Origin of the sequence: Methylobacterium sp. E-046 (assembly GCF_022829625.1) — a bacterium.
In the GTDB taxonomy this organism is placed as follows: Bacteria; Pseudomonadota; Alphaproteobacteria; order Rhizobiales; family Beijerinckiaceae; genus Methylobacterium; species Methylobacterium longum.
The window spans coordinates 57,076-113,786 of the sequence record NZ_JAKSYP010000159.1 but is presented as its reverse complement, the minus strand read 5'-3'; the positions used below and the strand labels follow the sequence as shown (position 1 = coordinate 113,786).

The window sequence follows — 56,711 nt, the reverse complement described above, 5'->3', positions numbered from 1 at the left end:
TGAGCCCGATCGACCACATCAAGGCCTACGCCGACGAGCTGACGGCGCTGCGCCGCGACCTGCACGCGCATCCCGAACTCGGCTTCGAGGAGGTGCGGACCGCGGGTATCGTGGCCGACCTTCTGGAGACCTTCGGCTGCGAGGTGCATCGCGGGATCGGCGGCACCGGCGTCGTCGGTCTGCTCAAGGGCCGCACCGATAACGGGAAGCGCATCGGTCTGCGCGCCGACATGGACGCCCTGCCGATCGAGGAGGAGACCAACCTCCCCTACCGCTCGACCTACGCCGGCAAGATGCACGCCTGCGGCCATGACGGGCACACCACGATGCTCCTCGGCGCCGCCCGCTACCTCGCCGAGACCCGCGATTTCGACGGCACGGCGGTGTTCGTGTTCCAGCCCGCCGAGGAAGGCCGCGGCGGCGCCCGGGCCATGCTGAAGGACGGGCTCTTCGAGCGCTTCCCCTGCGACGAGATCTACGGCCTGCACAACCAGCCGGGCGGCGGCCACGGCATGATCAAGCTGCGGCCCGGCCCGATCATGGCGGCGGCCGACTTCTTCGACATCCACATCCGCGGCCGGGGCATCCACGCCGCCCAGCCGCACCGCGGCGTCGACCCGATCATCGTCGCCACCGGACTCGCGCAGGCGCTCCAGTCGATCGTCTCGCGCAACGCCGATCCGCTGAAATCGATCGTGCTGTCGATCACCCGGATCGAGGCGGGCTCCGCCTACAACGTCATTCCCGAGACGGCGCACCTCGCCGGCACGATCCGTACCTTCGACAAGGAGATTCGGGCACTCGCCGGCACCCGCATGCGCGAGCTGGCGGCGGGCTTCGGCGCGGCATACGGCGCGGAGGTCACGGTCGACCTGCAGGACGTGTTCTCGGTCCTGGAGAACGCCCCCGAGCAGGCCGCAGCCGCGACGGCGATCGCCACCGAGTTGGTCGGGGCCGACAAGGTGGAGGCGAACGTGGTCCCGAAGATGGGCAGCGAGGATTTCGCCGACATGACCATGGCGGTGCCCGGCGCCTATGTCTGGCTCGGCGCCAATCCCGGTCCCGGCCTGCACAATGCCGGCTACAACTTCGACGACTCGATCATCCCGATTGGCAGCGCGTTCCTCGCCCGGATGGTGGAGCGCCGCACCGCCGCCTGATCGGCCTGTGCGGGGCCGCCGCGGCGCCTAGCCCGCGGCGGCGACCCGAATCCTCAGGGCCGTCATCGCCCGGGAGAAGACGGCGGGTTCGTCGAGGGCCCGGGCCAGGACGATGGCTCCCTGGATCTGCGCCACGACCTCCTCGGCAAGGGCGAGGCTCGCCGCCGGCTCCCGGCCGGACCGCGTCAGGGCGCCCGCCAAGGCTGCGATCCAGCGGGCGAAGTAGCACCGCACCGCCCCGGCGAATCGGTCGCGCTCCGAGCCGAGCGCCACGACCCCGACTAGGCAGACCCGCTGCCCGGAGCGGAAATACGTCTCGACGGCGTCGAACATCGCCGAGACGGCCGCGGCGGGGCGCTCCGCCGCGCGCAGCGGCGCGTACAGGTTGGCCTCGAACCACCCGTCGATCTCGGCCAGCACGCAGGCGGCCATCTCGGCCTTTCCCTCGGGGAAGAGGTTGTAGAGGCTGCCCTTCCCGAGGCCCGTCGCCCGGCTGATCAGCGACAGGCTCGCGCCCTCGTAGCCGTGCTCGCGAAACACCTCCGCGAGCCCGGGAAGCAGCTCCGCCCGGCCACGCACGGCCGTCAGAGGCCGAGGTCGCTGAGCCCCGGATGGTCGTCGGGGCGCCGGCCCAGCGGCCAGTGGAACTTCCGCTCGGATTCCGTGATCGGCAGATCGTTGATGCTGGCGATCCGCCGCCGCATCAGGCCGCGCGCGTCGAACTCCCAGTTCTCGTTGCCGTATGCGCGGTACCACCGTCCGTCCGCGTCGTGCCACTCGTAGGCGAAGCGTACGGCGATGCGATCGCCGCCGAAGGTCCAGAGTTCCTTGATCAGCCGGTAATCGAGTTCCCGCGCCCACTTGCGCTCGAGGAAGGCCACGATGGCCGCGCGTCCCGTGAAGAATTCGCTCCGGTTCCGCCAGACGCTGTCCGGCGTGTAGGCGAGCGAGACCCGCTCGGGATCGCGCCCGTTCCAGGCATCCTCGGCCATGCGGGCCTTCTGGGCGGCGGTCTCGGCGGTGAAGGGCGGGAGCGGCGGGCGGTCCGTCATGGGAAGGTTGCTCCAGGGTTTGTACCGATCGGTACAAAGATGGTCACGGCTGTGCCCGACCGTCAACCGGCGGCGCTCGCCGCGGCAGGCCCCCATCGCTTCGGAGCGGCCCCCTTGCCGGCCCCCCGGCGCTTCCGGGGGCTCGTTCTGCCGGATAGGCCGCTGCCGGCGTCACCGACCGCCCTATTGGTCCGCGGTCGCTCAGGGGAGACCGGACCCGAGGGGCACGCCGCGGCCGGCAACCCGGAGCCGCCGACGGAGCAGTGTCTCGATCCGTCGGCGAACAGGGATCCCGGGCGCCGCTGCGCCGCCCCGGGATGATGAGCGTGGGGTCTGCGCGTCGACGCGACGCCCTGGCTCAGGAGTGAACAAACTTTCTCGGAGCGATTGCCCCACCCTGCGCGTCGGCGAGGATAGCGCCGCTCTCGACAGCGCGCCGCCATCGGTCGAAGGCGGCGCCGGATCGGACAAACGGCACGCGGCGTAACGGCGAACCGTGTCGACAGGCCGTCCGATCGGTGCGAACCTCGGGGCCTTGCCGCGAGCCAACGCGCCGAGACGGAGGGGGCATGTCACCGGAAATTCGGGAGTCGCGGGCTGCCCTCATCCTGCTGGCCGCGTCCGTCGGCGCGGTGTTGATCTTCGGGGCCTTCACGCTGCTGACGCAGATGGGGTGACGGGCAGCCTCGCGTTGCCGCGCCTCAGGGACCGCGAACGGCTCCGCCGCGAGGCAGGAGCGGGATCGGATCCGCAAGGCTCAGATCGTCACTGGTGAGCGCAGGAGGCCGATCCCCGCCGGATCGAAGGCGGCGCTCTTCACGATCGCGTAGACGGGACGCCCGATCGCGAGGCCGAGTTCGCGGACGGCCGCCGTCGTCAGCCGGGCCACGATGCAGGCGCCGCCGCAATCGATCTCCACCGCCATCTCGGATCCTGACGGGATCAGCCGGCTGACCCGTCCGGCCAGGATGTTGCGCGCGCTGAGGCCTCGCGGCGGCTCGGTGGCCACCAGCACGTCGCGCGCGGGGATGCGGACGCGCAACCGCGTCCCGGGCTGGAGCGAGAGCCCCGGCACGAGCAGCCGCCCGGCGGGCCCGGTCAGGTCCGTGAGGCCCGTCTCCGCGTCGGTTCCCTCCACGCGCATGTCGAGGAGTGCGCCGGCCTCGGCCTCGTGGACGGGCACGAGGTCGGCCCGGCGCAGGATCGCCTCCGCGGGGCCGGCGGCGGCCACGCGCCCCGCCTCCAGAACGACGACCGTGGTGGCGAGCCGCGCCACCTCCGAGACGGCGTGGCTGACATAGACGATCGGGACGCCGGTCTCGTCGCGCAAGCGCTCGATATACGGCAGGATCTCGGCCTTGCGGGCTTCGTCCAGGGCGGCCAGCGGCTCGTCCATCAGGAGCAGCCGCGGACCTGCCAGGAGCGCCCGCCCGATCGCGACCCGCTGGCGCTCACCGCCCGAGAGGCCGGCGGGCCGCCGGTCTAGGAGGTGGTGGATGCCGAGCATGTCGGTCACCGAATCGAAGGTCACCCTGTCGAGGGTCGCCGGGTCGCGACCCTGGCGCGCGCGGGCCCGGCCGTAGCCGAGGTTTCCCCGCACGCTGAGATGCGGGAACAGCCGTGCATCCTGGAACACCACGCCGATCCGCCGCCGATGGGGCGGCAGGAAGGTCCCACCTGCGGTGTCGACCAGAACGGTCCCGCCCACGACGATCCGGCCCCGGTCGGGCCGGGTGAGGCCGGCGATCAGGTCGATCAGCGTCGTCTTGCCCGAGCCCGAGCGTCCGAACAGCGTCGTCAGACCCGCCCCGGCCGCGAAGGCGGCCTCGAGCGCGAAGGCCCCGCGCCGGAGCCGCACGTCGACCTGGATGCTCACGCGGCGGCTCTCGGGTAACAGGGGGCGCGGCGCGATCCGGCGCCGGCCCGGACACCCCCGCGATGATCACGGTCCACCACCTTGAGAACAGCCGATCGCAGCGCGTGCTGTGGCTGCTCGAGGAACTCGGGCTGCCCTACCGGGTGCAGCGCTACGACCGCGATCCCCGGACGATGCGGGCACCTCCGGAGCTCCTGGCGGTCCACCCGCTCGGCAAGGCTCCGGTGATCACGGACGGCGGCACGGTGATCGCCGAGACGGGCGCGATCGTCACCCACCTGACCGCGAAGGAAGGCGGCCGGCTGGAGCCCGCACCGGGCACGGAGGCGCACAGGCGCTACACCTACTGGCTCCACTACGCGGAGGGATCGGCGATGCCGCCGCTGCTGCTCAAGCTGATCTTCTCCCGCCTGGAGCCCGGCAGCCCCCGGCTGCTGCGTCCCCTGGTCCGCCGGATCGCCGGGCAGGTGCTCCAGGGCTTCGTCGATCCGGACCTGCGCCGGCACGCGGCTTACTGGGAGACGGAACTCGCCGACCGGCCCTATTTCTGCGGGGCGGACTTCACCGCCGCCGACATCATGATGAGCTTCCCCCTGGAGGCCTTCGCGGCGCGCGGCACCGGCACCGGTCCGACAGTCGCGGCGTGGCTCGCGCGGGTCCACGCCCGCCCGGCCTACGGGCGGGCCCTGGCGGCGGGCGGCCCCTACGCGTACGCGTGAGCGGCTGCCGGCGCGCGGGACGCGGCGCGTCCCCGGTCGATGGTCCGGCCGCGGTCGAGACGCCACTCAGCCCGCTCCCAGCCGTCGCCCGGCCCGCGCCGCCAGGAATTCCGAGATCAGCAGCGCCGTCACCGACACGGCGATCGACACCAGGGTAAGGCGCAAGGCGGGCCCCTCGCCGCCGGGAACCTGGGTCAGCGTGTAGATCGCCGAGGGCAGCGTCTGGGTCTCGCCCGGGATGTTCGACACGAAGGTGATGGTCGCGCCGAACTCGCCCATTGCCTTGGCGAAGGCCAGCACGGCTCCCGCGATGCAGCCGGGCAGGCTCAGCGGCAGCGTGACCGTGACGAACACCGCCAGCGGTCCCGCGCCCAGGGTCGCGGCAGCCTGCTCCAGCCGGCGGTCGACCGCCTCGATCGACAGGCGCATCGCCCGCACCATCAGGGGGAAGCCCATGACCGCGCAGGCGAGCGCCGCGCCGGTCCACCGGAACGAGAACACGATCCCGATCTCCGCGAGGGCGGCCCCGAGCGTGCCGCGGCGGCCGAGGACCAGCAGCAGCAGGTAGCCGGTCACCACCGGGGGCAGGATCAGGGGCAGGTGGACCAGCCCGTCGAGCAGGGCGCGGCCGGGAAACCGGCGCCGGGCCAGCAGCCACGCCACGGCGAGGCCCGGGCCGAGGCTCGCGAGCGTCGCCACCGCGGCCACCCGCAGGCTCAGGGCGACGGCGGTCCATTCCTCCGGGGTCAGGCCGGGCACGACGGGGCGCGCCGCTACCGGCCGGGGCCGGGCTTCCCGACCACCGCGAACCCCTGGCGCGCGAAGGATGCGCCGGTGCCGGGGCTGCACAGGTGAGGCGGGAGCGCGGCGGCGTTCGGGTTGCCCGGATCCATCATCCGCGCCGCCGGATCCGCGATCGGCGGGCGGCTGTCGGCCGTGAATGTGGCGAGCCCGCGCCGTGTCGGGTGGGCGGTGTCGATCTGCTGGGCCGACCCGTCGGGGCCCGCGTCGGTGATCCGCACCGTCTCGCCCGTCCCCCAGGTCCGGGCGGCCGAGGCTCGGTCCAGGGCATTCTTCAGGCCGACCGCGGCGACGCGCACCGATCCGCCAGCGGGGGGCAGCGCCGGCGTCCCGGAGGCGCCCGCGATCCAGGTCCGTCGTGTCGGGCGCATGGAGGGTCGATCCCTGTCGCGACCCGCTACGTCCAACCGGGCACGGCGGGAATCATAGGGTCCCCCTCAGCATCGGCCAAGTGGCGGGGATCCGGGGCGCGCCGCCCTCCGGCTTCAGCCGCCCTGTCCCTCGCGGCGTTCCTTCGGCGCGGCCTCGGCGCGGTGCAGACGACTCAGGAGAACGAGCAAATGGCCCGGCAGCGGTCCCTCAGGGGCCGGGCCGCCGAACAGCCGGTCGCGGGGCCGCACCGGCGCGGAAGCATCGTTGACCACCACGGGCCCCCGGGGGCCGGAACGCCTGGACTTGGTCACGCTGTACGCACCTTGCTTAATCGCCATACACGCCGAAAGCCGGCAAAAACGCCGCTCCGCCGGGCGAGTTCCGTGCCGACCCGCATCTCGTGATTAACGCGTGGACACCCTGCCGCATTCCTGTGCGGCGCCCGCTGCGAATCGCGATCGCCCCGAAACCGGCAACGCCGGCCGCGTCACCACGTTCGGATGTCGCGCGGCTCTGTCGCATCCGCGTCCGGCAGACCGGTCATGTCCGCGGCCACGAGCATCGCCCACAGCGCCGCCGCGCCCGCCGTCAGGAGCGCGACGATGACGCTGAAGAGGAGGGGCGAATTCATGGAGCGCTGTGATCTGTCAAAACTGGCGCGCCGGATTCCGAAGATCGGCGCGCCGGAGTTGAGGGTCTGGCCTTGGGTAAGCCGAGACTGTTTAAGCACACGCGATCCGGATGGACACTCTTTAAAAAACCGTCCGGAGACAAGTATTGCCCGATGTGTCCGGCCGGCAACAAGCTGCCGGTCCCGCCCGGCCGCGTCCCGGACGGTCTCCGGGGTCGCGTTCCGTCCGGCGGAATTTTTCGCAGCCTCCCCCTGTGATGATGCCCCTCCCGGCGTTACAGCCCGACCATGCTCGAAGGCCTGCCGCCCCACCGCCCGTCCCACGTCCTGCGCCTGTTGACCGACGAACGCTCGGCCCGGGCGATGACCGATCTGCTGGGCGAGATGTTCGACCCCACCGAGACCGCCGTGGCGGCCTTCGAGGATGCGGACGGGCGGACATGGCTGCTCGAAGCCTACTTCGCCGACGCGCCCGACGAGGCCTATGTCCGGTCTCTGATCCGGCCGGTGATCGGCGCGGCGGCGGATACGGCGGAGTTCCGCACGATCGAGCAGCAGGATTGGGTGCGCACCTCGCTGGAGGGACTCAAGCCGGTCCGCGCCGGCCGATTCGTGATCCACGGGTCGCATGATCGCGATGCCGTGCGGTCGAACGACCTGCCCATCGAGATCGAGGCAGCCCTGGCCTTCGGTACCGGCCATCACGGGACGACGCTGGGCTGCCTTCGGGCGCTGGTCGCCGCGTTGAAACGCCGACGCCCGGCCCACGTCCTCGATGTCGGCACCGGCACCGGCATCCTCGCCTTCGCGGCCGCGAAGGCGTTGCGCCAACCCGTCGTAGCGGGCGACCTCGATCCCGAGGCGGTCCGCACCGCCCGCGAGAACGCGCGGGCCAACGGACTCGGCCCTTATCTCAAGCTCTACCAGGGAGCGGGCGTGCGCCATCGCCTCGCGGACCGGTCGCGCCATTTCGATCTGGTCTTCGCCAATATCCTGGCGCGCCCCCTGCGGCTGCTCGCGCCGACGCTGTCGCGGGTCGTCGCGCCCGAGGGCGTGCTGGTCCTGTCCGGTCTGATCGAGCGCGACGTGCCGGGTGTCCTCTCGGCCTATCGCCTCCAGGGCTTCGCCCTCGTGAGCCGCGGCGTGATCGAGGGCTGGGTCGCGCTTGTCCTGATGCGCGGGGGCGCGGCCCGCAGACCGCGCCGCTGAGGGGCGCCGCTGCCGTCCCACGCCGGCGCCGGACCCGGCGCGTTCGAACGCCCGGACGGCTTGGCGGGACGGCGCGCCGCGCGCGTGGGCTACCGATCACGGGCGGCCGGCCATCGGGGAGTCTGTCGTCGCGGTCCGCGACCGCCTGCGCCGCGTCAGTGCGCGGCGCGCAGCCGTCCGGGTGGGCGTGCCCTGCCGGGCTCCGCCACGGCGGATGTCGTGGACGGCGTGGGATCCGCCTGCGCCACCGGGGCGCCCAGCGCCGCCATGAGCACGCGCAGGCCTTCGATCCACTCCTCGGCCTCGCCGAGCGAGACGAAGCCGTCGCGCCGGATGACGGTATCCGGCTCGAGCGTGACGACGGCGTCGAAGCGGCCGTCCCTTCTGTCGCTGATCCGGTAGTAAACGCGGCGTGGCATAAGCTTGGAATAGACCGATTTGGGCGGCGTGATAAGATTGGACACGATTTTCTAACCGCTACTTGTGGGCGCGCGCCGGTCATTGCTGCGCTGTTGCGGGCTGGGACCGCCGGGCGCTACGCTCGCGCCATGACAGAGCCGAGTCCCCGCCCCCGCTTCCAGACCTTCGACGACCCGAGCCACCGCAAGGGTGCCGAGCGGATCGAGGCCCTGCGCGCCGCCCTGCGCGAGACCGGCCTCGACGGCTTCGTCGTGCCCCGCGCCGACGAGCATCAATCCGAGTACGTCCCCGCGGATGCGGAGCGGCTGGCTTGGCTCACGGGCTTCACCGGTTCGGCCGGGACCGCCCTGATCCTGACGGAGAGCGCCGCCCTGGTCGTGGATGGCCGGTACACCCTGCAGGCCCCCGAGCAGGTCGAGACCGGCATCCTCACGGTCGTGCCGCTCTCCGAGGCGACGCCGGAGGCCTGGATCGGCGCCAATCTCAGGCGCGATCAGGTGCTCGGCTATGACCCCTGGCTGCATACGCCGGACGGTGTCGCACGCCTGGAGCGGGCGGCCACGAAGGCCGGCGGCGCGGTGCGGGCTGTCCCCAACCTCGTGGACGCCGTCTGGGCCGGGCGCCCCAAGCCGCCGGCCGGACCCGTCGTGGTTCACCCGGACGCGCTCGCGGGGGAGACCGTCGCGGAGAAGCTCGCCCGGGTGCGGGCGGCCCTGGCGGAGGGCGGCTGCGACGCGCTGGTGATCTCGGACCCGCACAACCTCGCTTGGGCGTTCAACCTGCGCGGCTCCGATGTCGGCCATACGCCCCTGGCGCTGGGCTACGCCGTGCTGCCGCGCGAAGGCGCGGCGCGCCTGTTCCTGGTCTCGTCGAACGTCGATCCGGCCCTGCGGGCCGCCCTCGCCCCCGCGGCCGAGATCCTCGCGCGCGCCGAACTCGACGACGGGCTGGCCGCCCTGAGCGGCGTCCGCGTCCGGCTCGACGCGGCGACCGGAGCCGTGGCGCTGAAGGAGAAGATCGAGGCGGCCGGCGGCACCGCCGATGTCGGGCGGGATCCCATCACCGGGATGAAGGCGGTCAAGAATGCCGCTGAGATCGCCGGCGCGCGCGCCGCCCATATCCGCGACGGGGCGAGCGTCGTGCGCTTCCTCGCCTGGCTCGACGCCGCCGCCGCCGCCGGCCGGCTCTCCGAGATCGCCGCCGTGGAGGCGCTGGAGGATTTTCGCGCCGCCGGAGGCGACCTGCGCGACGTCTCCTTCCCGACGATCTCGGGGTCCGGCCCGAACGGGGCGATCGTCCACTACAGGGTGACCCGCGCCAGCGACCGGACCGTGCAGCCCGGCGAGCTGTTCCTCATCGATTCCGGGGCGCAGTACTCCGACGGCACCACCGACATCACCCGCACCGTCGCGGTCGGCGCACCCAGCGCAGCGATGCGCGACCGCTTCACCCGCGTGCTGAAGGGCCACCTCGCCATCGCCCGTGCGGTCTTCCCGACCGGCACGACCGGCGCCCAGATCGACGCCTTCGCCCGGGCGCCGCTCTGGCAGGCGGGCCTCGATTTCGACCACGGCACCGGCCACGGCGTCGGGGCCTTCCTGTCGGTGCACGAGGGTCCGCAGCGGATCGCCAAGACCGGCACCGTGGCTCTGGAGCCCGGCATGATCCTGTCCAACGAGCCGGGCTACTACGCCCGCGGCGCCTACGGCATCCGGATCGAGAACCTGGTTCTGGTCGAGCCCCGCGCGATCGCGGACGGTGAGCGCCCGATGCTGGGCTTCGAGACGCTGACGCTCGCGCCGTATGATCGGCGGTTGATCGAGCCGGACCTGCTCGACCCGGGCGAGCGCGCATGGATCGACGCCTACCATGAGAGGGTGCGGGCGACGCTCGCGCCGGGGCTCGATGCCGAGACGCGCGCCTGGCTGGAGCGCGCCATCGCGCCGCTCTCGGACTGAGCGGCCGGCCGGCGATTTCGGGCGCCACCCATGGTAAGGCCACGATCATGGAACGGCCCGCGCAGCGCATGAAGCACCGCGCGTGAAACCGCGGCCGCCCGGCGCGCGAAGGGACTGCATGATCCGCCTCGCCATCCTGATCCTGGCGCTCGCCGCAAGCCTCCCGGTCGCGGTCGCGCAAGGTTTCCCCCAGGGCTTCCGAACGCCGTCGGACCTCGTGCGGTCCAGCCTCGCCGCCGAGCCCGCCGCGGTGGCGGGCGCGCAGCCCTTCACCCTGGCCGTTCGCATGCAGGTGAAGCCCGGCTGGCACGTCTACTGGCGCAATCCCGGGGATTCCGGCCTGCCCCCGGAGGTGACCTGGACCCTGCCGGCGGGCTTCAACGCCGGGGCGATCCGGTGGCCCGCGCCGGAGCGCATCCCGATCGCCACGCTGATGAATTACGGCTACGAGGGTGAGGTCACGCTCCTCGTGCCGGTCACGCCGCCGCCGAGCCTCGATCCCGCCGACCCGGTCCGGATCCAGGCCAAGCTGACCTACCTCGTCTGCGAGACCGAGTGCGTCCCCGGCTCGGCCGATCTCGCCCTCACCCTGCCGGTGGGGGAGCCGAAGCCCGATCCGGCCAATGCCGAGCTGTTCGCCCGTGCCCGCGCGGCCCTGCCGGTCCCGGCTTTGTGGCCGTTGCGCCTCGCCAGTCAGGGCGACACCCTGCGGCTCGACTTCGCGGCCGGCGGCCTCAAGGCCGACGCCATCCGGAACGTCGCGTACTTCCCGTATTCCGAGACCGCGATCGACAACGCCGCCGCGCAGGTGGCGGCGATCGATGACACCGGGCTGCACCTCACCCTGGCCCGGAGCAGCCCGGCCGAGGCGGTCCCCGGCGCGCTGCCGGGGGTGCTCACCCTCGAGGAGGTGGGCGATGCCGGCACCCGGCGCCTCGCCTTCGCGTACGGCGACGAGCCGGCGCCCGCCGCGGCGGCCTCGTCGATCCCGCCCTCCGCGGCCCCGGTCCCGCAGGTGGCGGCCGAACTCGACGCGCTGACGCTCGCGACCGCGGCGGCCTTCGCCTTCATCGGCGGGCTGATCCTCAACCTGATGCCCTGCGTGTTCCCGGTCCTGTCGATCAAGGTCCTCGGCCTCGTGCGGCACGCGGGCGAGAGCCCGGCCCGGCTGCGGATGCACGGCTTTGCCTACACGGCCGGCGTGCTGGCGAGCTTCCTCGGGCTCGCGGCTGTGCTGATCGCCCTCAAGGGCGGGGGCGCGGCGATCGGCTGGGGCTTCCAGCTGCAATCGCCCCTCGTGGTGGCGGGGCTCGCCTACCTGCTCTTCGCCATGGGCCTGAGCCTGTCGGGTGTTGTCCAGGTCGGCGGGCGTCTCGCCGGCCTAGGCGACGGGCTCGCCCGGCGGGCGGGTCTCGGCGGCTCGTTCTTCACGGGTGTCCTCGCGACCCTGGTGGCGACCCCTTGTACGGCCCCGTTCATGGGCTCGGCCGTGGGCTTCGCCCTGACGCAGAGCGCCGCCGTGGCCCTCGCCGTCTTCGCGAGCCTCGGCCTCGGCCTCGCCCTGCCCTTCCTGGTCCTGACTCTCTGGCCACCCGCGCTCCGAGCGCTGCCGCGGCCCGGCGCCTGGATGGAGACGCTGAAGCAGGTCCTCGCCTTCCCGGTCTACGCCACCGTGGCGTGGCTGGTCTGGGTGCTGGCGCAGCAGGTCGATCCGCGCGGGCTCCTGGCGGCGCTGATCGGCCTCGTGCTGGTGGGCTTCGCCGCCTGGGCCTGGGAGCTGGGGCGCACCGCCCCGCCCAGGACCGGCCGCGTCGCGCAGGGCGCCGCGGCGCTGGCCCTCGTTGCCGTCGCGGGCCTCGCCGTGACCGTGCCGCAGGATCGCGCGACGCCGTCCGCGCAGGCCGCGCATGACGGGATCGAGCCCTTCACCCAGGCACGCCTCGATGCCCTGGTGAACGGCCGCCGGCCGGCCTTCGTCGACATGACCGCGGCGTGGTGCATCACCTGCGCGGTGAACGAGGCGACCTCGCTCAACACCAAGGCCGTGCGAGCCGCGATGGCCGAGCGCGGCGTGACCTACCTGAAGGGCGACTGGACCAATCAGAACCCGGAGATTACCCGCCTGCTGGAGAAGCACGGGCGCAGCGGCGTGCCGCTTTACCTGCTCTACAGCGGCACCGGGGAGCCGCAGGTGCTGCCACAGATCCTCACCGAGGGGGTCGTGCTGGCGGCCCTGCAAGCGGTGCCGGCCGCCGCGGATCGGAGCGCCGCGCTCGTCCGCTGAGCGGGGCCGCCTCAGGCCCCCAGCGAGAAGGTCTCGTCGAACGCGTAGCCGGAGCCGCGGACCGTGCGGATCGGGTCGGGCTGGCGCGGGCCGTTCAGCGCCTTGCGCAGGCGTCCGACATGCACGTCCACGGTGCGCTCGTCGATGTAGACGTCGTGCCCCCAGACGCCGTCGAGGAGCTGCTCCCGGGAGAAGACCCGGCCCGGCGCCAGCATCAGGAACTCCAGCAGCCGGAACTCGGTGGGCCCGAGATGCAGCTCCTCGCCGCCGCGGCGAACGCGGTGTCCGGTGCGGTCGAGTTCGAGGTCGCCGGCCGCCAGCCGGTCCGAGACATGGGCGGGCTTGGCCCGGCGCAGCAGCGCGCGGATCCGGGCGAGGAGCTCCGGCACGGAGAAGGGCTTGACGATGTAGTCGTCCGCCCCCGTCCCCAGCCCCCGGATCCGGTCGCCCTCCTCGCCGCGGGCGGTGAGCATGATCACCGGCAGCCGCTCCGTCTCGCGGCGCGCCCGGATGCGGCGGCAGAGCTCGATCCCCGAGAGACCCGGCAGCATCCAGTCGAGCAGGACCAGGTCGGGGATCCGCTCGGCCAGGAGCAGCTCCGCGTCGTCGCCCCGCGCGGCCGAGTCCACGACGAAGCCCTCGGCCTCGAGGTTGTAGCGCAGCAGGGTGGTCAGCGCCTCCTCGTCCTCGACGATCAGGACTTGCATGCTCACGTTCGATGACCCGTTCACGAGGCGGCGCCCTTCGGCCTGCGGAGACGCCGGCTCCCTCCGGAGCGGGCGCTCAGGCGGAGGCTGCGGGAGGCGCCGCTCAGCCTCAACCCGCAGCCTCCGATTCTCTGGCGCCGCCCGACAGGACTGAGCGCGCCGCGGCGCCTGTGTCGAGGCGGTTCGGCTACGGAGCCTTGCCGCCGTCCACCGTCGCGTAGTTCGATGCATCGTTCTTCGGCCGGTCGCCCGCCAGCGTCTCGCCCGTGGCGAGGTAGTGGATCGTCTCGGCGATGTTGGTCGTGTGGTCGCCGATCCGCTCCACGTTCTTGGCGCAGAACAGGAGATGCGTGCAGAACGAGATGTTGCGCGGATCCTCCATCATGTACGTCAGGAGCTCGCGGAACAGGGAATTGTACAGGGCGTCGATCTCGCCGTCGCGCTCCCAGACATCGTGGGCCGCCTGGATGTCGCGGCTCGCATAGGCGTCCAGCACGTCCTTGAGCTGCCCCTCGGCGAGGTCGCTCATGTGGCGGACGCCCAGCACGATCTTCTGCGCCGGCGCGTGGTCGGAGATCGCCACGACGCGCTTGGCGACGTTCTTGGCGAGGTCGCCGATCCGCTCCAGGTCGCCGGAGACGCGGATCGCCGAGATGGTCTCGCGCAGGTCGATCGCCAGCGGCTGGCGCCGGGCGATGAGGAGCACCGAGCGCTCCTCGATGTCCCGCTGGAGCGCGTCGAGGCGCTTGTCGGCGAGGATCACCGCCTGGGCGAGCGCGTCGTCGCGGCGCACGAGGGCGTCGGTCGCCTCGGCGGTCATCTTCTCGGCCACGCCGCCCATCTCCGAGATCGAGCGACGCAGGTCCTCCAGGTCGGTGTCGTAGGAGCTGACGATATGGCCGGGCATGGTGGATCCTTCGATAAGGGCCCGCGGATCGCGATCCGCGGGGTCTGGCGGGGATCCGCCGCCCCGCCGCCGCGGCGGCGAATGCCGGTATGGTTCGGCGGAGCGTCCGGCTCGTATCAGCCGAACCGCCCGGTGATGTAGTCCTGCGTGCGCCGCTCCGCCGGATTCATGAACATCCGGTTGGTCGGACCGAACTCCACGAGCTGACCGAGATACATGAACGCGGTGAACTGCGAGATCCGCGCCGCCTGCTGCATGTTGTGGGTGACGATCACGATGGTGAACTCGTCGCGCAGCTGCTCGATCAGCTCCTCGATGCGGCCCGTGGAGATCGGGTCGAGCGCCGAGGTCGGCTCGTCGAACAGGATGACCTCCGGCCGCTGCGCCACCGTGCGGGCGATGCACAGGCGCTGCTGCTGGCCGCCCGAGAGGCCGGTCCCCGCCTGCCGGAGCTTGTCCTTCACCTCGTCCCAGAGGGCGGCCTTGCGCAGGGATTCCTCCACCCGCACGTCGAGCTCGGCCTTCGGGAGCTTCTCGTAGAGGCGCAGGCCGAAGGCGACGTTGTCGTAGATCGACATCGGGAACGGCGTCGGCTTCTGGAACACCATGCCGATGCGCGAGCGCAGATCGTTCAGGTCGACGGACGAGGCCAGGATGTTCTCGCCGTCCAGCAGGATCTCGCCCTCGGCCCGCTGTTCCGGATAGAGGCTGTAGATCCGGTTGAAGCAGCGCAGCAGCGTGGATTTCCCGCAGCCGGAGGGGCCGATCAGCGCCGTGACCTGCCGGTCGTTGAAGTTGATCGAGACGTCCTTCAGGCCGTGGAAGCTGCCGTAGTAGAAGTTCAGGTCCTTCACGGCGATCCGCACCGGGCGGCTCTCTTCGGCGCGGTTCCGGTTCAGCTCGACCGTGGGGATCGCGGAGGCGGCGTTCATCGTCGTATCCTCGAAGGGGGGGCTCAGCGCGCGGTCTGCGGCTTGATCACGAAGCGGGCGACGATCGACAGCGCCAGGATCGAGCCGGTGATCAGCAGCGCCCCGGCCCAGGCCAGGCCTTGCCAGTTCGGATAGGGTGACAGCGCGAACTGGTAGATCATCACCGGCAGGTTCGCGACGCCGCCCATCAGGTCGGGCGAGAACCAGGAATTGTTGTTGAGCGCCGTGAACAGGAGCGGCGCCGTCTCGCCCGCGATGCGCGCCAGCGCCAGGATGATTCCGGTCACGATGCCGGCCGAGGCGGCGCGCCACGTCACGCTCATGATCACCTTCGAGGGCGGGGCGCCCAGCGCCGCGCCGGCTTCCCGGAGGGTCCCCGGCACGAGGCGCAGCATGTCCTCGGTGGTGCGCACGATCACCGGCACGGCGATGATCGCCAGCGCCACGCCGCCGGCCCAGCCCGAATACGTCCCCATCGGCCGCACCATCAGGGTGTAGACGAACAGGCCGATCAGGATGGAGGGCGCCGACAGCAGGATGTCGTTGAGGAAGCGGATGAGCGCCGCCAGCTTCGAGCCGCGGCCGTACTCCGCGAGGAACGTCCCCGCCATCACGCCGACCGGCGTGGCGATCACGATGCCGATGCCGGTCAGCACGAGGCTGCCCAGGATCGCGTTGGCGATGCCGCCCCCCTCGGAGCCTGGGCCGGGGGTCGGATTGGCGAACAGCGCCGGCGTGAAGCCGCGCACGCCCTCGACGATCAGCATCACCAGAATCGAGCCCAGCACCAGGGCGCCGACGAAGGTGGCGCTGGCGCAGGCGACGCGCAGGGACCGGTCGGCGATGCGCCGGCCGGGGCGGACCCGGCCGCGCCGCGGCGCGGTGGACCGGGTGGAGGGGATCGTGCTGGACGCGTCCATCGTTCGGGCTCCTCAGGCGGCCTTGACGCGGCGCGTCAGCAGGCGGGCGATGATGAGCACCACGAAGGTGATCACGAACAGGATGCAGCCGAGGGCCATCAGCGCGTTGAGCTGAAGGCCGTCCGCCTCGTTGAACTCGTTGGCGATCCGCGACGCGATGGTGGAGCTGGGGTCGAAGATCGAGGCCGACAGGCGGTTGGCGTTGCCGACCACGAAGGTCACCGCCATCGTCTCGCCGAGCGCGCGCCCGAGGCCCAGCATGATCGCCCCGATGATCGAGACGGCGGCCTGTGGCACGAGCACGTGGCGCACGACCTCCCAGGTGGTGCAGCCGATCCCGTAGGCGCTCTCGCGCAGGACGGTGGGGATCTGCTCGAGCATGTCGCGGGCGATCGACGCGATGAACGGCACGATCATGATCGCCAGGATGATGCCGGCGGTCAGCACGCCGACGCCCGACGGGACCCGGGCGTAGAACAGGGTGCCGACGATCGGCAGGCCCTCCACCACGTTCGAGACCGGGATCTGGACGAAGCGAGCGAAGAGCGGCGCGAACACGAACAGGCCCCACATCCCGTAGATGATGCTCGGCACGGCGGCGAGCAGCTCGATCGTCATGGCGACCGGCCTGCGCGCCCAGCCGGGGCAGAGCTGCGTCAGGAAGATCGCGATCCCCAGGGAGACCGGGACGCCGATGAGCAGGGCCAGGAAGGCCGACGCGACGGTGCCGATCACCGCCACGAGGGCGCCGTACTGCTCGGTCCCGACGTTCCAGGCGCTGGAGGTCAGGAAGCCGAAGCCGAACTCGCGGAAGGCGGGCCAGCCGCCGTAGAGGATCGAGCCGAGGATGCCGGCGAGGACGATCAGAACGAGGAGCGCCGCGCCGTACGCGCCGGCCCGGAACAGGGTGTCGAGGTTCCGGCTCGGTCCCCTTCGCGCGGCGGCAGCGCGGGGTCGGCCGAGGGCGATCGTCTCTGTCAAAGCGGACATCCGCGGTTCTCTGCGAAGGGGGGCGTGGTAGCGCGGCGCAGTTCGAGAAGCGAGGGAGGAGGTCGAGACCCCCTCCCCGCCGCGCTCACATGTTGAAGACGGGCTTGCCGTCCTTGCCCTTCACGGACTTCCACTCCTCGTGGATCAGCGCCACGACGTTGTCGGGCAGCGGAACATAGTCGAGGTCGGAGGCCAGCTTGTCGCCCGTCTTGTAGGCCCAGTCGAAGAACTTGAACACGTCGGCCACCTTGGCGGGATCGGCCGGATCCTTGTGGACGAGGATGAAGGTCGCCGCCGTGATCGGCCACGCGTCGTCGCCCGGCTGGTTGGTGAGCGAGATGCCGAAGCCGGGGGCCGCCTTCCAGTCGGCGCTGGCCGCCGCGGCCTGGAACGCCTTGTCGTCGGGCTGCGGGAACTTGCCGGCCTTGTTCTGCAGCAGCGCGTAGGCGAGCCTGTTCTGCTTGGCGTAGGCCGACTCGACGTAGCCGATGCTGTTCGGCACCTGCTTCACGGTGGCGGTCACGCCCTCATTGCCCTTGCCGCCCTGCCCGACCGGCCAGGAGATGGTGGTGGCCGCGCCGTACTCCTTCTTCCAGGTCTCGGAGGCCTGGGAGAGGTAGGTGGTGAAGATGTTGGTCGTGCCCGAGGCATCCGAGCGGTAGACCGGCGTGATGTTCGATTCGGGCAGCTTGAGACCGTCGTTGAGCTTGGCGATCCGCGGATCGGTCCACTTCGCGATCTTGCCGGCGTAGATCTCGGCGAGGACCTCACCGGTGAGCTTGAGCTTGCCGGGCTCGATGCCGGGGATGTTCACCACCGGCACGACGCCGCCCATGACGGTGGGGAACTGGACGAGCCCGTCCTTGGCGAGCTGCTCGGCCTTCAGAGGCGCGTCGGTGGCGCCGAAGTCGACCGTCCGGGCCTGGATCTGCTTGATCCCGCCGCCGGAACCGATCGACTGGTAATTGAGACCGGAGCCCGTCTCCTTGCGGTAGGCTTCGGCCCACTTCGAATAGACCGGGAACGGGAACGTGGCCCCGGCGCCGGTGATGTCGGCGGCGAGCGCCGCGGACGCCATCTGAACCGTCGCGAGGCCGACGGCGAGCGCGTAAGCGAAGGGTCTCAAGGAAATCTCCGTTGCCGTCGGGCGACAGCCGGCGCCGCCCCGCCGGCAAGCCCATGCCCGCGGCTGAGCTGTGCGGCCGATCTTCCGAAGGGACATCTTCGAAAGAGGCTTGGCGCCGGCCGCCCGATGCCGGGGCGGTTACGACAGGGAGATGACACCGGCATGACATCATCCCGCGCGGATGCACGGCACGGTTCAGGGGTTTCGCGCGTTCAATACCCGCAGCAGCACGAACGGATGCGGCAAGGGTGGGCGGCGACGTGGTCGAGACAGCGCTGGATGCCGATCCCTCCTGGCTGGCGCTGCACGCCGAGCGGGAGGAAGTTGAGCGCGCCCTGACGCTGGCGCAGGCGCGCCAGAAATTCAGCTCGGACCCGAACACGGCCGCCGAGGCGCGGCGCGAGGAGGCTGCACTGCTCGTCAGCCTCGACCGGGTCCTGACGCTGATTCGGGCCGCCGAGTACCGCCGCCGCCCGGGGGCGCGCCGCTGGTAGCGCCGGATCGTCCTCGAGATCATCCTAGAGGGCGGCGCTGATCCGCGGACGATGCTTCGACGCGCTGACGCCCGCCGCGGCGGGCGGGGCGCAGCATTTTTGGTCGGGTTGCGGGTGGAGGGCGCGGCGCCGCTGATCCCCTGCGGACCGCTCGCACGGGTGTCGGCCGACCGGCATCGCTGCGGCAGTCGGCTGCGTCCCGTCGCGGAACCGGGTCTAACCGGCCCGGCGCAGCTCCCGCTCCTTCTGGCGCAGGCGCAGAAGCAGCTCGACCTGCGTGTCGGTGATCGGCTGCGTGTCGACGCTGCCCTCGTAGACGGTGCGCAGCGTGAGCCCGAGCCGATGCGTGTCGATCGCCTGCTTCAGCGGTTGCACCGCCTGCAGGGGCCTGTCCGACTCGACGACTGTCAGCTTCATGGCTTCTCCCCGCCCATCAACCGCCTCATCGTGCTGCGGCACCGGGATTCCACCACTGTCACGGGGAATGGTTAATAAAAGGTTACGTTCAACCATCGGTTAAGGTTGTCGTATCCTTAAGCGTCGGCGCCCTGAAGAAGGCGGGCCGCGGCCGCGCGCGCCTCGTCGGTGACCGTGGCACCCGCCAGCATCCGGGCGATCTCCTCCCGGCGCTCCGCCACCGGAAGGCTGGACACCCGGGTCGCGACGCGGCCGGCGCCCTTCACCGGCGCCTTCGCGATGAGGAAATGGGTGTCGGCGCGGGCGGCGACCTGCGGCGCGTGGGTCACCGCGACCACCTGCACGGTGGCCGCGAGCCGCGCCAGGCGCAGGCCGATGGCGTCCGCCACGGCGCCGCCGACGCCGGTGTCGATCTCGTCGAAGATCAGGGTGGGCGCCGAACCTTTGTCGGCCAGGACCACCTTGAGGGCCAGCATGAAGCGCGACAGCTCGCCGCCCGAGGCGACCTTCATCATCGGCCCCGCCTTGGTCCCGGGGTTGGTCTGGGCCCAGAACTCCACCCGATCGGTGCCGGCCGGATCACGGGAATCCGGGTCGGTGGCGATCTCCGTGATGAACCGCGCCCGCTCCAGCTTCAGCGGCGGCAGCTCGGCCTTCACGGCGGCATCGAGCTGCTTGGCGGCCCGGCGCCGGCCGGCACTGAGCTTTTCGGCCGCCTCCGCGTAGGCGGATTCGGCCTGCGCCTGCGCCTGTTCGAGTCCGGCCAGGGCCGCCTCGCCGGCATCGATCGCCGCAACGTCGGCCGCGTAGCGCTCGGCGAGGGCGGCCAGGTCGTCGGCCGCGACATCGTATTTGCGCGACGCGGCCCGCAGGGCGAACAGCCGCTCCTCCACCCGCTCGAGGTCCCGGGGATCGAACTCCGTCTCGGCCACGGCCGCGTCCAGCACCGCGCGGGCCTCATCGAGGGCGACGATGGCGGCGTCCAGGGCGTTCACGCAGGGATCGACCAGGGCCGGGAGCTGTGCGGCCCGCCGTTCCAGCTTGCGCAGGGCGGCCGAGATGTGGGGGACGCCGGAATGCGGACCGCCCACGGCATCCAGCGCCTCGTTGAGTTCCCGCGCCACCTTCTCGGATTGCTGCATGACGCTGCGGCGCTCGGCGAGCTGGGCCTCCTCCCCCGGCAGCGGCGCGAGCGCGGCCAGTTCCTCGACGGCGTGGCGCAGAAAGTCGGCCTCCTTGCGGGCCGCGTCCACGCGGGCCCGGTGCTCCGAGAGTTCGCTGCGGGCCGTGCGGACCGACCGGGCCGCCGCGCCGACCTTGGCGAGCGGTCCCTGGAGACCGCCGAACGCGTCGAGGATCGCCCGGTGCGAGGCCGGATCGGCGAGCGCCCGGTCGTCGTGCTGCCCGTGGATCTCCACAAGTGCCGCGCCGATCGCCCGGAGAACCTGCACGCCCACGGGCTGGTCGTTGACGAAGGCACGGGTACGGCCATCCGCCATCTGCGCCCGGCGCAGGATCAGCTCGCCCTCGGTGTCGATCTCGGCCTCGGCGGCGATCCGGCGCGCCGGATGGTCGAGCGCCAGGTCGAACACCGCCGTGACGACGCCCTGGGCTTCGCCATGGCGCACCAGACGGCCGTCGCCGCGCCCGCCGAGCGCCAGGGCGAAGGCATCGAGCAGGATCGATTTGCCCGCACCGGTCTCCCCGGTCAGGACGCTCAGTCCTGTCCGGAAATTCAGTTCGAGCCTGTCGATCAGAACGATGTCGCGGATCGCGAGCTGCGCCAGCATGCGGCGGCGGGGATTCCTCTGGATGGGACCGCAGACATAAGGCCGCTGCGGCGCGGATTCACCCCAAAAATGCGTCGCACCGGCCCGTCATGCGCGCGGTGCCCCGGTGGTCCGCGTCGCGAGAGCCGGAACTTTCCTCCGGGACGGGCCCATCGCCGGCCGGTGCCCGCAAAGGCAAGGGCCCGGAGCGGTTGCTCCGGGCCCTGAAGCGCGGCGGTGCGGGCCGTCGCCGGCCCGGCCCGTCACTCGGCCGAGGCGGTCTTGCCCGTGACCGTGCGGTAGATCTTGGAGAGGAAGGACGACTTCTCCTCGCGGGGCTCGAGGCCGTTCTGCGCCAGGAGCGCGTGCGCGTCCTTGTACCAGGGGCTCTCGGGGAAATTGTGCCCCAGCACCGCGGCGGCGTTCTGCGCCTCCTGGGTGATGCCGAGCGCCCAATAGGCCTCGGTCAGGCGCTCCAGGGCCTCCTCGGCGTGACGGGTGGTCTGATACCGGGAGACCACGTCGCGGAACCGATTGATCGCGGCCGGGAAGTTGCGCTTCTCCAGGTAGAAGCGACCGACCTCCATCTCCTTGCCGGCGAGCTGGTCGCGGGTGATCTGGATCTTCGCCTTCGCGTCCGCCGCGTATTCCGAGGTCGGATATTTCTGGACCAGCTCCTGCAGGGCGGCCAGCGCCTTCTCGGAGCGCTCCTGGTCGCGGGTGACGTCCGGGATCTGCTTGTAGTTCGACATGGCCATCAGGTACTGCGCGTAGGCAGCGTCCTTGCTGGCGGGGTGCCGCTGCAGGTAGCGCTTCGAGGCGCTGATCGCGTCGTCGTACTTCTGGCCCTCGTAGTTCGCGTAGGCCGTCATCAACAGCGCCTTCCGCGACCAGTCGGAATACTGGTACTGCTTGTCGAGGCTATCGAACTTCTTGACGGCGCCCTCGTAGTCGCTGTCCTCGAGCTTGGCCAAGCCATCGCTGTAGAGCTTGTCGGCCGGGACATCCGGCACGATCTCGGGCTTGTACTTCTCGGCGAAGAGATTGGTCGGGTCGAGGTCGCAGCCGCCGAGGCCCAGGCCGAGGACGGCCACGAGGGGCGCCACGAGGGCCGCCGCCCGGCGATGACGAATGGTGACAGGCATCTGGCGCTCTTTCCCGGAACCGGCGCCGTCTCGCGCCGTCGTGCCATCGCGTGAGTTGGATCCGACCCAGCCGGGCCGTGCTCCCGTTCACGGACCGTTAAACCGTGCCGGTCGATTCGGGCACGAAAGCGGCAAGGCTGCGGCGATCAGGATCGGTTGCCCGCTGTGTCCCGCGGGCCACAGGGACGGTTCAGAGGTCGCCCGCGAAGGCGGCGAGGCCCAGGCCGACACCGAGCTCGGAGAGCACCGTCTCGCGCCGGGAGCCCTGCGCCTCCACGATCGCGTAGTTGGCGCGGTCGGAGAAGAGGGCCGAGAGCACGCCGACGTTCATCCGGTGGCCCCCGCAATAGGAGCGGTAGGCGCCCTGCAGCGGCAGGCCCGCCAGGGCGAGGTCGCCGATCGCGTCGAGGATCTTGTGCCGGACGAACTCGTCGGGGAAGCGCAGGCCCTCGGGGTTGACCACCGCACTCTCACCGACCGCGACGGTGTTCTCCAGGGAGGCACCCAGGGCGAAGCCCGCCTTCCAGTAGCGCTCCACGTCCCGCATCATCCCGAAGGTGCGGGCGCCCGCGATCTCGCGGCGGTAAGAGGCGGGCGACAGATCCATCGCCTTGCGCGAGCGGCCGATCACCGGGCTGTCGAAGTCGATCTCGACGTCGAGGCGGAAGCCCCGGTCGATCGGGCGGAGTTCCGCGAAGGACCGGCCGGTCTCGATGCGGACGTGGCGCAGAACCTTGAGCCAGCGCCGGGGCGTGTCGCAGGTTGCGATGCCGACCTTGTCGATGGCCTGGACGAACAGGAGCGCGGATCCGTCGAGGATCGGCATCTCGGGCCCGTCGATCTCGATGAGCGCGTTGTCGACCCCCAGCCCGTAGAGCGCCGACATCAGGTGCTCGACGGTGGCGACCGCGCCGGTCTCGACGTCGCCGAGGACCGTGCAGAGTTCGGTGGCGGAGACGAGGGCGTGATGCGCCTTGATCAGGCGGTCATTGCCGTGGGTGGTGCCGGTTCGAAGAAAGGCGATGCCGTGATTGGCGGGAGCCGGTCGGATGGTGATCTCGGCGGGGTTACCGGAATGAACCCCGATGCCCGAGAGAGTCGCCGGCCCTTTGAGGGTCGTCTGTTTGTGCGTTCGCATTCCTTAGCCCCAGGCCGCGATCAGGTCCCACCATCCCGACGGGGACGGCGAGGAAACTGGCTGATCCGTCCGCTGCTTGATGCCCCTGCCCACGCTATCAGGTTGTGTTCTGATGCGTGTCTCTACGGTCTTGACGCTTCTATAGCTGCACCGCACAGGGCAGCCAAATCACGGATTCTTACGCTGTGTTACAGACACGCTTGCGCTCGGTCCGCTGTAAAACCTTGATCCACCAGAGGCTTAAAGGTTGGTTAATGCGTGGCTAACAGGCGGTGATTCTGTGGCGCGGATGCATCAGGAGCACAGGCGCGGCGCCGCGGACGCGGCATCCGATCCACAGGCCCCCGGGACGTCAGGCAACCCAAAGTTGCTGCGACGCAGCACGGGAGCCGGCGGTTCCCGCCGACTCCCGGATCGCGTCAGGGGCTTGAGGCCCTCAGTTCGCCTGGCGGCGCAGGAAGGCCGGGATCTCCAGCTGGTCGTCGTCCATCATCCGGGACTGCGGCGCGACCCGGCCCTGGGCGTCGAGGCTGCCCTGGGCGGGGCGGTACTGAGGTACCGGCGCAGGCGCGGGAGCGCGGGGCGCCTGCGGAACCTGGGGCTGCGCCATCTGCGGCTGGGATGCCAGCGACGGGGCGGACCGGGTCGGGAGGGCGGCGTGCTCGGGCTCGTCACGACGACCGCCGGATCCCAGGGTCGCCAGCCGCCGCAGCAGCGAGGTGCGCTTGGATTCCGGAGCGGGATCCTCGGCGGCGCGGCTCGCCATGATCTGGTTCTGGGCGATCGGCGGCAGCTCGTGGATCTGCGGCATCCGCGGGGCGCGGGCGAGCGGCGTCCCCGTGGGGGCTGCCGGGCGCGGCGGGACGAACGGGCCGGCCGGGAGCGACGGCGCGGACTCGGCCGGCTGAGGCGCGGGGGCCGGAACGAACGGTGCGGCGGCGCGCGGCTGGACGGGGGCCAGGACGACGTCGTCGCGGGTCATCGGCGCCGGGGCCTCGAAGTGGGAGGCCCGCGGCTCTGGACGCATCTCCGGGCTCGGCTGCGGCGCGGCGGACATCGGCGCCGGGGCCTGGACCGGGGCGGCCGCCTCGGTGCGGATGCTCGGCACCTGCTGCGCGGAGGCGCGAACGCGGGCCTCCGCGCGCAGGCGCTCGGCAACTTCCGCGATGCGCTGCTCGGTCTCGGCGATGGCCGGGTTGTTCGGCGAATGCGCCGAGATCAGGGCCGGCTCGATGCCGGTGGCGACCACCGACACGCGGATGATGCCGTCCAGGCTCTCGTCGAAGGTGGCGCCCAGGATGATGTTGGCGTCCTGGTCGACCTCCTCGCGGATGCGGGTGGCGGCCTCGTCGAGCTCGTACAGGGTCAGGTCCGAGCCGCCCGTGATCGAGATCAGCAGGCCGCGGGCGCCCTTCATCGAGACGTCGTCGAGGAGCGGGTTGGCGATGGCGGCCTCGGCGGCGCGGTTGGCGCGCTTCTCGCCCGACGCCTCGCCGGTGCCCATCATGGCCTTGCCCATGCCGCGCATGATCGCCCGCACGTCGGCGAAGTCGAGGTTGATGAGACCCTCCTTCACCATCAGGTCGGTGATGCAGGCGACGCCCGAGTAGAGCACCTGGTCGGCCATCGCGAAGGCGTCCGCGAAGGTGGTCTTCTCGTTGGCGACCCGGAACAGGTTCTGGTTCGGGATCACGATCAGGGTGTCGACCGACGCCTGCAACTCCTGGATGCCGAATTCGGCGGTGCGCATCCGGCGCACGCCCTCGAACTGGAACGGCTTGGTCACCACGCCGACCGTCAGGATGCCCATGTCGCGGGCGGCGCGGGCGATGACCGGAGCCGCGCCGGTCCCGGTGCCGCCGCCCATGCCGGCGGTGATGAAGCACATGTGGGCGCCCGAGAGCTGGTCACGGATCTCGTCGATCACCTCGTCGGCGGCCGCGGAGCCGACCTCCGGGTGCGAGCCGGCGCCCAGACCCTGGGTCACGCCCAGGCCCATCTGGATCACGCGCTCGGCCTTGGAGGAGGTGAGCGCCTGCGCGTCGGTGTTGGCCACGACGAATTCGCAGCCCAGCAGGCCCGACTCGATCATGTTGTTGACGGCGTTTCCGCCGGCGCCGCCGACGCCGAAGACGGTGATGCGGGGCTTGAGTTCCCGGATGTCCGGCGCCTGGAGGGTAATGGCCATGGTGTCGAGCCTCTCGCTTACTCTGCTTTCCGTGCGACGCCGGAGCGCCGGATGATCTCTCGACGCACCCGCCCGGGGGCGGATGCGAAACCTCAGAAGCTGTCCCGCAGCCAGCGGCCAACCTGCGAGATGTAGCCGCCGGTCCCGGTCGCCGCGAAGGCGCCGTGCCCCCGCGGCTCGAAGTGCTCGGCGTGGGCCACCTGCGGGTAGACCAGCAGGCCGACCGCGGCCGAGAAGGCCGGTCCCTTGGCGGCCTCGGGCAGGCCGCGGATCCCGAGCGGCCGTCCGATCCGCACTTGACCCTGGAGGACGCGCCGGGCGACCTCCGGGAGCCCGACGAGCTGGCTGGCGCCGCCCGTGAGGACCACGCGCCGCCCGGCCTGGGCGGCGAAGCCCGCATCCCGCAGGCGGTCGCGCACCAGCTCGACCACCTCCTCGACCCGCGGCTTGATGATCCGCACGAGCTGCGAGCGCGGGATATGCGCCGGGGCCTCGCCCTCATCCTCGCCGACCCCGTGCACGGCGATCATGTCGCGGTCGTCCGAGGGAGTGGAGAGGGCCGAACCGTAGAGCGTCTTCAGCCGCTCGGCCGCCGCCATGCGGGTGGAGAGGCCGCGGGCGATGTCCATGGTGACGTGATGTCCGCCCACCGCCAGCGCGTCCACGTGGACGAGGTGGCCGCCCGAGAACACGCCGACGCTGGTCGTGCCGCCGCCCATGTCGACCACGCAGACGCCCATCTCGGCCTCGTCGTCGACGAGCGCCGAGAGACCGGACGCGTAGGGCGTGGCGATCACCGCCTCGACCCCGAGGTGGCAGTGCTCCACCGCCAGCATGACGTTGCGGGCGGCCGCCAGCTCGCTCGTGACGACGTGGAGGTCGACGCTCAGCGCCTCGCCGATCATCCCCGACGGGTCGATCACCGCGCCCTGCCCGTCCAGGGCGTAGCCGGTCGGCAGCGCGTGCAGCACCGCGCGACCTGGGCTGACCCCGTGGGCGCTCGCCGTCTCCAGCACCCGCTCCACGTCGCACCCCGTGACGGTGCCGGAGCGGACGTTCACCCGCGCCTGGAAGTGCTGGGAGGCGAGCCGGCCGCCCGACATGTTGACGATGACGGACTGGACCTCGACCTTGGCCATCCGCTCGGCGGCGTGGACCGCTTGGCGGATCGCACCCTCGGCGGCGGCGAGGTCGACGATGGCGCCGCCCTTCAGCCCCAGGGAGCGCTGATGGCCGATGCCGATGATGCGCGCGAGGTGCGTCCGACCGCGCAGCGTGGTCAGCGCCTCCGCGGGCTGCAGCTCGGCGATGAGGCAGACCACCTTGCTCGTGCCGATGTCGAGCACCGACAGGGTGGTCGAGCGTCGGGCGGAGAGCGGCTTCAGGCGCGGCGTGAGGCCGTGTTGGCTGTGCATTGACGCTACCGGACGCGGGGTGCGGGACGGGCGGAGGTCGACGGGAAGGACATCAGCTGGCCGTGCCCTTCTTCTTCGCCTTCTGGGCTTCCGCGCGGGCGGCCGCCGCTTCTTCGGTGAGGCGCACCACCACGCGGTCCCGCATGCGCAGGTCCACCGCGATGATGTCCTTCTCGAGCAGGCCGGCCTCGCGCTCGAACCGGACGAGGCGCGCGAGGGCGGCGGCCGGATCGATCTCCGGCAGGCGCACGTCGACGCCGTCGAGCTTGATCGTCCAGCGCCGGCCCGAGACGTAGGTCCCGGCCTTGATCCGCTCGGCCAGCGGCCCGGCGGCGGCGACGAGGGCGAGGTATTCCGGAAGCTTGGTGTTGGCGTCCTCGCCGACCACCAGGGGCAGGCTGGCGTAGCGGTCGTCCCGCATGGCGTCGATCACGGTTCCGTCGGCCGCGATGACGCTGAGTTCGCCGTTCTTCTGCCAGAGGGCGGCAGGCTCGCGCTCCACCTGCGTGATGGCGATCTCGTTGGGGTAGATCTTGCGGACCGAAGCCTGGGCGATCAGCGGAACGCGTAGCAGCTTCTCGCGCACGTCGGCGACGTCGAGGAACGGGACCGAGGTGCGCCAGTCGATGCCGGCGGCGGCCAGCACTTCGCGCTCGTACATCCGGGAGATGCCCGAGATCGTGACGCGCTCCACGCCGAAGCCGGCGATCCGCGCGGCGATGTCGAGGGGGCGGCCCTGCTCGGCCACGAAGGCGTCGTAGCGCCCGCTCGCCACGAAGCCGGCGAGCGCCGCGGCGGCGAGGGACAGCGAGACGCCGACCACGCCGACGCCGCGCGGAAGGCGCTGATGCAGATGCTGGCCGGACCGGGCCCGGCGGACCGAGAACGACCGCGCGCGGCGACCGGTGAGCCGGCCCAGCACGGCGCCGGCGAGGCGCGCGGGGCGGCTCCGACCGGCGGCGTCACCGCCGCTCAGCGATTCAGAGAAGCGTCCTCCACTATCCATCGGACGAGCCCACCGAAACTCAGGCCCGCATGGGCCGCCATCTCCGGCACAAGGCTCGTCTGGGTCATGCCGGGTTGCGTGTTGACCTCGAGGACGACGAGTCGGCCGGTTCCACCCGGCGTGTCGTCGAATCGAAGGTCGGCACGGCTGACGCCCCGGCAGCCCAGTGCTTGATGCGCCGTTAACGACAGTTCTTGGACACGCTGGTAAACATTTGGTTTAAGTTCGGCCGGCAGCACGTGCACCGAGCCCCCCGGGGCGTATTTCGCGTCGTAGTCGTACCAATCGCCGTTGGCGGCCTTCACCTCGATGACGCCCAGCGCCCGGTCGCCCATCACCCCGCAGGTGAGTTCGCGGCCAGCTATGTAAGGTTCGACAAGGACTTGCTCGCCGAAGGTCCATTCGTCGGAGGCGAGGATCTGGAGCGGGTGCGAGCGCCCGTCGCGCACGATGATCACGCCCATCGATGAGCCTTCCGCGTTGGGCTTCACCACGTAGGGTGGCGGCAGCGGGTGCGTCCGGGCGGCCTCGAGACGGTTAACGATGCGGCCCTCCGGCACGTCGACGCCCGCGGCGCGCATGACGGTCTTGGCCTGCTCCTTGTTCATGGCGAGCGCCGAGGCGAGGACGCCGGAATGGCTGTAGGGAATCTTCAGGATCTCCAGGAGACCCTGGATCGTACCGTCCTCGCCATCCGGGCCGTGGAGCGCGTTGAAGGCCACGTCCGGCCTGAGCGCCGTCAGCACGGAGGCGATGTCGGGCCCCACATCGACCTGGGTGACGCGGTAGCCCTCCCCCTCGAGGGCTTCGGCGCAGGCGCGGCCGGAATTGAGCGAGACTTCGCGCTCGGCGGAGGTGCCGCCCAGCAGGACGGCGACGTGCTTGGACATCAGGGCACCTCGAACAGGTCGGCTTCAATCAGGATCTGAACGCACCCGGGCGGTGACCCCGGCGGTCGGGCACCGGTCCGCGGCCGCATCGGCACGTGGCGTACACCCATCTCATGCCGCGTGAGCGGGCCGCCCGATCCGCCGGATCTCCCAGCGCAGCGCGACGCCGCTCGTCTCACGCACCCGCCGGCGGACCTCCTCGCCCAGCTCCTCGATATCGGAAGCGGTCGCGTCGCCGGTGTTGATCAGGAAGTTGCAGTGCATCTCGCTGACCTGCGCGCCACCGCGGGCCAGGCCCCGGCAGCCGGCCGCGTCGACGAGCTGCCAGGCCTTGCCGCTTGCGGGGTTGGCGAAGGTGGAGCCGCCGGTGCGCTCGCGGATCGGTTGGGCGGCCTCGCGGGCTGCCGTGACCCGCTCCATCTCGGCCTCGATGGCGGCCCGGTCGCTCGGCCTGCCGCGGAACAGGGCGCGGGTGAAGATCACGTCCTCCGGTGCGCCCGAATGGCGATAGGAGAAGCCCATCTCGGCGTGGCTGAAGGTGCGCAGGTCGCCCCGCCGGTCGATGCCGCGGGCCTCCACCAGCACGTCGGTGGTCTCGCCGCCATGGGCGCCGGCGTTCATGCGCAGCGCGCCGCCGATCGAGCCCGGGATACCGCGGTAGAAGGCGAGCCCGTCGAGCCCCGCCTCGGCGGCCGCCTTGGCGAGGCGCATGTCCGGCACGGCCGTGCCGACCGCCAGCGTGTCGCCGTCGATCGCGATGCCGCCGAAGGCCTTTCCGCCCAGGCGGACCACCACCCCGGGTACGCCGCCGTCCCGGACGATGAGATTGGAGCCGAGCCCGATCACCGTCACCGGCACGTCGGGGTCGAGGGCCGCGAGCAGGCGCGCGAGATCCTCCTCGTCGGCCGGGGTGAACAGCACCTCGGCCGGTCCGCCGACCCGGAACCAGGTGAGGTCCGCCAGGGACTGGTCGGCGAGCAGGCGCCCGCGGAGATCGGGCGCGGCGGCGCGGATGCGGTCGTGGAGCGATGCGGTCATCTTGGGATCTCTCCTCTTCCCACCGGCGTGGAGAGGGATGCGACGGCGGGGCCGCCGCGGGCCTCCCCTTGCGCGCGGCGCGAAGAGGGAGGCGCGGCCGGGGCGGCGTCCAGGACACCGGCGCGGCGGCGTGCGATTTCCACGTTCCGGAACCGCCGGACGCGATGGCCCTGCGCGGTCGGCCGTGCGTCGCCACCGCGGTCCGGCCGGCCGTCGGCGTGCCGGCCGCCCTCCGGCTCGACGGTCCCGCGTGTATCCCGGCCGGAAAACGTCGCGACGCAGCGCCCGATCGACGCCCGCCGGATCGATGTGAAGCCGGCCAGGCGGCGGGCGCTGAGCCCGTGCCGGGGGCGTTGCCCGACCTCAATCCGCGACCCGGGCCGCTGTCGCCGGGGAGGAGCCCGTTCCGGACTGGCCGCGCGCACCCCTCACCGCCCCCGCGCGGCGAGCTCGTCCGGCAGCGCGTACGCCCACTGGGTGATCGTGCCGGCGCCGAGGCACACGACGTAGTCGCCGGGCTTTGCCAGATCCGCGATGATCCCGGCGAGTTCCTCCGGCCGCTCCAGCGCCCGGGCGTCGCGGTGGCCGCGCGAGCGCAGGCCGGCCACGAGGCTGTCGCGGTCGAAGCCCTCGATCGGCGGCTCGCCGGCCGCGTAGACCGGGGCGACGATCACCGTGTCGGCGTCGTTGAAGCAGGTGCAGAAATCGTCGAACAGCGATTGCAGCCGGGTGTAGCGGTGGGGCTGCACGATGGCGATCACACCGTGCTCGGTGGAGGCGCGGGCCGCCTTGAGCACCGCCTTGATCTCCACCGGATGGTGCCCGTAATCGTCGAAGATCGTCGCGCCGTTCCACTCGCCGGTGCGGGTGAACCGCCGCTTCACGCCGCCGAACCCGGCGAGGGCGTTGCGGATCGCGTCGGGCTTCACGCCGAGCTCGTGCGCGACGGCGAGCGCCGCGGTGGCGTTGAGCGCGTTGTGCTTGCCGGGCATCGGCAGGACCAGATCCTCCATCTCCATCCGGTAGCCCGGACGACGGTCGCGGATCATCACGCGGAACCGGCTCTGGCCGCCGCGGAGGTCCACGTCGATCAGGCGCACGTCGGCCTGCGGGTTCTCGCCGTAGGTAATGATCCGCCGGTCCTCGATATGGCCGACGAGGTCCTGCACCACCGGATGGTCGATGCACATCACCGCGAACCCGTAGAACGGGATGTTGTCGATGAAGCGCCGGAACGCGTCCTTGATGGCGTCGAACGAGCCGAAATGGTCGAGATGCTCCGGGTCGATGTTGGTGACGATCGCGACATCCGCCGGAAGCTTCAGGAAGGTGCCGTCGGACTCGTCGGCCTCCACCACCATCCACTCGCCCGCGCCCATGCGGGCATTGGTGCCGTAGGCGTTGATGATGCCGCCGTTGATCACGGTCGGGTCGAGGTTGCCGGCGTCGAGCAGGGTCGCGACCAGCGAGGTCGTCGTGGTCTTGCCGTGCGTGCCCGCGATGGCGACGCAGGACTTGAAGCGCATCAGCTCGGCCAGCATCTCGGCCCGGCGCACCACGGGGAGTCGACGCTCCCGTGCGGCCTGCAACTCAGGGTTGTCGCGCTGGATCGCCGTCGAGACCACGACCAGGGCCGCCTGCTCGACGTTGTCGGCGTTGTGGCCCACGAAGGTCCGCATGCCCTTCTCGGCGAGGCGGCGGACGTTGGCGTTGTCGGAGGCGTCCGATCCCTGCACCGTGTAGCCGAGGTTGTGCATCACCTCGGCGATGCCGGACATGCCGATGCCGCCGATGCCGATGAAGTGGATGGGTCCGAGCTTGTCGGGCAGCTTCATGGGTCGAACCGTCTGGTGGCGGGATCGCCGGTGCGGAATCCCTCAAGGAATCAGGTGCGGGCAGCGGTCGCGACGACGACCTCGGCCAGCCGCTCGGCGGCGTCGTGGATACCGGCGCTTCTGGCCGCATCGGCCGCCGCGGTCAATTTTGCCGGCGTCTCGAAGCAGGCGGTGAGGTCCGCCACGAGGCGCTCCGGGGTGAAGTCCGCCTGCTTCACGGCGCGCGCGGCGCCGATGGCGTCGAGGGTCGCGGCGTTGGCGGCCTGATCCTGATCGAGGGAGCCGGGCAGCGGCACGAGGATCGCCGGACGGCCGATCGCCGCGAGTTCCGAGACCGTCGAGGCGCCCGAGCGCGAGACCACGAGGTGGCTCGCGGCCATGCGGCCCGGGAGGTCCTTGAAGAACGGCGCCGCCTCGATCCCCGCGAGCCCCATGGCCAAGTAGCGGTTCTGCACCGCCGTCAGGTCCTCGGGCCGGACCTGCTGGACGAGGTGCAGCCGGGCGCGCAGCGCGACGGGCAGCCGGGCGATCGCCTCGGGCACGACCTCGCCCATGACCCGGGCGCCCTGGCTGCCGCCGAACACCAGGAGCCGCAGGGCGTCGTCCGGGCCGAAGGCGGGATAGGAAATCTTGGCCGCCTCGATCACCGCCGGGCGGAGGGGGTTGCCGGTGTGGATGCGGGGCGCGCGGGCCTTGTCGGGCACGCCGCGGACCTCCTTGAAGCCCGTGGCGATGGTTCGGGCCCCCTTGGCCAGGAAGGCATTGGCGCGGCCCATCACGGCGTTCTGCTCGTGCAGGATCGTCGGCACCCGCAGGATCTGGCCTGCGAGCACGGGCGGCACGGGCGGGTAGCCGCCGAAGCCCACGATGGCGGCCGGGTTGATCCGGCGGATCTCCTTGGCGGCGACGCCGAAGCCGCGGCCGAGCGTCAGCACGGCGCTCGCGCGCTTGAGGGGCGAGCGGCCGGAGGGCGTCGCCGACGCGATGGTGACCACCTCGGAGGCCGGGAACTCGGCCGCGATCGCGTCGACCCGCGCGTCGGTGGCGAGCGCCACCCGGATGCCGCGGGCGCGCAGCGCGTGGGCGAGGCTCTCGGCCGGGAACAGGTGCCCGCCGGTGCCGCCCGCGCAGAGCAGGATCGTGGGGGTGAAGACCGTCACCGCATCACTCCGGCGACGGTGGCGGGTGCGGTGCCGGGGGGCTTCTGGCTGAGCATCACGGTGCGGGGACGCTTGCGGGTCAGGGCGACGAGGAAGCCGGTGCCAAGCGCCAGCGAGATCAGCGAGGAGCCGCCGTAGGAGACGAAGGGCAGCGTCATGCCCTTGGCCGGCATCAGCTGGGTGTTCACCGCCATGTTGATGCAGGCCTGGAGGCCGAACAAGGTGGTCAGGCCGGTGATCGCCAGCCGCGAGAAGGTGTCGTCGGTCCGCCGCGCGAGCTTGAGGCCGCGCAGCACGATGAAGGCGAACAGCGCCACGAGGCACAGGCAGACGATCACGCCGAACTCCTCGCCGGTGACCGAGAAGATGAAGTCGGTATGCGCGTCGGGCAGGTGGCGCTTGGCCACGCCCTCCCCCGGGCCCGTACCGAACCAGCCGCCCGAGCGGAAGGATTCGCGCGACCAGAAATCCTGGAAGCCGCCCCCCGAATCCTTGTCGAGGAACTTGTTGAAGCGCTCCCGCACGTGATGGAAGAACAGGTAGGCAGCGAACACCCCTCCGAGGCCGAGCACGCCGAGCACCGCCACCCAGATCAGGTGCAGGCCCGCCACGAAGAACAGCGCGCACCACACCATGGTAATCAGCATGGTCTGGCCGAAATCGGGCTGGAGCAGCAGCGGCACGATGGTGATCGGCAGGAGCAGCAGCGCCAGGATCCCGCCCGGCATGTCGCGGCGCTGCGCGCCTTCCGAGAACGCCCAGGCGGCCACCACCACGAAGGCCGGCTTCACGAATTCCGAGGGCTGAAGGCCGAACGAGCCGAACTGGATCCAGCGATGCGCGCCCTTGATCTCGGGCCCGAACTTGCCGGCGAGCAGGCAGAGCGCCACCCCGCAGACCCAGGTGACGAGCGCGAGCCGGCGGATGCCGCGCAGCGACAGGAACGAGACCGCGCAGATCAGCAGGATGGTCGGCGCGAGATACATCGCCTGCCGGTTCAGGAAGTAGAAGGTCGGCAGGCCGATCCGCTCCGCCACCGGCGGGCCGCCGCCCATCAGGAAGACCAGGCCGGCCACCATCAGCGCGAACAGGGCCGCGAGCAGCCCGCGATCGACCGTCCACCACCAGTCCGTCAGGGGGGTGCGTTCCGCGCGTGACATCATGCCGGGCAACGACTCCAGGCCGCGCGGATGCCGATCCGCGCGGGTCAGGGCGGATCCTGTGCAGGAATGGTAAACGGAGCCTTATGGTTTACGGCTCCGATCCCCGATCTCGGTGCGCGCCGCTCCCCGGTGCGCCGATCTGGCGGCAGCCCTACCGGCGCGTCTCCGGGAACATGTCACTCAGCCTCCCTCGGCGATGAACCGGCGGCGAAAACCGTATTCATTTGGCCGGATGCCGAGCGCAGGTCATCCTATGTTAATCATCAACATGCAACTTCCGGGTGTAGTCTCCGGATCGACGAGCGCGCGTCCCTGAAGGGCGCCGCGCGACAGGCGATCCGCCAAGCGGAAGCCGCACCCGCCATGTTCGCTGCCCTGAATGCCCGTGAAGCGCATGCCAAGCTCGCGGCCCTCGACCGAGTCCAGGGCGTCATCGAATTCGGACTCGCGGGCCGGATCCTCTCGGCGAACGGCAACTTCCTCGACGTCGTGGGCTACACGCTGCCGGAGATCGTCGGCCAGCACCACAGCCTGTTCATGGACCCGGTCCAGCGCGAGACGCCGGAATACCGGGCCTTCTGGGAGCGCCTGCGGTCCGGATCCTTCGAGTCCGGTCAGTTCCAGCGGGTCGGCCGCGGCGGTCGCCCGATCTGGATCCAGGCCTCCTACAACCCGATGCTGGACGGCCGCGGCCGGCCCTACAAGGTCGTGAAGTTCGCCACCGACATCACGCGCCAGCGGACCGAGGAGGCCGACCGGGCCGGGCAGATCGCGGCGATCCACAAGGTCCAGGCGGTGATCGCCTTCGACCTCGACGGCACCGTGATCGATGTGAACGACAATTTCCTGGCCACGATGGGCTACGCCCGCGACGCGGTCGTGGGCCAGCACCACAGCCTGTTCGTCGAGCCCGGCTACCGCGAGAGCGAGGCCTATCGGGCGTTCTGGGCGGCCCTGCGCAACGGGACCTACCAGGCGGCCCAGTTCCGGCGGATCGGCAAGGACGGGCGCGAGGTCTGGATCCAGGCCTCCTACAACCCGATCCTCGATGCCGCCGGGCGGCCCTACAAGGTGGTGAAGTTCGCCACCGACATCACCGACCAGGTCCGCCTGCTGGCCGACCTGCGGATCATGATCGACCGGAACTTCGGCGAGATCGAGCACGCGGTGGCCCACTCGACCGACGCCGCCGCTCTCGCCTCCTCGGCGGCGGATTCGACCTCCGGCAACGTCCAGACCGTGGCGGCGGCGGCCGAGGAACTGGCCGCCTCCGTGGCGGAGATGTCCCAGAGCATCGTCCGCTCGCAGGGGGCCACCGACACCGCCTACGCCTGCGTCCAGGACGCGGACGGCCACACCAAGCGCCTGGCCGAGACCGCCACGGCGATGACCGGCATCGTCGGCCTGATCCAGAACATCGCCGGCCAGATCAACCTGCTGGCCTTGAACGCCACCATCGAGGCGGCCCGCGCCGGCGAGGCGGGGCGCGGCTTCGCGGTGGTCGCCTCCGAGGTCAAGGCGCTGGCCGATCAGGCCGCCCGCGCCACCGGGCAGATCAACGGCGAGATCGCCAGCGTGCAGCGGGTCTCGCAGGAGGTGGTGGGCGCGCTCAGCTCGATCGGCGCCTCGGTCTCGGTGATGCGCGAGACCGTGGTGGCGACCGCCGCCGCCATCGAGGAGCAGAGCGCGGTGACCCGCGACCTCGCCGAGAGCATGCAGAGCGCCGCGGGCGCCGTCACGGCGATCACCGGCAATATCGGGGCGATCGTCCAGTCGGTGGCCGACGTCTCGCAGGCGGTCGGGACGACGCGCGAGGCCGCCAAGGTCCTGGCCCGCTGAGGGCGGCGGGCGCCGCCTCAGGGCAGCGCCTGCACCAGCTCGCGGAAGCGGTTGCCGCGGATCTCGAAGTTCCGGAACTGGTCGTAGGACGCGCAGGCCGGCGAGAGCAGCACCACCGGTTCGGGGGCCCCCGAGGCGGCGGCGTTCTCGGCCGCCTTCGGGACCGCCACCTGGAGGGTCTCGCAGCGCGTGTAGGGCACCGCCCCCTCCAGGGTCGCCGCGAAGGCGTCCGAGGCCGCGCCGATCAGGTAGGCGTGGGCGACGCGCTCGAAGTACGGCACCAGCGGGAAGATGCCGCCATCCTTGGCCTTGCCGCCGAGGATCCAGTGGATGTCGCGGAAGGCGGTGAGCGCCTTCTCGGTGGAATCCGCGTTCGTCGCCTTGGAATCGTTGACGAACAGCACGGGGCCGCGCCGCCCGACCTCCTCCATCCGATGCGGCAGGCCGGGGAACGAGCTCAGCCCGGACTGGATCTGCTCGGGCGAGAGGCCCAGCGACCGCGCCACCGCCACCGCGACGGCCGCGTTCTGCCAGTTATGGGCCCCGCGCAGCGAGCCGATCCCGTTGACGTCGGCCAGGACTGCGCCCTGCGGGTCGCGCACGAGGCCGTCGCGCACCGTCAGCGCTTCGGTGCACAGCACCTCGCCGTGGGGCACGTGGACGCGCACGAGGTCGCCCGCCCGGCGCTCGGCGATGGCCCGGCTCGGGCCGTCGTCGATGCCGACGACCGCGAGGCCCGACCCGCGGATCAGGCGCTCCTTGATCGCCGCGTACTGCTCCATCGTGCCGTGGCGGTCGAGATGGTCGGGCGTGATGTTCATCAGCACGCCGACGCTCGGGTCGAGGCCCGGCGTCAGGTCGATCTGGAACGACGACATCTCGATCACGTGGACGCGGTCGACGGACGGCGGCTCCAGCGACAGGATCGCGGTGCCGATATTGCCACCCATCTGCACGTCGCGGCCCGCCCGGGCGAGGACGTGGGCGATGAGCGCCGTGGTGGTCGACTTGCCGTTGGTGCCGGTGATCGCCACGAACGGCGCGCCCGGCGCCTGCGCCCGGCGCTCCCGGCAGAACAGCTCGATGTCGCCGAGGATCGCGACGCCCGCATCCCGGGCGAGCCGGACGCTCCAGTGCGGCTCGGGATGGGTCAGGGGCACGCCGGGGCTGAGGACGAGGGCGGCGAAGCCCGACCACTCGGCCTCGCGCAGGTCCTGCGTCGCGATCCCGGCTTCCTGCGCCCGCACGCGGCTGTCGGCATTGTCGTCCCAGGCCCGCACGTCGGCCCCACCCGCCTTCAGCGCCAGCGCCGTGGCGAGCCCCGAGCCGCCGAGCCCGAACAGGGCGACGGTGCGCTCAGCGAAGGTGGTGATGGGCGTCATGCGGAACTCAAATGCAGCAGGGGACGGTCGCCGCTCCCATCCACCGCCTCATCCCGAGGTGCCCGCGTCAGCGGGCCGCGAAGGAGCCCTCCAGTTCAGCGCGCGATCCCTGGAGGGCCCCTTCGCGGCCTCCGCTCCGCTCCGGCACCTCAGGATGAGGGCCTGGATTGGATCGGCCGCTCGATCGGGGAGTCTAGCACAGATTTTCAGCGCAGCTTCAGCGTCGCCAATCCGGCGAGCGCCAGGATCACCGCGATGATCCAGAAGCGGATCACCACCTGCGGTTCCTTCCAGCCCTTCTGCTCGAAATGGTGGTGGATCGGCGCCATGCGGAAGACGCGCTTGCCCGTCAGCTTGAACGACGCGACCTGGATGATCACCGACATCATCTCCAGCACGAACAGGCCGCCGACGATGGCGAGCACGATCTCGTGCTTGGTCGCGACCGCGACGCTGCCGAGCAGGCCACCCAGCGCCAGGGAGCCGGTATCGCCCATGAAGATCTGGGCCGGCGGGGCGTTGAACCACAGGAAGCCGAGGCCGGCGCCGATCACCGCCCCGCAGACCACCGCGAGTTCGCCGGTGTCGCGCACGTAGTTCACCTGCAGGTAGCTCGCCGTGAACGAGTTGCCGACCAGGTAGGCGATGAACCCGAAGGTGCCGCAGGCGATCATCACCGGCACGATGGCCAGCCCGTCGAGGCCGTCGGTCATGTTCACGGCGTTGCCCGCCCCGACGATCACGAAGGCGCCGAACAGGGCGTAGAACCAGCCGAGGTTCAGGAGCGCGTCCTTGAAGACCGGAAACGCGAGCTGGTTCTGCAGCGTGACGGGGGAATAGACCGAGATCGTCACGCAGGCCGCCATCGCGATCAACGCCTCGAGCGTCAGCCGGAACTTGCCGGAGAAGCCCTTGTGGGACTGCTTCGTGACCTTGAGGTAGTCGTCGTAGAAGCCGATCGCCCCGAAGCCGAGGGTGACCGTCAGGGTCACCCAGACGTAGTGATTGCGCGGGTTCGCCCAGAGCAGGATCGCCACGACGGCGCCGGCCAGGATCATCAGGCCGCCCATGGTCGGCGTCCCGCGCTTGGTCAGCAGATGGGTCTGCGGACCGTCCTCGCGGATCGGCTGGCCCTTGCCCTGGCGCAGGCGCAGCAGCGAGATGATCCAGGGCCCGAACCAGAACACGAACAGGCCCGCCGTGAACAGCGCGCCGCCGGTGCGGAAGGTGATGTAGCGGAACACGTTGAACGGCGTGAAGGTGCCGCTCAATTCCGAGAGAAGGTATAGCATCCGGGCGTTCGGCCCCTCTGTTCAGGCACAGGTTTCAGGGGCGGCACCGAGCGTCCGGGACGGCTCGGGCGTGCCGGTCATGGGGCGCTCGCGAGGGCGCGCCGCGTCGGGTCGATCGCGTAGCGGGCTTTCAGCGCCTCGACAATCCGGCCCATGCGGCTGCCGTTCGAGCCCTTGACCATCACGGCGTCGCCGGATCGCAGGATCCCGGCGAGGGGCTCGACCAGCTCGGCGGCGGTGTCGGCCACGCCGCCGCGGCGGCTCACCGGGAGGGCCTCGAACAGGTGGCGCGTCAGGGGACCGGCCGCGAAGACGAGGTCGATCCGGGCGGCCTCGATCGCCTCGGCGAGGCCGCGGTGCAGTTCGGCCGAGGCGGCGCCGAGCTCCAGCATGTCGCCCAGCACCGCGATGCGCCGCCCGCGCGGGCCGGTCTCAATTCCCGCGAGGGTCGCGAGCGCGGCGCGCACCGAGGCGGGGTTGGCGTTGTAGCTCTCGTCGACGAGGTAGGCGGTGCCGCCGCCGATCTCCAGGGCGGTGCGCTCGCCGCGCCCGACGGGGGGCGTCAGCCCGGTGAGCGACAGGGCGGCCTGGGCGAGGTCCGCGCCCAAAGCGTGGATCACCGCCAGGACACCGAGGGAATTCAGCGCCGCGTGGCGCCCGGCGGTGCCCAGCTTGTAGGTGACGGGCTGTCCCATCACCACCGCGTCGACCACCGAGAGGTCGGGGCGCAGCACGATCCGCTGGGCGCGCACGTCGGCCTGCGGGTGCTCGCCGAAGCTGACCACGCGGCCGGCCTGGGAGGCCTGCGCGTGGGCGACGAGCCGATCGAAGTGCTGGGCGTCGCGGTTGATGATCGCCACGCCGCCGGCCCTGAGCCCGGAGAAGATCTCGCCCTTGGCGTCCGCGATGGCGGCCAGCGACGCGAAGTGCTCGATGTGGACCGGCTCCACCGTGGTGATCAGCGCGATGTCGGGCCGGACCTGAGCGGCGAGCGGCACGATCTCGGCGCCGTGGTTCATGCCGATCTCGAACACGCCGTAGCGCGTGGCGGCCGGCATGCGGGCGAGCGTCAGCGGCACGCCCCAGTGGTTGTTGTAGGAGGCGGCCGAGGCATGGGTCTCGCCCTGCCCCGACAGGACGTGGCGCAGCGCCTCCTTGGTGCCGGTCTTGCCTACCGAGCCCGTCACCGCCACGACCTGGGCATCCGTGCGGGCGCGGGCTGCCGCGCCGAGGCGGACCATCGCGGTCAGGACCGGGTCCGCGCCCGTCTCCGGCACCGCCAGGACGGGGCCGCGCGCCGCCAGATCTGCGGCGCGGCCTTCCGTCACCACCGCGGCGCCGGCCCCGCGGCCGAGGGCGTCGGCGACGAAGTCGTGACCGTCGCGGGCCTCGCCGCGGATCGCGAAGAACAGGTCGCCGGGCTGGATCGTGCGGGTGTCGATCGAGGCGCCGCCGATGGGGCGGCCCTCGCCGATCAGGCGCCCGCCCGTGGCGGCCTCGAGTTCCGCGCGGGTCCAGAGTGCAGTCATGGTCAGCCCCCTGTCGCCGTCAGGCCGTGGTCTCGGTGATCGCGGCGCGCACGGCCTCATGGTCCGAGAACGGCAGCGTCCGATCTCCCACGATCTGGCCGGTTTCATGACCCTTGCCGGCCACCACCAGCACGTCGCCGGACCGGAGCCGTCCCACGGCGCTGCGGATCGCCTCGGCCCGGTCGCCGATCTCCTCCGCGCTCGGCGCCGCCGCCAGGATCGCCCGGCGGATGGAGGCGGGCTCCTCGGTGCGGGGATTGTCGTCGGTGACGATGACCGTGTCGGCGAGCCGCTGCGCGATGGCCCCCATCAGCGGCCGCTTGCCGCGGTCGCGGTCGCCGCCGCAGCCGAAGACCACGATCAGACGGCCCGACGCGAACGGACGCAGCGCGGTCAGCACGCTCTCCAACGCTTCGGGCTTGTGGGCGTAGTCGACGAGGCAGAGGCCGCCCCGGGCCTCGCCGATCCGCTCCATCCGGCCCGGCACGCCGGTGAGATGGTCGAGCGCCGCGAAGACCCCGTCGGGATCGGCGGCTCCCGCCGGGGTGGTCAGCGCGAGGCCGGCCGCCACCAGGGCGTTCTCGACCTGGAACTCGCCGACCAGCGGCAGGCGCAGCGCGCGGGCGCGGCCCGCGAACATGAGGCGGACGGCCTGCGCGAACCCCTCCGTCCGGACGGATTCGACGTGCAGGTCCCGACCGCCGCGACCGACCGTGCGCACGGGCCGGCCGGCTCCCTCGGCGGCGGCGATCACGCGGTCGGCGTAGGCGCCGTCGGCGTTGACGATCGCCGGGCAGCCCATCGGCAAGAGGTCGGTGAACAACCGGAGCTTGGCGGCGAGATACTCCTCGATGCTGGCGTGGTAATCGAGGTGGTCGCGGCCGAGATTGGTGAAGCCGGCCGCGGAGATCCGCACGCCGTCGAGCCGGCGCTGCTCGATCCCGTGCGAGGACGCCTCCATGGCGAGATCGGTGATGCCCTCGGCGGCGAGCCGCGCCAGCGTCCGGTGCAGCGTCACCGGGTCCGGGGTGGTCAGCGAGCCGTACTGGGCGCCGTGATTGGTGACGATGCCGACCGTGCCGAGGCTCGCGGCGTCGCGGCCGAGGCGCGCCAGGATCTGGCGCACGAAGTCGGCCACCGAACTCTTGCCGGCGGTGCCGGTGACGGCCACCACGGTCCCGGGTTGCGCCCCCGCGAGCCGGGCGGCGGCCAGGGCCAGGGACCGGCGCGCATCGGCGACCGGGATCCAGGCGACCGCGTCCGGCAGGTCGGCGGGCCGTGCCCCTTCCCCGGCGACCGCGGCGGCGCCGCGCTGGGCCGCCTGCGCGGCGAAGCGGCGTCCGTCCGCCTTCGTGCCCGGCACGGCCACGAACACCGTGCCGGTGGCGACCTGCCGGCTGTCGGCCGTGAGGTCGGACACCGTCAGCTCCGCGGACGGGCCGGCGGCTTCGGGGAAGAGATCGGCGAGCCGGGCTGTCACGGATCCGACCTCACGGGCCGCCGAGCTGGTTGATGTGGTAGGCGTTGAGCTTGACCATCTGGGGGAACGGCCTCACTGGCGGCTCGAATTGCGGCGGCAGGCCGAGGATCGGGGCCACCCGCTCGATCACCCTGCCGGTGACGACGCCGGAGTTCCAGGCCGCCGTGGCGTAGCCGCCGGATTCCGGCAGGCCCTGCGGCTCGTCCATGATGGTGACGAACAGGTACTTCGGGTCGTTCATCGGCGCCGCCGCCATGAAGGTCGTGAACAGGCGGTTGTGGATGTAGCGGCCGCCGATCACCTTCTCGGCCGTGCCGGTCTTGCCGCCGACGAAGTAGTACGGGATCGCCGCCTTCTTGGCCGAGCCCTCGGCGGCGTTCAGCCGCATGATGTAGCGCATCGCCTCGGAGGTCGTCGACGACAGGACGTGCGTCGCGCGGGTCTTGGCCTCGTCCGGGTTCGCCTTCAGGAAGGTCGGGGTGATCAGGTCGCCGCCGTTGGCGATGGCCGCCACGGCCGCCGCCGCCTGGATCGGCGCCACCGCGATGCCGTGGCCGAACGCGATCGTGATGGTGTTGATCTCGGTCCAGCGGGACGGGACGATCGGCGCCGCGCTCTCCGGAAGCTCGGTGCGCAGCCGGTCGAGGAGGCCCATCTTCTTCAGGAAGGCCTTGTGGCCGGGCACGCCGACGCCGAGCGCCATCTTGGCCGAGCCGATGTTGGAGGAGTGCGTGAACACCTCCGGCATGGTGATGACGCGGTTGGTGCCGTGATATTCGTGGATCTTCTGGCGGCCCCAGTTCAGCACGCCGCCGCGGGTGTCGAAGGTCGAGTTGACGTTGTACTTGCCGGAATCGAGCGCCATGGCGAGGGTCATCGCCTTGAAGGTCGAGCCCATCTCGTAGACGCCGACATTCATGCGGTTGATGCGGTCGGGCGAGAGCGCGTCCTTCGGGTCGTTCGGGTCGAAATCCGGCATGGAGACGAGGGCGATGACCTCCCCGGTCTTCACGTCCAGGATCATCGAGGCGCCGGCCTTCGCCTTGAAGTGGTCGATACCCCAGGCGAGCTCGTCGCGCACCGCGAACTGCGCGCGCAGGTCGAGGGAGAGCTGCACCGGCTTGAGGTCGGCCTGCTTGCTGACCAGCCCGAAGCTGTTGAGCGCCTGCAGGCCGGTGGAGTCGATGTACTTCTCCATCCCGGCGATGCCGATGCCGTCGAGGTTGGTGGCGCCCAGGATGTGGGCGGCGGCGGTGCCGTTCGGATAGACCCGCTTGTGGTCGGGCAGGAAGCCGATGCCCGGGATGCCGAGCCGGTGGACCTCGGCCTGCTGCTTCGGCGTCAGCTCGCGCTTCACCCAGACGAAGCCCGCGCCGCTCCGGCCCTTGCGGGAGGACAGCTTGGCACGCAGCTCCGAGGCGTTGAGTTCCGGCAGGACCGCGGTGAGCAGCTCCACCGCCTCGTCCTTGTCGTAGATGTTGCCGGGCTCGGCGAAGACCGAGACCGTGCGGATGTCGGTCGCCAGGATCTCGCCGTTGCGGTCGACGATGTCGGGCCGGAAGGCCGTCGAGGACGCGGCCGCGACCCGGTGCTCCTGGCTGGGGGGCTCCCCGAAGATCGCCATCATCAGGAGCTTGGCCGAGATCGTCCCGAAGACGCCCACGAAGACCAGTCCGACCAGGGCGACGCGCATGTGCGAGCGCTCGATCGCCAGGCGGAACATGCTGCGCACGAACGCCCGGGCGCGCTCGGCGCGCGGCACCGGCTCGTGCGCCGCCTCCTCGATGAGGCGCGGCGCGGCCGCGGCATGGGCCAGCGCGGCGGCCTCCAGGATCGCGGCCTCGTGCTCGGCGACCTCGGCCGGGTGCGCCGCGTCTAGGATCTGGTCGGCATCTTCGGACACGGGGGACTACCTCGAAGCCGTCGTCGGGGTGCGGGTCGTGGTGACGGTGCGGGTGATCGAGCCGGTGGTACGCGGCTCGATCGTGCCCTTGTCCTTGGGCGTCGCCGTGGCGGCGAGCAGCCGGCCGATCTCGTCCCCGCGCTCGGGCCGGGCGGGCAGGTCCGAGAGGCGCGCCAGATGCGCCGTACCGATCGGCTCCAGGGCGAGGTGCTTGTCGACGGCCGCCTGGAGGCGGTCGGGGCGCGTCAGGAGCTGCCACTCGGCGCGCAGCACCGCGATCGCCTGCCGCTCCTTGTGCAGCGCCGTCTGCAGCTTCGAGACCTGACCGCCCTGGTAGAGCGTGTCGTACTTGATCGAGTAGGCGTAGATCGCCGAGGCGACGAGCCCGGCCACCGCCAGGAGGTTCAGGAGGCGGATCATCGGCGGGGACCCAAGCGGGCGGCGTCCGGCAGGCTCGCCAGGGCCGTCAGAGCCGCCAGCGGCTCCGGAACGTCGGATTCGGTGCGCTCGGCCGCGCGGAGCTTGGCCGACCGGGCGCGGGGGTTGCGCGCGGTCTCGGCCTCGTCCGGCAGGACGGGTCCCTTGGTGGCGAGGCGGAAGCTGCGCACGACCTCGGCGGTGGCGCCCGGCAGATGGCGCGAGCCCTGCGCGGACCGGCCGCTGCGCGCCGCGAAGAACTGCTTGACGATCCGGTCCTCGAGCGAGTGGAACGTCACGACGGCCAGCCGCCCGCCGGGTTTCAGCACCCGTTCGGCCGCGTGGAGCGCCCGGACCAGCTCGCCCAGCTCGTCGTTGACGGCGATCCGCAGGCCCTGGAACGTCCGCGTCGCCGGATGGATGTGGCTGCCGGGCTCGACCCGCACGACGCCGGCGACGAGGTCGGCGAGCTGCGCGGTGGTCTCGATGCGGCCGCGGCGGCGGGCCTCGTGGATCGCCCGCGCCACGGCCCGGGAGCGCCGCTCCTCGCCGTAATGGTAGATGATGTCGGCGAGCACCGCCTCGTCGGCCTCGTTGACGATGTCGGCCGCGCTCGGGCCGTCGGCGCCCATGCGCATGTCGAGGGGCCCGTCGTTGCGGAACGAGAAGCCGCGCTCCGGCACGTCGAGCTGCATCGACGAGACGCCGATATCGAGCACCACCCGGTCCACCTGCGGCACGTCGGCCTCGGCCAGGAGGGTATCGAGCTCGCCGAAGCGGCCCGGCACGAGGCGCAGGCGCCCTCCGAACTCCGCGACCAGGGTCTGCCCCCCCGCGATGGCGGTGGGATCGCGGTCGATCGCCACCACGTGCAGGGCGGGATCGCGCGCCAGCAGCGCGCGCGTGTAGCCGCCGGCCCCGAAGGTGCCGTCGACGGCGATGCCGCCCTCGGTCCGGAGGCTCTCGACCACCGCGTCGAGCAGGACCGGCACGTGCGGCTGGGCGGATGACCCGGCGGCGGGGCCGGCCCCCGCCGGCAGTCCGGATGACGGGCGACGCCGGATCATGGGCGGCCCGCCGCGCTGGCGCGATCCGGGGCGGAGTGTCGGCGCGCGCCGGAAACCCGGTCGCGAATGCGGCTGGTGCGTCTCATGATGCCCTGTACCGGACCGCGCGGGCGCGGCGCGCGTGACGGGAACGGCATCGGATGCGAAGCGCGCAGAACGCCGCGCACGGACGGGACCTGCTCTCGAGCAGGTGGCGCCCGGCGATCCGATACACGCCGTTGACGGGAGGATGCCGGGTATCATGGGCCTCGGAGGATCGTCAACGCACAAGCTTGGCGCTGCCGCGCAGACCGATCTGAACCCGGCAAGGTTAACCGAAGGTTTTTGTCGCGCGCGAAATCCCGCCCGCCAGCCCTGCCCCGGGGCCGGCGGCGGATGACGGGATGGCGCGGGCGCCGGGTTTCGCGGAGGCGGTGGATCAGCCGGCCTATAAGCCGGGTTCTGTAGGGCCGGTGCGCTCGCGCGCACCGACGTGGCGGCCATTCCTCTGGGACGGTCGTTGCCGACCGCCTCGAGCAACCAACCCGGGCGACTGGCCTGGAGAGCGGGCCTGCCCTTCTCGCGAAGGGCGCGCCGCCCCTATTCGGTCTTGCTCCCGGTGGGGTTTGCCGTGCCGTCCGCGTTGCCGCGTCCGCGGTGCGCTCTTACCGCACCCTTTCACCCTGACCCCGGACGGATCCGGGGCGGTCTGCTCTCTGTGGCACTGTCCCTGGGGTCGCCCCCGCCGGAGGTTATCCGGCACCGTCTCTCCATGGAGCCCGGACTTTCCTCCCCGGACGCCGAGGCGTCCGGAGCGGCCGCCCGGCCGGCTGATCCGCGGGCAGATGCGCCCGCGCCGCCGTCCGGGTCAAGGGCGAAGGCGCCTCACCAGGAGCCGGTGTTCTCCATGGATTTCCACGGCTCCTGCGGCGCCTTCGCGCCGCCCTTCTGGAGGATCTCGATGGAGATGCCGTCGGGTGACTTGACGAAGGCCATGTAGCCGTCGCGGGGCGGACGGTTGATGGTGACGCCCTTCTCCTGCAGCCGGGCGCAGAAATCGTAGATGTCGTCGACCTGATAGGCGAGGTGCCCGAAATTGCGCCCGCCCGAGTAGGTCTCCGGATCCCAGTTGTAGGTGAGTTCGATCAGCGGCGATCGCGTCTCCGCCGCGCGCTCGGCATCGCCGGGCGCGGCCAGGAACACGAGGGTGAAGCGGCCCTTCTCGTTCTCGACGCGCCGGACTTCCTTCAGCCCGAACGTGTCGACGTAGAAGGCGAGTGCCCGGTCGAGGTCGGCCACCCGGACCATGGTGTGCAGAAATTCCATGATTGCGCTATCCTTCTGATTTCAGTGAACATTCTGGCTGTTCTGGCAGCCGGCTGGCACGACCTTGCCCGCAGGGCGTCCCCCTGCGGCAGCTGAGCGATCGCCGCGGTAGCTAGGGTTTGATCGAACGGCGAGTAGGCCGCCCGGGCGTTCCGGCCCCCTCCCGGACCCCCGGGATCGGGCAGTCGAGTTGGCCTGCCGGCGATCTCTGCCACGACCGCGCTTCGTAGGCCGTCGGTGCCAGAACGGGTCGACGGGATGACGAACGATCACGCTCGACCGGGCGGGCCGAGCGGTATCGCCATCGCGCCGCTATCCCGCACCCGTGACTGACCTGCGAACGTACCCCTCGCGGCGATCCTGCGACACCGCCCGAACCGCTCGATCGGTGCGGTCCAGGGTGGCACGCCACGCCGTCTCACGGCCGGCCCGGATCGGTTCGCGTGCCACGGCCGGTTTGCGCTCGGGCCTGGACGGCCCTCCCCCGATCCCCGCCGCCCTGTCGCATCCGTCCCGGGCGCGGTCCGGCCTCAGCTGTGACCTGACACGGCGTGCGGGATGTACGGCGCCTCAAGCGCGGCGCACTCGTCAGCACTCAGCTCGAGCGTGAGCGCCGCAACGGCGTCGGTTAGATGCCCCGGCTTGGACGCACCGATGATCGGCGTGACCTGTCTGCCTTTGCGCAGAAGCCATGCGAGCGCGATCTGAGCGCGCGGAACGCCCCGCCGCTCAGCGACCTCGCCCAGCGCATCCACCACCTTGCGGTCCGCCTCCTCGGTCTTCCCGTAGAAGCGGTGAAGCGCATCGTCCGTCCTGAGGCGCTCGGTCGTCTCGTCCCAGGGGCGCGTGAGCCGCCCACGCGCCAGCGGGCTCCAGGGCATCACCGCGACGCCCTCCTCGGCGCACAGGGGCAGCATCTCCCGTTCCTCCTCCCGGTAGAGGAGGTTCACGTGGTTCTGCATGCTGACGAACTCCGTCCAACCGTGCAGGCGCGAGACGTACAGCGCTTTGGCAAAGCGCCAAGCCGGCATCGAGGAAGCGCCGATGTAGCGGGCCTTGCCCGCCTTCACGACATCATGGAGCGCCTCCAGGGTCTCCTCGATCGGCGTGTCGCAGTCGAAGCGATGGATCTGGTAGAGGTCGACGTAGTCGGTGCCGAGGCGCGTCAGACTCGCGTCGATCTCCTGCATGATCGCCTTGCGCGACAGGCCCATCCCGTTCGGGCCGGGTCGCATGCGATTGTAGACCTTGGTGGCGAGGACGATGTCGTCGCGGCTGGCGAATTCCTTCAGCAGTCTCCCCGTGATCTCCTCCGACGAGCCGTCGGAGTACACGTTCGCCGTGTCGAAGAAGTTGATCCCCTGTTCGATGGCCTGGCGGACGATAGGCCGGCTCCTCTCCTCATCGAGCGTCCAGGGGTGATTGCCCCTGTCAGGCTCACCGAAGGTCATGCAGCCGAGGCAGAGGCGAGAGACCTTGATCCCCGTGGAACCGAATTTCACGTACTCCATGCAGCCCTCCCGGCGGCAGGTTTGAGGGTCCTTGGGTGCAGCGTCGATCGATCGGCATGCGGGATAGGAACCCTGCGCGCCGAGCCTCCACCCACCGATGGGCTTGCAGCCTGCCGAGCTTGGTCTTGCTCGCTCAGTCCACGACCGGCAGTCCTGCGAAGCCGCCCGGCCCGAAATAGGGCTGCAGCGTCTTCGGCTGGTAGATCGCCGTCGAGCACGTTCCACTCTCGTCGTTCGTGCACAGCTGCGCGGCCTTGCCGTAGCGCTCGATGACACTCCGATGCACCGCCTCGTTAATCGCGCGAACCGGCCGTCCGTTCTCGTCCTGGGCGACGTACAGGCTCTCATTGAACGCCGTCTCGCACGGCCGCTCACCGATCCGTCGCAGCGTCGGTCGGAAATGGTCGAGGGCGAACAGCCCGGATGAGGAGTCGTGGGCCGCCGCCGCCGCGTTCAGCGGCCCCGCCGGCAAGCACGTCCAGTCGATCGCGAGCCCCGCCGCCTCGGCTTGCCTCGCCATCCAGACGAGCGGGATGTCGGCGAGCACCCGGGTCCTGTAGCCACCGCCGACATCGGCATGCGCGCCTGCAAACCACACCTGCTGGACCGAAGAACCGGCCGGTGCGGTCCCCGTCCAATAGGTCGGGATGAAGTTGTGGCGATGTTCGTCGATCGCCAGCGCCTGCACGGCCGTCTCCACGATGGAGCAAGGGCTCGTGTCGTGGAAGGCGAACGCCTTCTTGTTGGCGTCCGCGAGAAGGGAACCCGGGATGCCGAGGCTGCCGACCGTGTCCCAGACGCCCAAGAATCGGATCGTCACGCCGTCGTGTACCTGGGCCGCGTACCGGTCCCTGAAATCCTGCGGCGTATGGGGTTTGGCGGAGCGGTAATACGCCCAGGCGTCGGGCAGCGACTCCAGGGATGGCCGCTTCAGGACTCCGCAGGCGGATATCAAGCCAACTAGGCTGCGGGCGGTGAAGGCGCCGCGCGAGAAACCGAACAGGTAGATCTCGTCGCCGGGAACGTAATTCTGAGCGATGAACTGGTATCCCGACCGTATGTTGTCGTCGATGCCGAGACCAGTCGCGCCCTCTATGAAGGTTTCCAGCTTCAGGCCCGTCGTGCCGACGCCACGAAGGTAGAGCACGATCTGGAACGTCGCCTCGCCGGTATCGACCGAGCCGTGGATCGAGCGCGCGATCTGCGCGACGTTCGTATCCTCTGTTTGAAGGTCGTCGTTGTTCCAGGTGCCGTCGCAGCAGACCACGATGCGTTTCATCGACCCTGCCCCCGTGATAACCGGTCAGAAGAGCGTCACCATCGGTTTTAGTGCGTTTGACACCGATTTCATACGCCGCTGGCGCGCTTGTTGACTGCCGTGCGATGTCGGCCGGACCCAGACCTGTTTCCACGCCGCCCCTCAACCTCGGCACCGCACGCCGAGACCGCGCCGGATCGTCGCCTCGATCAACGGCGCAGTCGACGGTTCGCTGATCGCGCCGTCGGTGTCGGCGCCGGAATCTCCTCAGCCGACGTCCCGATAGCGGCCCCTCGTCGACGGTCCGACACCTGTGCTTCCGGGTGGTTCGCGGATGCCGGAAGCCCGTGTCGTCCGCCGGCCGGGGCAACGCACTCGGCCGGCGCCAAACCGGGCTCTGCGACGCGTCCCCGGACCACCCTCATCGGGACGAGGGCGGCGGGATCGGCCCGCGCCATCGGCTGCGGCCACCGTTCCGGACGTGAACGCGCTCGACGACCGTGCGGCCTGGCAACGGTCAAGCCCTGCGTCGTCCAGGCGGTGTCGGGACGAGCCTGACAGGTGTCGGTGAGAACGGCACGTTCGGTCACATCTGCTTGTCGCTCGCTCCGATCCGGGCGCTACTCAAGGCCGTCACGACAGCCTTGAGACGCCCTTGGGAGAGCGGAAGGACAAGCGACGATGATCATGGACGTCATCAAGTTGGGGACCCGTGCCCGCACGCTCGGTCGCCCGCGGGACGCCTGCCCCTACCCGACCGATTCCCGTGAACGTCGGGCCTGGTACGAGGGCTATGACGGCTCATCCTTGGCGTTCGGCATGCGCGTGCCGCACCCGGCCGTCACGCCCCGCAGCACCGGGAGGATGCTCGAAGTCGCGGCGGGCGCGGACGGGGCTTCAATGCTGGCCTGAGGCTCGAACGTCATGGGGCTGCGAACGCTCCCGACACACCCGACTGCCGGCCGCCGAGAGGCGCGCGGCGGGAACAGGCCCGGCCGGAGGGGAGGACGGGAAGACGGCGCGGACCGGCGTTCGAGGGGCGCGTGTTCGGTCGGCTGGAGCGGGTGGTGACCGCCTTGGTCGAGGCCGGACTGGCGGACCGCGCGGCCGCGCCGCCGAACCTGGTCGAGCGCCTACGGCACCTGGAGCGGGCTGCCGTGGCCGCCGGCGGAGACCGGCAGGTGCTTCAGGTCATCGCGTCGGGGCGGCGCCTGCTCGGCGAACCCGATGCGGTGGAGAGGCCCGTCGGATCATCGCCGTCCGCGCATGGGCGAGGACGTCCCGAACCGCGATGACCTCGGCCATCCGGCTCGAAAGGCGGTAGAAGCGGGCCGACATCGCCGATGGGCGCGTCCGGCCTGGACGCGTCCCCACGAGTGCCCGCACATGACAACTCGAAACGAGGGCGTCGCCGGTGACCGGCCCCGGCTGAGCCGAGGCAACCGCCGCACCTTCGCGGCCCTGGCCTTCGCGGCGGCCATCCCGGTGCTGCTGCTCAGCGGCTGGGTCGCCACGCTCATGGCGCAGCAGCAGCGCGATCTGGTCCGCAACGCCGCGGTCACCAGCGCCGCCCGCGTGGCCGAGCGCGTCGCCTCCGACATCGCGGCGCAGGTGGCGGTCCTCGAGGCCGAGGCGGCCTCGGCCACCCTCGACAAGCCGGACCTCGCCGCCTTCTACGCCGAGGCCGATCGCCTCCGGCAGGCGCACCCGCTCTGGGCGACGGTCGAACTGGCTGATCCCGACGGCGCTCAGGTCGTCAATCTGCTCCGCTCGCTCGACGAGGAACTCGGTCCCACCGCCGACCGCAGGAGCTTCGACGCCGTCGTGCGGACGCAGCGTCCCGTGATCGGCGGCATCGGCCCGGTCGGGCCGATCTCGGGCCAGCGTCTCGTCGCCCTGCGCGTCCCGGTCATCCGGGCGGGCAAGCTCCGCTACGTCCTCTCTGTCCGGCTCGCCACCAACGCGGTCAGCTCGATCCTGCGCGACGCCGGGGCGCCCGAAGGCTGGGTCGGGACCATCGTCGACGCGGACGGCAACACCATCGCCCGCACCCGCGCCGAGACGGAAGAACTCGGTCACCCGGCGAACCCGGCCCTGCAGGCGGCCGTCCGGCGGGCGCCGCAGGGCTTCTACACCGGCCCGACCCTGGAAGGGGCGAACGTGGAGGTCGTCTACCGCACCCTCCAGCACACCGGCGGCTGGTCGGTCCATTTCGGCATGCCGGTGGCCACCCTGAACGCGCCGGTCTCCCGCTCCTACCTCGTCCTGGCCGGCGGCAGCCTCGTCAGCATCGGCCTGGGCCTGGCCCTGGTCGGGCTGGTCGGCCGGGACATGGCCCAGCGTCGGGCCGGCGAGCAGGCACGGTTCGCGCTCGCGCTGCGGTCGAGCGAGGAGCAGGGCGCGGTCGCCGTCGAGGCGGCGGAGCTCGGGACGTTGCGGTGGGATACCGGCCGGGAGACCGTGACGGCGTCCGGGCGCGCGGCCGAACTGCTCGGTTGGCGCGTCGCGGTCGCGCAGGGGGAAGCCGCGGCTGCCGCCCGCGAGGCCCTGGCCGCGGTCCATGCCGACGACCGCGTCCGGCTCGACGAAGCGGTGCGACGGGGCGCGGCCGACGGAACGCCGCTCGACGTGGAGTTCCGCATCGCCGATCCAGCCAGCGAGCCGCGCTGGGTGCGCCTGACCGGCCGGGTGCCCCACCTCCACAAGGAGGTCGCCGGGCTCGTCTACGGCGTCGTCTCCGACATCGAGCCGCGCAAGCGCGCGGAGGCGGAGCGCCTCGACCTGCTCCGCCGCCTCGGCCATGCGCAGGAGAACGAGCAGCGCCGGATCGCCCGCGAGCTGCACGATCAAGTCGGCCAGACGGTCACGGGCCTGTCCCTCGGTCTCAAGGGCCTGGAAAGGCTGCTCGAGGCCGAGGGCGTGTCGCCCGAGGCCGGCCGGCAGGTTCAGTGGCTGCAGAGGCTCGCCGGCGAGGTCGGCCGCGACATCCACCGCGCCGCCGTCGACCTGCGCCCGACCGCCCTCGACGACCTCGGGCTGGCCGAGTCCCTCGCCACCCTGCTCCGCGACTGGGGGCACCGCCACGGCGTCCGCCCGGACCTGGAATTCACGGGCGAAGGGGCCCGCCTGCCGCCCGCCGTCGAGAGCGCGGTCTACCGGATCGTGCAGGAGGCGCTCACCAACGTCCTCAAGCACGCGCAGGCCGCCACGGTGAGCGTCTCGGTCGAGCAGCGCTCCGACGAGGTCCGGGTCATCATCGAGGACGACGGCGTCGGCTTCGACCCCGAGGCCACCACGCACCCGTCCCCGGGCGGCGCCTCCGCCAAGCCGAGACTCGGCCTCTCCGGCATCCGCGAGCGCCTCTCGCTTCTGGACGGCTCGCTGACGCTGGAGGCGTCCTCGGGCGTCGGCACGACGTTGTTCGTTCACATCCCCCTCCCGCAGGCGGCCTGACGCCCGAGGAGCCAGCACCATGGACCGTATCCGCGTCGTCCTGGCCGACGACCATCCCATCGTCCTCGCGGGCATCCGGACGCTGCTCAACGCCGACCCGGAGGTCGAACTCGTGGGCGAGGCCACCAACGGCGGCGAGGCGCTGCCGCTGATCCGCACGCTCGCCCCGCAGGTCGCCGTCGTCGACGTCTCGATGCCCGGCCTCAGCGGCCTCGAACTCACGGAGCGGGTCGCCGGCGAATGCCCGGGGACTCGGGTGCTGGTCCTGACGGTCCACGAGGACGCGGCCTACGTCCAGCCGCTGATGAAGGCCGGCGCACGGGGCTATCTTCTCAAGCGCTCGGCGGCGGAGGACCTCCTGCGCGCGGTCCACGCGGTCGCGGCGGGCGGGATCTATCTCGATCCGTCCATCGCCGGCCACGTCATGGCGGGCCCGTCCGCGGCGGCGCGTTCGCCCGCCGCCGCGGACGGGGAGATTCTCAGCCCGCGCGAGACGGAGACCCTGCGGCTGATCGCGCAGGGCTTCAGCAACAAGGAGATCGCGCGCCGCATCGACGTGAGCGTGAAGTCCGTCGAGACCTACAAGGCGCGCGCCGCCGAGAAGCTCGGGCTGCGGACCCGGGCCGAGATCATCCGCTACGGGGCCGCACATGGCTGGCTGGACGCCCTGACCCTGCGCTGACCCGTCCGGTCGGCCAGGCTGTCCGGCGCGGCTCCGACCTGTTCGGTGACCGGAGCCGGCCCGGAAGGCGGGGGCACCGCCTAGCGCGCGCGAAGGGTCCACCGCGCCACGAGGCCGAGGGTCGAGCCCTGCACGATGATGGTGAACAGCACCACCGCATAGGTCGCCGCCAGGATTGCGGGCTTGGCCTCGCTCTCCGGCATCGAGAGGGCCAGCGCCACCGAGATGCCGCCGCGCACGCCCGCCCAGGTCAGGAACGGCACGTTGCCGAGCGAGAGGTTGCCGCCCCAGCGAAACAGCAGCACCGGCGTCGAGACCGCGACGAGGCGCGCGACGAGCACGATCGGGACGGCGCAGGCGGCCAGCGCCAAGCCGGAGACCTGGAAGCGCAGGACGAGCACCTCCAGGCCGATCAGGAGGAACAGGACCGAGTTCAGAACCTCGTCGACGAGCGTCCAGAGCGCCGAGACGTATCTCCGGGTGGTGTCGCTCATCGCGTAGCGCGGCGCGCGCTCGCCGATGAGCAGACCCGCCGCCACCACGGCCAGGGGGCCGCTCGTTCCGAGCTTCTGGGCGAGCGCGTAGGTCCCGGTGACGAGGGCCAGGGTGATCAGCACCTCCACGGGGAAGTCGTCGATCGCCTTCATCGCCAGGTAGGCGATGTAGCCGGTGACGATGCCGAGAGCCACGCCGCCCCCGGCCTCGTGAAGGAGAAGCGTCGCCACACCGCCGACGCTCGTCGTCCCGCCGCCCGATCCCGCCGCGTAGGCGAGCAGGACTGTGAACAGCACGATGCCGACGCCGTCGTTGAACAGCGCCTCCCCCTGCATCTCGATCTCGAGAGCCTCCGGGACCTCCACGTTCTTCAGGGTGGCCAGTACCGCGACCGGGTCGGTCGGGCTGATCAGCGCGCCGAACACCAGCGCCCAGGCCAGCGGCACCGGGCTGCCGAGCGCCTGCGCGGCCGCCCAGAACGCCGCACCGACCACGGCGGTCGACACGAGAGTCCCCAGCAGCGCGAGGGTGGCGACCGCGAAGGCCCGCGCGCGCAGAGCGCCGAGGTCGAGGTTCAGGGCCCCGGCGAACAGCAGGAAGGCCAGCATGCCGTTCATCACCACGCCGGTGAAATCGACCTGATCGAGGACGCGGGTGAGGTCCTCGTAGAGGTGCTGCTGCGGGAAGGCGACGTCGGCGAGCACCAGCGCGAGCGAGGCGAGGAGCCCCATCACGAGCAGGCCGATGCTGTGCGGCATGCGCAGGAAGCGGCGGTTCAACCAGCCGAACAGGGCCGAGAGGGTCAGCAGCAGCGCGGCGAGGTCGAAGATCGAGATCAAACGGAATCCTTCCCGCTCGCGGCCACCCGGACCACGCCGAAACGGGCCGGATGGGCGGCCGCATCCGTTCCCCAACGATCGGAACGACCCTTCGTGCCGGTTGTCCCCGCCCTCGGGAGCTGTCAGGCCGCAACGATGAGCGCGCGCGTCAAAGCTTGGCTTGAGATCCTCGGCGACCTGTTCTGGCTCCGCCCGGCCCTGGTCGTCCTCGGCTGCATCCTGCTGGCCCAGTTCGGGGTCTGGCTGGAGACGGCCCACGTCGCCGGCTACGACGCGTCCTCGCCCGACACGAACTGGGGTTATTCCGGCGGCGCCGAGGGGGCGCGGGCGCTCCTCAGCGCCGTCGCATCCTCCAACATCGGCGTTGCCGGCACGACCTTCTCGATCACCATCGCGGCGCTCACCCTGGCATCCGGCCAGATGGGCCCGCGGCTCCTGCGCAACTTCATCCGCGACGCCCGCAACCAGACGGTGCTGGGCATCTTTCTCGGGACCTTCGCGTATGCCCTGATGGTCCTGCGGACGGTGCGGACGGTGGACGAGGACCCGTTCGTCCCGCACCTCGCCATCACCGGAGCCCTGGTCCTGGCGCTGGTGGCGGTCGGCACCCTGGTCTGGTTCGTCCACCACATCGCCACGAGCATCAACATCGAGACCGTGGTCGATGCCGTCCAGCGCGACCTGTGCGAGGCCATCGCGGCCCATACGCGCGACGAGCCGGGGGTCGCCCAAACCGATCCGGCTCCGACCGGACGCGCCGTCGCTGCGACCGGCGGCGGCTACGTGCAGGCCATGGACACCGGCGTGCTGGCCGACTGGGCCCACGAGAACCGGGCCAGGGTCACCCTGCGGGTCCGGCCCGGCGACTACGTGCCGAGCGGCTTTCCCATCGCGTTCCTATCCCCGCAGACCGAGGGCGCCGAGGCCGCCATCCTGGGGGCGGTGACGCTGGGGTATCGCCCCGCCGCGCTTCAGGATCCGGAATTCTCGATTCGCCAACTGGTCGAGATCGCGGTCCGGGCTCTCTCGCCCGGCATCAACGACCCGTTCACGGCCGGCAGCGTCGTCGACCATCTCGGCGATGCCCTGTGCCGGATCGCTCCACGCCATCTGCAGACCGGCGTGGTGCTGCGCGCGGGCCACCCCGTGCTGGTCCATCCCGTGACGGACTACGACGGGCTGTGCGATGCCATGTTCCACATGATCCGCCAGAACGCCGCCGGCTCGGTCCACGTGCTCGGCCGGATGCTCGACGTGCTCGCCCGCGTCGCGGAGGTCGAGACCCGGACGGATCGAACGGCCGAACTCGCCCGGCATGCGGATCTCGTCATCGCCGCCGCCCGGCGCGACGTGGCGGATCCGTCCGACCTCGGCGACCTGGAAGACCGCCACCGCCATTTCCGCGCGACCGCCCGGGTCGCCGCCGCCTGACGCGTCGGCCGTCAGTACGCGCCCTCGTCGGGGATGTTCAGGAGGTTGCCGCACGCCTTGCAGTGCACCGCGTCCGGCTCGTGGCGCTGCAGCCCGCAGGCGTCGCAGGGGAAGCGCACCTTGTAGGGGCGGAACACCACCTGCGCGAGGCGGAAGAACAGCGTCACCCCGCAGATCATCACGAACACCGACAGCAGGCGGCCCGTCGGCCCCGGCAGCGTGATGTCGCCGTAGCCGGTCGTCGTCAGCGACGTGACCGTGAAGTACAGGGCGTCGACCGGCGTCTGGATCGCCGGGTTGGAGCCGTGCTGCGTGGCGTAGACGATGCCGGTCATCGTGAACACGAACACCACGAGGTTGGTCGCGGCCAGGATCGCGTCCTCGTTGCGGCGGAACAGCTCGCTGTCCTGCCGCAGCCGCTCCAGCAGATGGTAGGTGCGCAGGAGGCGCAGCGTGCGCAGGATCCGCAGGAACCCGACGCCCTCGACGAGCACGGGGGCGAGGAACGAGGCGACGGCCACGAGGTCCGTCCAGGTGCTCAGGTGCCGGAACTCGCGCAGCGGCGCGCGACTGATGCTGAGGCGGGCGGCGAAGTCGAGGAGGACGCACAGGCCAAGCGCCAGGTCGCAGGCGACGATCCAGGCCATCAGCGGCAGGAACGAGGTGACGATCACGAAGGCGACCGTCGCCACGTCGAACACGAGCAGGGCGTAGCGGAAGCGGTGGGCGCGCGGCGTGTCCCCCTCGTAGAACTCGCGCAGCGTCGCTGTCAGCGTCGTCATCGGTCGTCAGTCCATTCGGGGCGGAGCTCAGGAGCCCTGCGTCAGCACGGGCCCGCCCACGGTACCCTCGGCATCGCCCGTCAACCACGACAGCAGCAGCAGGATCATCGCTGCGAGCAGCAGGACGCCGGTAAGGGCGAGGACGAGATCGGACAAGCGACCTTCGAGGGCGCCGGGACGACGCCTGGGAACTTGACGGCGCAGAGGGCTTCACCTGGTTGGGGGGCGACGGTGGAGGCGGCCGTGCCCCGGGGCGCGGCGACGGCCGGCCTCGGCTCAGCGGTGGGCCGGACTCTGCGGAGCGAGCCGCAGCACCAGCGCCCC

52 protein-coding genes and 1 other RNA gene (2 of these 53 only partly in view) are annotated in these 56,711 nt (G+C 71.3%); 12 read left to right on the top strand and 41 right to left on the bottom strand.

Annotated features, from left to right (window positions below; all coding sequences use genetic code 11):
* Positions 1–1,160 carry the 3' portion of a M20 aminoacylase family protein gene (locus MKK82_RS13865; RefSeq protein ID WP_238287602.1) on the top strand. It extends 1 nt beyond the left edge of the window, so only the last 1,160 of its 1,161 coding nucleotides appear in the window; the start codon is cut by the window's left edge — 2 of its three bases fall inside, at positions 1–2; it ends in the stop codon at positions 1,158–1,160.
* A 27-nt stretch (positions 1,161–1,187) separates the two neighbouring features.
* On the opposite strand, the gene MKK82_RS13860 is transcribed toward MKK82_RS13865, so the two are convergent.
* The 3 genes from MKK82_RS13860 to modC form a co-directional block, all read right to left on the bottom strand.
* On the bottom strand, positions 1,188–1,739 hold the full coding sequence (locus tag MKK82_RS13860) for a TetR/AcrR family transcriptional regulator (protein ID WP_238287603.1): 552 nt from the start codon (positions 1,737–1,739) through the stop codon (positions 1,188–1,190).
* Between the two features lie 5 nt (positions 1,740–1,744).
* Positions 1,745–2,212: a DUF1348 family protein gene (locus MKK82_RS13855; RefSeq protein WP_238287604.1), complete on the bottom strand. Its 468-nt coding sequence runs from the start codon at positions 2,210–2,212 to the stop codon at positions 1,745–1,747.
* Positions 2,213–2,969: 757 nt separating this feature from the next.
* Positions 2,970–4,088 (bottom strand): molybdenum ABC transporter ATP-binding protein, encoded by a 1,119-nt coding sequence (gene modC / locus MKK82_RS13850; RefSeq protein WP_238287605.1) that lies wholly within the window; start codon positions 4,086–4,088, stop codon positions 2,970–2,972.
* 62 nt (positions 4,089–4,150) lie between these two features.
* Between modC and MKK82_RS13845 the strand changes: the two genes are divergently transcribed.
* On the top strand, positions 4,151–4,807 hold the full coding sequence (locus MKK82_RS13845) for a glutathione S-transferase (protein WP_243986069.1): 657 nt from the start codon (positions 4,151–4,153) through the stop codon (positions 4,805–4,807).
* Between the two features lie 66 nt (positions 4,808–4,873).
* On the opposite strand, the gene modB is transcribed toward MKK82_RS13845, so the two are convergent.
* The 3 genes from modB to MKK82_RS13830 all read right to left on the bottom strand — a co-directional run bounded on the left by modB (position 4,874) and on the right by MKK82_RS13830 (position 6,611).
* A complete protein-coding gene (modB, locus tag MKK82_RS13840) occupies positions 4,874–5,566 on the bottom strand; it encodes a molybdate ABC transporter permease subunit (protein WP_238287611.1) in 693 nt (230 codons plus the stop codon).
* A 14-nt stretch (positions 5,567–5,580) separates the two neighbouring features.
* Positions 5,581–5,979: a hypothetical protein gene (locus MKK82_RS13835; protein ID WP_238287613.1), complete on the bottom strand. Its 399-nt coding sequence runs from the start codon at positions 5,977–5,979 to the stop codon at positions 5,581–5,583.
* A gap of 488 nt (positions 5,980–6,467) precedes the next feature.
* A complete protein-coding gene (locus MKK82_RS13830) occupies positions 6,468–6,611 on the bottom strand; it encodes a hypothetical protein (RefSeq protein ID WP_238287616.1) in 144 nt (47 codons plus the stop codon).
* 288 nt (positions 6,612–6,899) lie between these two features.
* Here MKK82_RS13830 and MKK82_RS13825 point away from each other — a divergent pair, with 288 nt between their 5' ends.
* A complete protein-coding gene (locus tag MKK82_RS13825) occupies positions 6,900–7,820 on the top strand; it encodes a 50S ribosomal protein L11 methyltransferase (RefSeq protein WP_238287619.1) in 921 nt (306 codons plus the stop codon).
* Positions 7,821–7,975: 155 nt separating this feature from the next.
* Here MKK82_RS13825 and MKK82_RS13820 read toward each other — a convergent pair whose 3' ends face one another.
* Positions 7,976–8,284: a hypothetical protein gene (locus MKK82_RS13820; RefSeq protein WP_238287620.1), complete on the bottom strand. Its 309-nt coding sequence runs from the start codon at positions 8,282–8,284 to the stop codon at positions 7,976–7,978.
* A gap of 84 nt (positions 8,285–8,368) precedes the next feature.
* Here MKK82_RS13820 and MKK82_RS13815 point away from each other — a divergent pair, with 84 nt between their 5' ends.
* Together MKK82_RS13815 and MKK82_RS13810 are read left to right on the top strand one after the other, a co-directional pair.
* Positions 8,369–10,198, top strand: a complete 1,830-nt coding sequence (locus tag MKK82_RS13815) for an aminopeptidase P family protein (RefSeq protein WP_238287621.1) — start codon at positions 8,369–8,371, stop codon at positions 10,196–10,198.
* A 118-nt stretch (positions 10,199–10,316) separates the two neighbouring features.
* Positions 10,317–12,482, top strand: coding sequence for a protein-disulfide reductase DsbD family protein (locus tag MKK82_RS13810; protein WP_243986067.1), 2,166 nt, complete (start codon positions 10,317–10,319; stop codon positions 12,480–12,482).
* An 11-nt stretch (positions 12,483–12,493) separates the two neighbouring features.
* Here MKK82_RS13810 and phoB read toward each other — a convergent pair whose 3' ends face one another.
* The 6 genes from phoB to pstS form a co-directional block, all read right to left on the bottom strand.
* Positions 12,494–13,189, bottom strand: coding sequence for a phosphate regulon transcriptional regulator PhoB (gene phoB, locus MKK82_RS13805; protein WP_238287625.1), 696 nt, complete (start codon positions 13,187–13,189; stop codon positions 12,494–12,496).
* A gap of 187 nt (positions 13,190–13,376) precedes the next feature.
* Entirely contained in the window at positions 13,377–14,096 is a 720-nt protein-coding gene (gene phoU / locus MKK82_RS13800) for a phosphate signaling complex protein PhoU (protein ID WP_238287626.1), read from the bottom strand.
* Positions 14,097–14,212: 116 nt separating this feature from the next.
* Positions 14,213–15,028, bottom strand: a complete 816-nt coding sequence (gene pstB / locus MKK82_RS13795; RefSeq protein WP_238287628.1) for a phosphate ABC transporter ATP-binding protein PstB — start codon at positions 15,026–15,028, stop codon at positions 14,213–14,215.
* Positions 15,029–15,051: 23 nt separating this feature from the next.
* Entirely contained in the window at positions 15,052–15,948 is an 897-nt protein-coding gene (pstA, locus tag MKK82_RS13790; RefSeq protein WP_238287630.1) for a phosphate ABC transporter permease PstA, read from the bottom strand.
* 12 nt (positions 15,949–15,960) lie between these two features.
* Complete coding sequence (pstC, locus tag MKK82_RS13785; protein ID WP_238287631.1) at positions 15,961–16,938, bottom strand: phosphate ABC transporter permease subunit PstC; 978 nt, start codon at positions 16,936–16,938, stop codon at positions 15,961–15,963.
* Between the two features lie 85 nt (positions 16,939–17,023).
* Positions 17,024–18,064 carry a phosphate ABC transporter substrate-binding protein PstS gene (gene pstS / locus MKK82_RS13780; RefSeq protein WP_238287633.1) on the bottom strand — a complete coding sequence of 347 codons (1,041 nt, stop codon included), beginning with the start codon at positions 18,062–18,064 and terminating at the stop codon, positions 17,024–17,026.
* Between the two features lie 248 nt (positions 18,065–18,312).
* Here pstS and MKK82_RS13775 point away from each other — a divergent pair, with 248 nt between their 5' ends.
* Positions 18,313–18,558, top strand: a complete 246-nt coding sequence (locus MKK82_RS13775) for a hypothetical protein (protein WP_238287634.1) — start codon at positions 18,313–18,315, stop codon at positions 18,556–18,558.
* A 216-nt stretch (positions 18,559–18,774) separates the two neighbouring features.
* Here the strand turns inward: MKK82_RS13775 and MKK82_RS13770 are convergent, their stop codons facing one another.
* The 13 genes from MKK82_RS13770 to MKK82_RS13715 form a co-directional block, all read right to left on the bottom strand.
* Positions 18,775–18,975: a hypothetical protein gene (locus MKK82_RS13770; protein WP_238287636.1), complete on the bottom strand. Its 201-nt coding sequence runs from the start codon at positions 18,973–18,975 to the stop codon at positions 18,775–18,777.
* Positions 18,976–19,091: 116 nt separating this feature from the next.
* Entirely contained in the window at positions 19,092–20,765 is a 1,674-nt protein-coding gene (gene recN / locus MKK82_RS13765; RefSeq protein ID WP_238287637.1) for a DNA repair protein RecN, read from the bottom strand.
* Between the two features lie 242 nt (positions 20,766–21,007).
* Positions 21,008–21,889, bottom strand: coding sequence for an outer membrane protein assembly factor BamD (locus MKK82_RS13760; RefSeq protein ID WP_238287639.1), 882 nt, complete (start codon positions 21,887–21,889; stop codon positions 21,008–21,010).
* Between the two features lie 190 nt (positions 21,890–22,079).
* Positions 22,080–23,027 (bottom strand): UDP-3-O-acyl-N-acetylglucosamine deacetylase, encoded by a 948-nt coding sequence (gene lpxC, locus MKK82_RS13755; RefSeq protein WP_238287640.1) that lies wholly within the window; start codon positions 23,025–23,027, stop codon positions 22,080–22,082.
* Positions 23,028–23,463: 436 nt separating this feature from the next.
* Positions 23,464–25,215: a cell division protein FtsZ gene (gene ftsZ / locus MKK82_RS13750; protein WP_238287641.1), complete on the bottom strand. Its 1,752-nt coding sequence runs from the start codon at positions 25,213–25,215 to the stop codon at positions 23,464–23,466.
* A 92-nt stretch (positions 25,216–25,307) separates the two neighbouring features.
* Positions 25,308–26,630 (bottom strand): cell division protein FtsA, encoded by a 1,323-nt coding sequence (gene ftsA, locus MKK82_RS13745; protein ID WP_243986065.1) that lies wholly within the window; start codon positions 26,628–26,630, stop codon positions 25,308–25,310.
* A 52-nt stretch (positions 26,631–26,682) separates the two neighbouring features.
* On the bottom strand, positions 26,683–27,636 hold the full coding sequence (locus tag MKK82_RS13740; protein WP_238287643.1) for a cell division protein FtsQ/DivIB: 954 nt from the start codon (positions 27,634–27,636) through the stop codon (positions 26,683–26,685).
* Complete coding sequence (locus tag MKK82_RS13735; RefSeq protein WP_243986063.1) at positions 27,603–28,526, bottom strand: D-alanine--D-alanine ligase; 924 nt, start codon at positions 28,524–28,526, stop codon at positions 27,603–27,605. The genes MKK82_RS13740 and MKK82_RS13735 overlap by 34 nt, the downstream gene beginning before the upstream one ends.
* A 111-nt stretch (positions 28,527–28,637) precedes the next feature.
* Positions 28,638–29,564, bottom strand: a complete 927-nt coding sequence (gene murB / locus MKK82_RS13730) for a UDP-N-acetylmuramate dehydrogenase (protein ID WP_243986061.1) — start codon at positions 29,562–29,564, stop codon at positions 28,638–28,640.
* Positions 29,561–29,989, bottom strand: coding sequence for a DUF559 domain-containing protein (locus tag MKK82_RS34420; RefSeq protein ID WP_353959803.1), 429 nt, complete (start codon positions 29,987–29,989; stop codon positions 29,561–29,563). The genes murB and MKK82_RS34420 overlap by 4 nt, the downstream gene beginning before the upstream one ends.
* A gap of 3 nt (positions 29,990–29,992) precedes the next feature.
* Positions 29,993–31,399: a UDP-N-acetylmuramate--L-alanine ligase gene (murC, locus tag MKK82_RS13725; protein ID WP_238287647.1), complete on the bottom strand. Its 1,407-nt coding sequence runs from the start codon at positions 31,397–31,399 to the stop codon at positions 29,993–29,995.
* Between the two features lie 50 nt (positions 31,400–31,449).
* The gene (gene murG, locus MKK82_RS13720; RefSeq protein WP_243986060.1) at positions 31,450–32,559 is read right to left on the bottom strand and encodes an undecaprenyldiphospho-muramoylpentapeptide beta-N-acetylglucosaminyltransferase; all 1,110 of its coding nucleotides are present in this window, start codon (positions 32,557–32,559) and stop codon (positions 31,450–31,452) included.
* Positions 32,556–33,722, bottom strand: coding sequence for an FtsW/RodA/SpoVE family cell cycle protein (locus tag MKK82_RS13715; RefSeq protein WP_238287649.1), 1,167 nt, complete (start codon positions 33,720–33,722; stop codon positions 32,556–32,558). Before MKK82_RS13715 ends, murG begins: the two co-directional genes overlap by 4 nt.
* Positions 33,723–34,085: 363 nt before the next feature.
* Here MKK82_RS13715 and MKK82_RS13710 point away from each other — a divergent pair, with 363 nt between their 5' ends.
* Positions 34,086–35,561, top strand: a complete 1,476-nt coding sequence (locus MKK82_RS13710; RefSeq protein WP_243986055.1) for a PAS domain S-box protein — start codon at positions 34,086–34,088, stop codon at positions 35,559–35,561.
* 17 nt (positions 35,562–35,578) lie between these two features.
* Here MKK82_RS13710 and murD read toward each other — a convergent pair whose 3' ends face one another.
* The 11 genes from murD to MKK82_RS13655 all read right to left on the bottom strand — a co-directional run bounded on the left by murD (position 35,579) and on the right by MKK82_RS13655 (position 48,726).
* Positions 35,579–36,943, bottom strand: coding sequence for a UDP-N-acetylmuramoyl-L-alanine--D-glutamate ligase (gene murD / locus MKK82_RS13705; RefSeq protein WP_243986053.1), 1,365 nt, complete (start codon positions 36,941–36,943; stop codon positions 35,579–35,581).
* A 206-nt stretch (positions 36,944–37,149) separates the two neighbouring features.
* Positions 37,150–38,235 (bottom strand): phospho-N-acetylmuramoyl-pentapeptide-transferase, encoded by a 1,086-nt coding sequence (gene mraY / locus MKK82_RS13700; RefSeq protein ID WP_238287654.1) that lies wholly within the window; start codon positions 38,233–38,235, stop codon positions 37,150–37,152.
* 77 nt (positions 38,236–38,312) lie between these two features.
* The gene (locus MKK82_RS13695; protein WP_238287655.1) at positions 38,313–39,764 is read right to left on the bottom strand and encodes a UDP-N-acetylmuramoylalanyl-D-glutamyl-2,6-diaminopimelate--D-alanyl-D-alanine ligase; all 1,452 of its coding nucleotides are present in this window, start codon (positions 39,762–39,764) and stop codon (positions 38,313–38,315) included.
* A gap of 19 nt (positions 39,765–39,783) precedes the next feature.
* Positions 39,784–41,244 (bottom strand): UDP-N-acetylmuramoyl-L-alanyl-D-glutamate--2,6-diaminopimelate ligase, encoded by a 1,461-nt coding sequence (locus MKK82_RS13690; RefSeq protein WP_238287656.1) that lies wholly within the window; start codon positions 41,242–41,244, stop codon positions 39,784–39,786.
* A 10-nt stretch (positions 41,245–41,254) separates the two neighbouring features.
* A complete protein-coding gene (locus MKK82_RS13685) occupies positions 41,255–43,147 on the bottom strand; it encodes a peptidoglycan D,D-transpeptidase FtsI family protein (protein WP_238287658.1) in 1,893 nt (630 codons plus the stop codon).
* A 6-nt stretch (positions 43,148–43,153) separates the two neighbouring features.
* Entirely contained in the window at positions 43,154–43,567 is a 414-nt protein-coding gene (locus tag MKK82_RS13680; RefSeq protein WP_238287659.1) for a hypothetical protein, read from the bottom strand.
* Positions 43,564–44,631, bottom strand: a complete 1,068-nt coding sequence (gene rsmH, locus MKK82_RS13675) for a 16S rRNA (cytosine(1402)-N(4))-methyltransferase RsmH (RefSeq protein WP_238287661.1) — start codon at positions 44,629–44,631, stop codon at positions 43,564–43,566. Before rsmH ends, MKK82_RS13680 begins: the two co-directional genes overlap by 4 nt.
* Positions 44,632–45,045: 414 nt before the next feature.
* An RNA gene (gene rnpB / locus MKK82_RS13670) (RNase P RNA component class A) lies at positions 45,046–45,444 on the bottom strand.
* Positions 45,445–45,495: 51 nt separating this feature from the next.
* Positions 45,496–45,936 (bottom strand): VOC family protein, encoded by a 441-nt coding sequence (locus tag MKK82_RS13665; RefSeq protein ID WP_238287663.1) that lies wholly within the window; start codon positions 45,934–45,936, stop codon positions 45,496–45,498.
* A gap of 530 nt (positions 45,937–46,466) precedes the next feature.
* A complete protein-coding gene (locus MKK82_RS13660; protein WP_238290419.1) occupies positions 46,467–47,447 on the bottom strand; it encodes an aldo/keto reductase in 981 nt (326 codons plus the stop codon).
* Between the two features lie 133 nt (positions 47,448–47,580).
* Positions 47,581–48,726, bottom strand: coding sequence for a DUF2235 domain-containing protein (locus MKK82_RS13655; protein WP_243986052.1), 1,146 nt, complete (start codon positions 48,724–48,726; stop codon positions 47,581–47,583).
* Between the two features lie 660 nt (positions 48,727–49,386).
* On the opposite strand from MKK82_RS13655, the gene MKK82_RS13650 reads away from it, so the two are divergent.
* From MKK82_RS13650 to MKK82_RS13635, 4 genes are all read left to right on the top strand, one after another.
* Entirely contained in the window at positions 49,387–49,617 is a 231-nt protein-coding gene (locus tag MKK82_RS13650; RefSeq protein ID WP_238290422.1) for an Rmf/CrpP family protein, read from the top strand.
* 131 nt (positions 49,618–49,748) lie between these two features.
* Positions 49,749–50,000, top strand: a complete 252-nt coding sequence (locus MKK82_RS13645; protein WP_238290423.1) for a hypothetical protein — start codon at positions 49,749–49,751, stop codon at positions 49,998–50,000.
* A 91-nt stretch (positions 50,001–50,091) separates the two neighbouring features.
* Entirely contained in the window at positions 50,092–52,158 is a 2,067-nt protein-coding gene (locus tag MKK82_RS13640; protein WP_238290424.1) for an ATP-binding protein, read from the top strand.
* A gap of 19 nt (positions 52,159–52,177) precedes the next feature.
* Positions 52,178–52,840 (top strand): response regulator transcription factor, encoded by a 663-nt coding sequence (locus MKK82_RS13635; RefSeq protein ID WP_238290425.1) that lies wholly within the window; start codon positions 52,178–52,180, stop codon positions 52,838–52,840.
* Between the two features lie 80 nt (positions 52,841–52,920).
* Here the strand turns inward: MKK82_RS13635 and MKK82_RS13630 are convergent, their stop codons facing one another.
* Entirely contained in the window at positions 52,921–54,174 is a 1,254-nt protein-coding gene (locus MKK82_RS13630; protein WP_243986051.1) for a cation:proton antiporter, read from the bottom strand.
* A 135-nt stretch (positions 54,175–54,309) separates the two neighbouring features.
* Here MKK82_RS13630 and MKK82_RS13625 point away from each other — a divergent pair, with 135 nt between their 5' ends.
* A complete protein-coding gene (locus MKK82_RS13625; protein ID WP_238290426.1) occupies positions 54,310–55,605 on the top strand; it encodes a DUF2254 domain-containing protein in 1,296 nt (431 codons plus the stop codon).
* Positions 55,606–55,616: 11 nt separating this feature from the next.
* Here MKK82_RS13625 and MKK82_RS13620 read toward each other — a convergent pair whose 3' ends face one another.
* The 3 genes from MKK82_RS13620 to nhaA form a co-directional block, all read right to left on the bottom strand.
* The gene (locus MKK82_RS13620; RefSeq protein ID WP_238290427.1) at positions 55,617–56,387 is read right to left on the bottom strand and encodes a potassium channel family protein; all 771 of its coding nucleotides are present in this window, start codon (positions 56,385–56,387) and stop codon (positions 55,617–55,619) included.
* A 27-nt stretch (positions 56,388–56,414) separates the two neighbouring features.
* Complete coding sequence (locus tag MKK82_RS33925) at positions 56,415–56,543, bottom strand: hypothetical protein (protein WP_279602988.1); 129 nt, start codon at positions 56,541–56,543, stop codon at positions 56,415–56,417.
* 120 nt (positions 56,544–56,663) lie between these two features.
* Positions 56,664–56,711 carry the 3' end of a Na+/H+ antiporter NhaA gene (gene nhaA, locus MKK82_RS13615; RefSeq protein ID WP_243986050.1) on the bottom strand. The gene runs 1,149 nt beyond the window's last position, so only the last 48 of its 1,197 coding nucleotides appear in the window; its start codon lies beyond the right edge, outside the window — the gene reads right to left on this strand; its stop codon occupies positions 56,664–56,666.

Bases quoted from the DNA above. Each gene is read 5' to 3' on its own strand.
- pstA (WP_238287630.1), bottom strand. From the start codon at position 15,948: ATGGACGCGTCCAGCACGATCCCCTCCACCCGGTCCACCGCGCCGCGG.
- MKK82_RS13835 (WP_238287613.1), bottom strand. From the start codon at position 5,979: ATGCGCCCGACACGACGGACCTGGATCGCGGGCGCCTCCGGGACGCCG.
- MKK82_RS13680 (WP_238287659.1), bottom strand. From the start codon at position 43,567: ATGATCCGCCTCCTGAACCTCCTGGCGGTGGCCGGGCTCGTCGCCTCG.
- murC (WP_238287647.1), bottom strand. From the start codon at position 31,399: ATGAAGCTGCCCGACAAGCTCGGACCCATCCACTTCATCGGCATCGGC.
- murD (WP_243986053.1), bottom strand. From the start codon at position 36,943: ATGACGCCCATCACCACCTTCGCTGAGCGCACCGTCGCCCTGTTCGGG.
- pstB (WP_238287628.1), bottom strand. From the start codon at position 15,028: ATGAACGCCGCCTCCGCGATCCCCACGGTCGAGCTGAACCGGAACCGC.
- murB (WP_243986061.1), bottom strand. From the start codon at position 29,564: ATGACCGCATCGCTCCACGACCGCATCCGCGCCGCCGCGCCCGATCTC.
- MKK82_RS13810 (WP_243986067.1), top strand. From the start codon at position 10,317: ATGATCCGCCTCGCCATCCTGATCCTGGCGCTCGCCGCAAGCCTCCCG.
- MKK82_RS13660 (WP_238290419.1), bottom strand. From the start codon at position 47,447: ATGGAGTACGTGAAATTCGGTTCCACGGGGATCAAGGTCTCTCGCCTC.
- MKK82_RS13760 (WP_238287639.1), bottom strand. From the start codon at position 21,889: ATGCCTGTCACCATTCGTCATCGCCGGGCGGCGGCCCTCGTGGCGCCC.
- MKK82_RS13635 (WP_238290425.1), top strand. From the start codon at position 52,178: ATGGACCGTATCCGCGTCGTCCTGGCCGACGACCATCCCATCGTCCTC.
- MKK82_RS13710 (WP_243986055.1), top strand. From the start codon at position 34,086: ATGTTCGCTGCCCTGAATGCCCGTGAAGCGCATGCCAAGCTCGCGGCC.
- recN (WP_238287637.1), bottom strand. From the start codon at position 20,765: ATGCTGGCGCAGCTCGCGATCCGCGACATCGTTCTGATCGACAGGCTC.
- MKK82_RS13735 (WP_243986063.1), bottom strand. From the start codon at position 28,526: ATGTCCAAGCACGTCGCCGTCCTGCTGGGCGGCACCTCCGCCGAGCGC.
- MKK82_RS13825 (WP_238287619.1), top strand. From the start codon at position 6,900: ATGCTCGAAGGCCTGCCGCCCCACCGCCCGTCCCACGTCCTGCGCCTG.
- MKK82_RS13620 (WP_238290427.1), bottom strand. From the start codon at position 56,387: ATGACGACGCTGACAGCGACGCTGCGCGAGTTCTACGAGGGGGACACG.
- MKK82_RS13855 (WP_238287604.1), bottom strand. From the start codon at position 2,212: ATGACGGACCGCCCGCCGCTCCCGCCCTTCACCGCCGAGACCGCCGCC.
- MKK82_RS13625 (WP_238290426.1), top strand. From the start codon at position 54,310: ATGAGCGCGCGCGTCAAAGCTTGGCTTGAGATCCTCGGCGACCTGTTC.
- lpxC (WP_238287640.1), bottom strand. From the start codon at position 23,027: ATGCGAACGCACAAACAGACGACCCTCAAAGGGCCGGCGACTCTCTCG.
- phoB (WP_238287625.1), bottom strand. From the start codon at position 13,189: ATGCAAGTCCTGATCGTCGAGGACGAGGAGGCGCTGACCACCCTGCTG.
- ftsA (WP_243986065.1), bottom strand. From the start codon at position 26,630: ATGCACAGCCAACACGGCCTCACGCCGCGCCTGAAGCCGCTCTCCGCC.
- rsmH (WP_238287661.1), bottom strand. From the start codon at position 44,631: ATGATCCGGCGTCGCCCGTCATCCGGACTGCCGGCGGGGGCCGGCCCC.
- MKK82_RS13695 (WP_238287655.1), bottom strand. From the start codon at position 39,764: ATGACTGCACTCTGGACCCGCGCGGAACTCGAGGCCGCCACGGGCGGG.
- ftsZ (WP_238287641.1), bottom strand. From the start codon at position 25,215: ATGGCCATTACCCTCCAGGCGCCGGACATCCGGGAACTCAAGCCCCGC.
- MKK82_RS13665 (WP_238287663.1), bottom strand. From the start codon at position 45,936: ATGGAATTTCTGCACACCATGGTCCGGGTGGCCGACCTCGACCGGGCA.
- MKK82_RS13650 (WP_238290422.1), top strand. From the start codon at position 49,387: ATGATCATGGACGTCATCAAGTTGGGGACCCGTGCCCGCACGCTCGGT.
- phoU (WP_238287626.1), bottom strand. From the start codon at position 14,096: ATGCCCGGCCATATCGTCAGCTCCTACGACACCGACCTGGAGGACCTG.
- MKK82_RS13715 (WP_238287649.1), bottom strand. From the start codon at position 33,722: ATGATGTCACGCGCGGAACGCACCCCCCTGACGGACTGGTGGTGGACG.
- MKK82_RS13770 (WP_238287636.1), bottom strand. From the start codon at position 18,975: ATGAAGCTGACAGTCGTCGAGTCGGACAGGCCCCTGCAGGCGGTGCAA.
- MKK82_RS13830 (WP_238287616.1), bottom strand. From the start codon at position 6,611: ATGAATTCGCCCCTCCTCTTCAGCGTCATCGTCGCGCTCCTGACGGCG.
- MKK82_RS13740 (WP_238287643.1), bottom strand. From the start codon at position 27,636: ATGGATAGTGGAGGACGCTTCTCTGAATCGCTGAGCGGCGGTGACGCC.
- MKK82_RS13815 (WP_238287621.1), top strand. From the start codon at position 8,369: ATGACAGAGCCGAGTCCCCGCCCCCGCTTCCAGACCTTCGACGACCCG.
- MKK82_RS13640 (WP_238290424.1), top strand. From the start codon at position 50,092: ATGACAACTCGAAACGAGGGCGTCGCCGGTGACCGGCCCCGGCTGAGC.
- MKK82_RS13845 (WP_243986069.1), top strand. From the start codon at position 4,151: ATGATCACGGTCCACCACCTTGAGAACAGCCGATCGCAGCGCGTGCTG.
- MKK82_RS13655 (WP_243986052.1), bottom strand. From the start codon at position 48,726: ATGAAACGCATCGTGGTCTGCTGCGACGGCACCTGGAACAACGACGAC.
- mraY (WP_238287654.1), bottom strand. From the start codon at position 38,235: ATGCTATACCTTCTCTCGGAATTGAGCGGCACCTTCACGCCGTTCAAC.
- pstC (WP_238287631.1), bottom strand. From the start codon at position 16,938: ATGTCCGCTTTGACAGAGACGATCGCCCTCGGCCGACCCCGCGCTGCC.